Consider the following 57,671-nt stretch of genomic DNA (forward strand, 5'->3'; position numbering starts at 1 on the left):
GAGAGTATTGATAGATGGTGGAGTGTTTGCAAATAATCCAGCGGCTTGTGCATATGCAAGTGGTAAGAGGTTATTTCCAAATGATGAGATTATACTGCTATCAATAGGCACTGGTGGAACAGATAGAAGTATAAAGTATGCTAACTCAAGGAAATTTGGCAAAATAGGGTGGATCAAGCCACTACTGAATGTGATGTTTGCCTCTGGATTGGATTGCGTTGATTATCAACTAGAACAAGTCATAGACGATAAATATATAAGAATACAATCGCAATTGAAAGTAGCATCGACTGAGATGGACAATATTACACTCAAAAATATCAAATCTCTTCAGCAAGAGGCAAATGCAATGATAGAGGACAACCAGAAATTATAGCACTTCTCGCAATAGTCCGAATAGGATAAGATATGTGCTTATGGCTATGGTAGAGCAGTAGCATATTATGATCTGTTCGGATTATTGTAAAAAGAGCTATAATAGATAAACTTTGCGATTTCATATCTTAATTTATACCAAGCAAAATTCAACTGAGCCAAAAAAGTTGGTTAGCAAATTCTGCTGGTTAAATCATTAACTAACTTTACTTATATCTTAAACACATTCAATTTTCACACTCACCCAACTCATCAGCAGTTAGGCCACTTGCTCGCACAATAATATCAATAGCAACACCTTCCTTAACTAGATCTTTTGCAATCTTGATTTTCTCTGCTTTTTTAACCTTTTCTTTACCAGTTTGCATTCCTTCAGATAAAGATCTGGCTACCGTATCCAGTAATTCTTGATCCTCAATTTTTTCGCATTTACCTATAAACCCAAAAACTGGCTCATTTTCATATTCTGTTAGTCCAAGAGCTTTAATGTTAACTGATAATGTCTTTGCTATCTTATATAATATTTCAATTGGAATGTCTGTATATCCTCGTTCATAGTCGTGTATTTCTTTAGGTGTTGAACCGATTTTATTTGCCAAGTCCTCCTGAGTGTATTCCCGTATTAATCTCTGCTCTTTTATCCTTTTCCCCACTTTGTAGAGTATAGAATCAGTACAAATTTCTTTCTCTATATCATCATATTCATAAGTAGATAAGCGAGTCACTTGGGAAATAATATCAACTGAAACTCCTTCTTTCACTAGATTCTTTGCTACTTCTATTTTCGCTTCTTCTTGGCTAATTTTCTCGCTAATATATACAAACCTTACTAATGGATACAGCTTCTTGCGTAATTCCTGATCCTTAATTTCTCTATGTATTTTTGTTAGATAGACTATTTCTTTATCCTCATCTTCATACCAACTGTTTTCTCTTAGTACTGTTGGTCCTGGAAGTAGATCTATAACATTGACTGACAATGCTCCTGCTATTATATACGATTCTTTGATTGTAATAGCCTTGCACCCTAGTTCAAAGTTATGTATTTCCTTATGTGTTAAACCAATTTTTCTTGCTAATTTTGCCTGAGTATACCCTTGTACTATCCTACAACCTTCTATTTTTTTCCCTAGCTCGTAGCTTACTGAGCCAATATGCTCTGAATTATCATAGATAAATCCTCTAAAAGCTGTTTTTCCTACAGAAGCAAACATATATTCTATCACAAAAAAATCCACTATTGGCTAAGTTTTTATGAAATCACAAAAATTTCTCAATCATATAATTTGATAAGCCTGTCGTTTGCAAGATAATATCAACAGAAATTCCCTCTTTCACTAAATTCCTTGCAACTTCAATCTTCTTTTCCTCTCTGACCTTTTCTCTACAAACATGTATACCTTCAAATAAAGACTTGATTAGCATATCGCGTAATTCCCGACTCTCAATCTTTTTGTATTCTTCTATCAACTTTGATAGCTTTTCTTCCGCTTCACTATCCTCATCTGATTCGGGAAGTAGATCTATGATACTGATTGATAATACCTTTGCTATTTCATCTAACATTTCAAGTGAGACAGCAGCTCTCCCTTGTTCATACTCGTATATTCCTTGATTTGTTATGCCAACTTTATTCGCTAAATCTTTTTGTGTATATCCTCGTATCAATCTCCACTCTTTTATCCTTTGCCCCACTTTGTATGGAATGGGAATTTTGTTCTCCTCATACTCACCAATAGATAAGTTAGTTGTTCGAGAGATAACATGAGCAGAAACTCCTACTTTCATCAAACCCCTTGCTACTTCTATTTTTACCGCTTTTCTGCTTCTTTCCTCGCTCAAACGAATAAATTTGGTTAATAAATAAAATACCTTGCTTAATTCTTTATCTTTATAACCCTTTACTAAATTTAATATTTCTTCATCTTCAAAATATCTTTTTTCATTTGGTAGCGTCTCTCCACAAACTAGACCTTTAACATTTACTGATAATGCTTCTGCTATAGCATATAATTTCTTAATTGGAATTTTACGACTCCCTTTTTCATATTGCAGTATTGCCCAGTACTTTACACCAACCTTCTCCGCTAAATCCTTCTGAGTATACCCTCGCTCTAACCTCCAACTTTTCACTTTTTGCCCTACCTCACAGTCTAGACTTTTTTCCATACAAAGAACCATACATATAATATTTTCTACTATAGCTCAAAGGCTCCAGATATAATGGTAGACTCTGGAACCTTAAAATAAATGAATTAAAGCCCCCTAAAAGTTTCTTTACTATTTTCACGTACTTTATCTACCCATGAAGACAATTTTTCACTTGGGCTATCAACCTCCTTCATAAGCTGCTTGCTATTCCATATGCCACATCTCATAAAACTTCCCTTTTCTACTGCTTCTTTAAGTTTTACTCCAGCAAAAAGACAATTTTTTCCTATTTCTTCGCCTCTTTCTTGTAATTTAGACCACATTTCCTTATTTTCTACTCTGACTTGTACTTGATCATATTTTTTTACATCGTGGTACAATATAATATCTAGCTTACCAATGCTTGTAGGAAATTCTAATATAATAGAGCTTCCATCTGACATATCGATATAGTTTCTTATACCTCCCTTCTCACTTTTAACCTCAACTGCATCATTGCCAATTTTTAAAATATTACTTCCTAGCTCTCTTTTTGCTTTCCAGTATTTTGGCTACCTCTACCTTGCTATCCCCAGAAAATTCTATATACGATGTTGTATTATCTATTTCAACATCTATTAATTCTCCTTCTTGCACAGCACTTTCGCCAGCTTTCTCTAGTTCTTCTAGTCTCTCATCTATATGTGGCTGAACTTCTGGTTGTAGCTCATTATAGATTTCACCTATCAATTTATTCTCCAATAAAGTATCATGAAACTCTGCACCGTTTAGCATTAATTTACGTATTAGCTTTTTACGATCAGCCTTATCAAATTTATGAAAATGTGTGCCCAGTATCACATATTCCGCGAAGCTCCACTCTCCATCATTACATGCATTTAGCCTTGCTCCAGCAGCTAGTGCTTCGTCTACAACCTTGTGCAGTTCATTTGGACTTTTTGCTCTTACCACAGCACTCTTAAACCAGCTCAACTTTTCTGCACTTGGCTTTATTTTTTTCAAAGCTGAAGCAAATGGATTTTTATCTTCTTGATCACTTACAGGTTTTGTGCCATAAACACAGTCAAATCCTTTCCCATAGTTGATTTTGTTTTCGCGAACTTCTCTACCAGGGAAAGGTGCTATTTCTTCAGGCTTTTTAGCCTTATTAATTTTGCTTACAAAGGTGGATTGCTCCTTAGTACGACCAATTCCTACAATAGCATTTAACACCTCACCTTTTGATAATCTATCAAGATCAATGTTTAACTCGTAAGTACCTCCTTCTTGATCATCAAAAGGTACAATTATTTTATTACTCATATTAGCCTCCGCTATTAAATATACTTTACTAAGTCTACAACCGACTTTATTACTTTATTATTAATTCAATATATACTTTCTCATTAATTATAAGCAATGGTTAATGTACTTGCAAATACTTTCTTCATTCAAGTAGTTAAACAACTCATGAAAATCTTCAAATATCTGCTTTATAACAGTCCTTGCTCTTTAAAACTAAAATATCCAACACTTGTAATGATAATGTGATCCAGTAACCTAATCCCTATAGTCTGACAAGCTTCAGCCAAGTCTTTAGTTACAGCTTGATCCTCATCAGATGGCTTTAACCTTCCTTCTGGGTGGTTATGCGATATTATTATTGACGTCGCTTTTCTTATTAATGCCTTTCTTGTTACTTCTCTTATGTAAAAAGGTACCTTATCCACTGTACCAGTAAACACTTCTTCCCCCTTTAAACGGCACTTTTGATCAAAATATATTATTTTCATCTTTTCCTCCTCTGAATAACCAATACTCACCCTTAAATATTTTACGATGGTTTCCAAGTTATCCATTATAGGTCCTTTCTTTAACTCTTCTCTTGGTACCCTCTTTGAAGCTTCCTTTAGGCATAAAATTACTGCTACTGTAGAGTCAGTTATCCCTTCTATAGTTTTCAAGTCATCTATTTCCTGGCCTAAAATTCCTCCTATTCCAAAACTATCTATTAGCTTTCTAGCAATAATTCGAGCTTCTTCCCTGTCATGCACTGCACTTAGAAACGTTTCTATTACTTCACGATCAAGTAGAGCTTTACCGTTGCTTTCTAATGCTCTGAATTCTATTTCTTCTCTACGATCTTTCTTATTATTCATAAAAATTACCCTTCACTAATAACAAAATGTTTTTATATATTTACTGCTGTTTTTTTGTCAGCATTGGCATAAGGCCACAGCTTTTGAGTGAAGTCAAATCAATTTTTCAATCTTTTTTACTTATTTTTTCATCAAAAAGTAAAGATATTAATAGATAATGATTTTTTATTTTAAATTTGTTGAATTTCGTCCAAAGAGATGTCTACTGTTTTTAAAATAATATTGATAGAAATTCCTTCCTTAACTAAATTCTTTGTAATTTTCATCTTTTCTACTCTCTTCACTTTCTCTTTGCAAACTTGTATGCTTTCAAACAGAGATTTTATTAGTACATTACGTAGTTCTTGGCTTTTAATCTTTTTGTATTCTTCTATTAACCTTGATAGTTCCACTTCACTATTCTCATTTTCTGTTGTTTCTGGAAGTAGGTCTGTAATACTAATTAATAGTACCTTTGCTATTTCATCTAACATTTCAAGTGAAACACCAGCTCGTCCTTGTTCATATTCATATATTCTTTGATTTATTATACCCACTTTACTTGCTAAATCTTCTTGAGTGTATCCTCTTCTCAACCTCCATTCTTTTATTCTTTGACCTACTTTATACGGAATGGAAATTTTTTTCTCATCATTATCATATTCATCAATAGATAAACTGGTCGTTTGAGAGATAACATGAGCAGAAACTCCTTCCTTAACCAAACCCTTTGCTACTTCTATTTTTACCGCCTTTCCACTTTCTTCCTCACTAATACGGATGAATTTAGTTAATAAATAAAACGTTTCACGTAATTCTTGATCCTTAATCTCTCTATGTCTTCTTACTAGATTTAATACCTCTTCTCCCTCATACCTTCCCTCATTTGATACTTCTTGTACGCAAGCTAGATCTCTAGCAGTTGTTGATAATGCTTCTGCTAATTCATATAACTTCTTAATTGAAATTCTGCGTGTTCCTTTTTCATATTGCAGTATTACCTGATATGTTGTATCGATTTTTTTTGCTAAATCTTTTTGAGTATATCCCTTTGCTAACCTACGATTTCTTACTTCCTGTCCTATTACTTTGTAATCTAAAAAATTAGAGCATTTATTCTCTTTTTTCACATTTTATACTCATAATCAGAAGAGCCGTTACGTATACTTAATTGGGAACCTTTTTGACAAACTGAACTCATCTCCTTTCAAACAATTTTTCTATATCACTTAGTTTCATTTCTATATACGTTGGTCTTCCGTGATTGCATTGCCCAGCATACGGTGTTTCCTCCATTTGTCTCATCAACTCATTCATCTCCTCCAACTTCATTTCCCTTCCAGCTCTAATTGACCCATGGCACGCAATGGTAGCTAGTATCTTGTTCACTTTTTCTTCTATAGGTAGCGTATCTCCTATCTCCATTAATCTATCAACTATATTCATCACCATCTCTTTCACATTTATTGTTCCTAAAATTGCAGGTATTTCTTTCACCCTTACTTTATCTTCTGATTCTATTTCAATACCAAAACCCATTTCGAAAAGCTTATCTTTATACATTTCAACCATCTCCATTCCTGCTTGGTTTTTAATCTCAACTATTTCAGGAAGAAGAAGCTTTTGCCTTTTTATGCTTGATTTTTGTTTTAAGCACTCATAGATCAACCTCTCATGAGCTGCGTGCTGGTCTACTATAATTAATTTGCCTTTAGCCTCAGCAACAATGTAAGTATTGTAGACCTGACAGCGTGCATATCCCAGAGGATAATCCTCTATTAAATCAATTTGCTTCCTTTCTAAAACCATCGTTCCCTTTTGGGGTGGAGATTCTCCATATTTAAACGTTTCTGGTAAGCTTTGCCTTCTTTCATCTGGTGCATTGAATTCTTTCATTAGACGATTTTCTAAAAGACTTGGTCTCTTTTCATAAAACTCTTTTTGATCTTTTTTCTCTTGACTATCAACCTGCTCTTGGCTTTTACTATCATTAAAAATTAGCTCCTCTTCAATACCTTGATCACCCGCTGCAAATCTCGTTGATAGTGTTTTTATTATCCCTCTTCTCACTATTTCATATATTAGCCTTTTATTCTGAAATCTTACTTCCGATTTATTTGGATGCACATTTACATCTACTTGGTCATATGGTACTTCTAAATGCAACACTGCAAAAGGATACCTATTGTTTGGAATAAAATCGTGATACGCATATCTAATTGCACCAACAAGTAGATTGTCTTTTATTGGCCTTCCATTAACAAACGTATAAATCTGAGTTGAGTTGCCACGATTGACATTAGGTTTACAGATGTGTCCCTTAAGTTTGATGCCTTCTTCTTCCTCTTTAACTTCCAGTGAATTGCTTTGAAATTCTTCTTCTATTTCACATAATCTGTTGAACAGCGAAGTTTGCTTAACATATTTTAAGAGCTTTTTATTACCAGAAGTGAGAGTAAACCCAATACTATAATTAATCATCGCTAAGTTATTCACAATATCAACAATACTTTGTGTTTCTGCCCTTTCGGTTTTTAGAAACTTTAGTCTATTTGGTGTAGCAAAAAATAAGTCACGAACTTCAATATATGTACCTTGCAACAAAGAACAAGGGGTAATCTCTCTTATTTTTTCTCCTCCCTCATACCTTATAGACCATGATTCCTTTGCTCCACTTGCCTTAGACGATAATTTCATTCTGCTTACTGCTGCAATTGAAGGTAAAGCTTCTCCCCTAAACCCAAGGTGCTTGATTTCTATTAACTCACTATCGCTTAATTTTGAAGTGGCATGCCTCATAAATGCTAGTTCTAAGTCGTCCTTTTCTATTCCATTTCCATCATCTGTCACAGTTATAAGGTTACGTCCACCACTTTCTATTTTGATCTCTATCTCTGAACTTCCAGCATCTATTGCATTTTCTACTAATTCCTTTACTACACTCGCTGGCCTTTCTATTACCTCTCCCGCTGCTATAAGATTTATAGTTTTTGTGTCTAAAAGAATTATTGCCATATTTTCAACTCTCAGTCTGATCAGTTTAATATCAATTAAAATCAGATTGTCTATTAAATTCTATTCTAAGCCCTTTCATGAAGATCATTAGAATTATGTATAATTATTAATGCTTTTTAAGTGGATTTCCTATTGTTCTTTCTAAGTTCCTTGGTGCACGTAACGATTATTCTTTAAAAAGAATATTGGCTACTGAGAAGAATGAAGACATCTTCATCAGAAAAAAAAGGGGCAAAAACAGAGAAAATTGACGTAGCTACTTAAGGCAGGTGTCTCTATTGCAGCTGAGACAACTGATCTACTCATGATCAAATGAAAAAGTTATAAGCATACAGATTGGATTACAGTATCTTTTTTAAGAAGAAGATTTATCTTGCTTAAAAACTTGTAGATACTATATTTTACATAAATTCTTCATGCGAGGCCTTTATGTTTACTAATAGAATATCTAATAATCTGGATCAGCTGCAATTTTTTGTAGAGTTTTTAAATGAAAATTATGAAATTCAGAAACATCTTAGTCTTACACCACTACATTTAGCAGCAGGAAATGGTCAGTTGGATTTAGTCAACACTTTGTTAGGAGAAGGTTTAGATATTAATTCAGAGATTAAGTACGATGGCTTTACGCCACTGTATTTTTCAATTGCAAAAAATCGCTTAGAGATGGTTAACTTTCTTATTGCTCATGGAGCAGATGTAAACCATAAGACCATTCTAGGCTTTACACCTTTAAGTTTTGCATCCCAGCAAGGATATTTAGATATAGTCAACACCTTGATTGCAAATGGGGCAGATCTTAGTACTAAAACAGATAAACTTAATACACCTTTACACCTAGCAGCAGAGAATGGTCATCTAGATATAGTAAATGTTTTTATTGAAAAGGGATTAGATGTTAATGCTGTAAATAATGATCGAGCAAGACCTTTGCATTCTGCAGTACAAAATGGTAACCTCGAAGTAGTTAAAGCTCTTATTTCACAAGGGTCTAATATTAACGCTGGATCTTCAGGCATAGGTAATCATAAAGTTGATGCAAACATTACACCCTTACATCTGGGAACACAAACTGGTAGGTTAGATATAGTTAAAGTTCTGCTTGAAGCGGGAGCAAACGTTAATGCAAAAACAGATGATAAGATTACACCTCTACATTTAGCGTCTCAAAATGGCTTTTTAGAGTTAGTAGACATTTTACTAAAAGCAAAATCTAATGTTAATGCTAAGGATTATGAGAATCTTACACCTCTACATTTAGCAGCAGAACGTAATCACTTTGGAGTAGTTAAGTCTCTTCTTCTCGTAAGGGGAATTGATGTTAATGCTAAGGACCACGATAATTCCACAGCTTTACATATAGGATCTCAGAATGGTCACTTAGAAGTAGTGAAGCTACTAATAGAGAAAAAAGCCAATGTTAATGCTAAAAAAAACGAAGGTTTTACACCTTTGCATCTAGCAATTCAGCAAAGTCATTTCGAGGTGAGTGATTTTTTAATTAAAAATGGAGCAAACATTAACACCGTGGATGATCAGAATTGGACTCCTTTACATAATGCAGCATATAATGGTTTTTCTTTAAAAATAGTAGAGAGCTTAATTGCAAAAGGAGCAAATATAAATGCAAAGATGGATGATGGTAGAAGAGCTCTACATTTGGCAGCAGAACATAATCGCTTGGAAATAATGAATTTCTTGATTGAAGATGGAGCAGATATTAATGCTCTAGATAACAGAAGTTGGACTCCTCTACATTGTGCAGCATATGATGGTAATTTAGAAGTTGCTAAATCTTTGCTTGATAAAGGAGCAGACATTAATGCTAAAACAGTTAAAAGTACTACACCTCTACACTTTGCAGTAGACCATGATCATTTAGAGGTGGTTGAATTGCTCTTAGAAAAGGAAGCAGATATTAATGCTTTAGATCACACAAATTGGACTCCTTTACATTTTGCAGCAGAAAAAGGTTATGATCAGATAGCAACCGTTCTATTGAAACATGGTGCTGATGTAAATGTAAAAGAAAATCAAAATAAAGGCACAGCCCTACATCTTGCAGCTCAATATGGTCATCCTAAGGTAGTTAAAACTCTTATTATAAATGGAGCGGATGTTAATGCAAAAATGGATAAAAATGCTACGCCTTTACACTTAGGGGCACAAATTGGTAATTTAGATATAGTTAGGTCTCTACTTATGAGCGGAGCATACTTTAATGCTAGAGCTGAAGGAGGTAGATATGTTTTACCATTACACTTTGCGGAAAGAAGAGGAAACCCAGAAGTAATAAAATTACTAAAATTGGTTGAGAAGTTATTTAAGGCTATAGAAGATAATAATTATTTAGGAATTGAGAGTTCCATTAGAGATGGAGCAATCATTGATTCGAAGAACGTGGATGGAAGAACGCCATTACATTATGCTGTTAATAATGGGCACATAAAAGTTGTAAATATCTTGCTAGCAAATGGAGCTGATGCTACTAAAGTTACTAACAAGGGTAATACACCATTACACACTGCTGCTTCCAAAGGTCATAAAGAAATTATTGAAGCTTTGTTACAACGTGTAAGCCACAATAAATTGAGTGATTTTATTAATGCTAAAACAATAGTTAAAGGCACTACATCGTTGCATGTTGCTACTGAAAATAGCTTTTTCGAAGCTGTAAAATCTTTGTTGAAACATGGTGCAATTTATAACATCAAGAATAAAGAAGGTAAAACACCACTTGATCTTTCTCGAGACCAGAATATTACTAACCTATTGAAATTAGTAGAAGAGCTATTTGAAAATGCAAAAAATGGTAATGTTGAAATTATCAGTAAGCTGAGAGCAATAAAACCCGATGAGCGCGTAGCTGTAACAAATGCTCGTGATGATCAAGGCAAGTCATTAGTCCAGGTTGCAGTAATCAATAAACACTCAAACCTTGCAAGTAGATTATTAGAAATATTAAAAAGTCCAGATCAGAGTTTACAAGATGTCAGCGTAGAAAATCGAGTAAAGAGTTTAAAGTTATAGCTCTCTTAAATGAAACTCTAATGAGGGTGCCAAGATCTAGAAAATATACAAAAATTTTGTTACAAAATAGTGAAATTTAGGAGGATTTTAAAAATATGCTAAATAATAATATTAACAAAGAATTAGAAAAAGCAGTCTATGAACGAAACTTAGAAAAAGTTAAAGCTCTTTTGTCTGCAGGTGCTAATGCTAACCTTAGAGTAGAAAGGAATAGAGATACGTTACTTCATACTACTAGTAGTGTAGAAATTACTAAAGAGCTTTTGTTAGGTGGTGCCGAAGTCAATTCAAGAAACATGTATAGTGAAACTCCACTACATTCTGCTATAACACTGGGGAAGGAATTAGAATTAGTTAGAGAACTTCTGAAACATGGTGCTGATGTAAATGCAACAAACCGTAAAGGCAATACTGCACTGAACCATGCTGTAAAAAAAAGTGGTAAAAATCTGGAAGTAGTTAAAGAACTATTAGAATATGGAGCTGATATTAATATAAGAAATCGTGAACGACGGCTTTATGATAATTGTTCCACATCTTTAGATAACGCTGTAAGTGATCTAGCATGCGCTAAATTGTTGATTAAATTTACTTTAGTAAGGAACTTCAATAAGGATTACGGAAAAATTATTGACTTATCTCCTTATAAGGGATGCAGTAATTACAGTAAATTATCAAGTTATCTAGATGACTGTGTTTGTGAAATTCTTCAAATGAAAACAGATGAAATAAAAGATAGCCTTCCACTATATGAATTTGTTACAAATAACTTCAACATACATGTACTATATAATAATCAATTATCTGTAAGACTAGCAAAAATTGATTATTCCATACGCTATCCTATATATAATGATATCATATTAGATAAGGTAAAACCTTTTTTAGAAAGAGCAGATTTGTTAAATAAGTTAAGTAAGATACAATTTTATACTAAATTAGATGTGGCAGATCAAGATGCCAAAGAAAAGAAAATTATTCTGGATCATGATTCTACATATAATATAACTGAATATCTATCTAATGATAACTTGTTAAACTTTATAGTAGCGTTTGATGATTCCAATAAACGTACTTTTCAATCTTTAAGTTCCTTAAATAATCTCGTAGAGCCTGGTACAAGACTTTATGAAACTTCTATAAGTAATGATACCAAACGTGCAAGATTAGAATAAATACATTTTTTGTCAGTACTAGAGTTTTTTATGAACAACAATTAGTCGTATGGTTCCAGAGAGGTGATACATAAGAGATTGCTATAATGCCAAAACACTAAACTTAGTGCTTTTTTATGTAAGTTGATCATCATTTCTCTTTGTTGTTTTCAAACGGGTTATTATTAGTAGGTGTTACTAAAAATTTAAACAACCAACACATTTCCCACACCCAAAATCAAATGTTGTGAAGGCTTTTCGTCCTGAAATTGCAGGATTAGTAGATATTCTCTCAAAAATATTTTATTAACAAAAGATGCTATTTTAATTTTTGCCATATTAAGTAAACTTTGCTATTCTAATACTGGTGTAAATATATCTCAGAGAGGGTTTATGCATGTACCTAAACAACAAAACCAGTTTTTATCACGTTCTTACACATCAAAAGAGGAGTTTATTAGAGAATATAAAAAGCTCTACCGCAGAAAAGCAAAAGCTGAAGAACTTTATCTCCTGGTTTTAACTGAACTCGAAGAGGCAATATCAGATGGTAATGTCGACAGCTTAAAAAAATTAAGCAATTTTATTGATTACATAAGTGATGCAGAAGATCAAGTAACTTTGAGAGACTATTATGATAATGCTAACAATCCTGTTAAGAGTACTAACTTAGTTATCTTAGCTTGTAAACACAATAAGGTAAAGATTTTAGAATACCTACTTGGCAATAATAGTAAAATTCTCAGTAATTTATCTGTTGGCATCAGAGAAACTACTATATTACCAGATGATGAGGATGAAACATGCCATAATGCGTTTTATTATGCTATACGTTCAGGTAATGTTGAACTTCTTGATACACTCATTAATAAATGGCTAGGTAATTATTTTGCTGTTCATTTCAGGGAATTAGATGAAATTCTTTCACGAGCTTATGAGGAATTAAAACTAAAGAACGTATTCTTGTCAGAAGAGATAGAAATTTTTGTTGAAAATAAGTTGATAAACCTCCGTTTTTTCTCTAGTGCTTCTGGACAAGATCAGAATGTGAAGAGTTATCTTAATAACATAAGGGAGCGGATTGAGTTAGTACTTCAAAATATTAGCCTGTTAAAGGCAGAGTATTCAAACACAGAAAAAGTAGATGAAAAGTTTTTATTCATAGCAAAATTTATTGCACAAAATATTCATATATTAAAGCGGCAGTTGAAATCAACCTACGATAGACTACCTTGGGAAGAAATGGAATTTTGTTTGATCAGTTTTGTTTCTTCTCACATAAAACGACAGGAAATGAATCTATTCTATAATGCCACATTGAATAAAAGTAAAATACTAGACCACTTGGAAAATTTTGCAAAGAAACTTAAAGAAGAAAAAGATATTATAGAAGGTGTGGACATTGGTAAATTTGCTGATCTCCCGAAGTTAAAACGTGAGAGGGTTGTTGCAGAGATCGTTAGCAATTATCCTCAATTTGGAGAGTTGTATAGCGATTATCAACAAATTAGGGATATTCATTCTTTAGAGAAAATAAGTGATTATATAAAGTTGGCATTATCAGCTAATCCTAAAGAAAGGGAAGGACAGTTAATTATTACAAGGGTTTTACAGGTTATTGGTGAATATTTAAAAAACACTCTAGAATCTCCCAAGTTATCTAGCACTACAAGCGAGCTTCTTCTACTATCATTACCAAAGAACACAAGAGAAGTCATTATAGATTTACGTAATTCACTATCACATGCTTACTCGCTCTCTAAAAGAACAGAGATTGAGGAAAATACAGATGTTAACTTTTTTATTGGTGTTCAAAATGATACTAAAAGAATCGATAATGTAATTACTGATATTCTTTACAATAACAAGATTAAAATAGTCATAATGTTGCTAAAGAAAATTACCAGTAGTGAAAACTTAGACGAGATAAAAGAAGTTGCTGGAATATTTAGTAACGTTGAATTAGATGAAATGATTACAGAGAGTTTTAAAGTGATGGAACATGATAAGCTTGAAAAACTCATAAAAGAATTAAGCAATAATATAACTGAAAAGACGAATTATGAAAAGGAGCTGTTTAATAAAATTGATAACATAATCAATTTTGCAAAAACTAAATCAAAAAATATCAGAACTGATTATGTTACGGCGTTTATATCATTAAAGAGCTTAGATGTTGGTTTGAATGACAATAAGATTGACCATAATGTTATTAGAGGAATAAAATTCTTTGCTAATAAAACACTAGAGAATATTCCTTCCCAAATAGAGTCTCACAATCTTAAAGAAATAGCCGAACTATCAATGAAAATTTCTCATAGTGTTAGGTCAAGAATACAGGATGACAACCTTGATAAAGTAAATAGATTAACTTGTGAGATTTTTTACATTGCTGAACTTGGAACAGGTGACCTTAAATGGATTGAGGAATTAAGAAACAAGTTGAATGAGAAAGGTTCGTTTATTCCTATACATAAACAAAGGAAGGCTTACAACATAACAGAAGAAAAATACAATAACCAGCTTGAACTGAAGTTATCTGAACTGAAAAGTATTTTGAGGAATAACGCATTAAGTGGCAAGTTAACTGAAAAGCTTCCTTCCTACAAGAGGAATAAAAAGTTGCAAGCAGTAGTAGAAATGCTTGTTCTGGATATAATGTCAATTTTAGGTAGATCAGAGAAGCATCTAGAAAACAATCTACTTTTTTTAGATGATAACACTCCTTTATTAACTGGAAAATGTTTGCGTAATCATTTAGCACATGATAATACCTTAGTTGATGTATTGTTATCTGATCCCTCAATAGCAGTTATCTTGAATGCTAAAAAACTTATTTCAGAAAATGTAATAAAAAGTAAGAAGAAAATTGGCAAGTCGGTAAGAGATGATCCTTCCAAGCTGAAAGATAAATACGATCAAAACCTTATCACTATTACTAATCAGGAAAAAATGTTTGCTGCGTTGGAAGAAGGAAATCTTGAAGACTTAAAGAGTTATCTCAAAAAAGGAGCAGACATCAATGCTAGAAGTATTAACTCATGGACTACATTACATTTTGCTGCTAAGGGACCTAGTCTTGAAATTATAAAATTTGTTCTTAATCAAAATTTAGACGTTAATGTTAAAGATATTAATGGTCAAAGCCCACTACATATTGCTGCTGCATATGGAAGGAAAAATATTGTGGAATTTTTTATAGGAAAAACAGGTGTATATGTTGATGATCTAGATAATAGTGGCAAAACATCACTACATATTGCAGCTAAAAATGGTCACAAAGATGCTGTTGAAATTCTACTAAAAAATAATGCTAATACTAATACCAAAGATATAGCTGGTTTTTCACCTTTACACTATGCAATAAAAAACAATCATATTGATGTTGCTAAGATTATGCTGGAAAAAGAAGCGAATGTTGACATCAACGAAACTATGGGTGGCTTTACTTCACTACATATAGCTGCAGAAAGTGGTTATCTAGGGCTAGTTAATTTTTTACTGAAAAATGAGGCAAATGTTAATGCAAGAAACGATAAGGAGGGAATACCATTACATACAGCAGCACTAAATGGCCACCTAGAAGTAGTGAATGCTTTAATTCTCAAAGGAGCCGATGTTAACTCCAGAGTTATAGATGGTTGTACACCATTACACTATGCAATAGAAAACGGTCATGAAAAGATAGCTAATATTTTATTGAAGCATGGAGCTAATGTTAATGTTGTTGACAAAACCTATAATAACACACCTTTGCACTACGCAGCAAAAGATGGACATGAGAAAATTGTTAAGGCTTTACTGACAAATAAGGCAAATGCTAGTATTGCCACTGTGGAAGGTATAACCCCACTACATTTTGCAGTGCAGAGTGGCCACTTGAAGATAGTTGTTGCTCTTCTCGAGCATGGGGTTAACGTTCGCGCTAAAGATAAAAATAATGCTACGCCATTACACTATGCAGCAGAGAGTGGTCATAAGGCAGTTGCTGAGCTTTTAATAAAAAATGGAGTAGAAATCAATGATAAAGCCAATAATAATCTAACACCATTACATGTAGCTGCTCTGAAAGGTCACAAAGATATTATTGAACTCCTAATAAGAAATAAAGCTGAAGTTAGAGCTCAAGACATTAAGGGTAGTACACCATTACATGCAGCTGCGATGAATGGTAGCAAAGATATTATTGATCTTCTAATAAAAAATAAAGCTGAAGTTGATGCTAGAACTAATGATGGCATGACGCCATTGCATGTAGCTGCTCTAAGTGGACATAAAGACGCTATTGCTTTTCTAATCAAAAGTAAAGCTGAAGTCAATACTAGTGCTAATTATGGTCTTACACCTTTACATGCAGCTATTGTAGGGGGTCACAAAGATATTGTGAACCTTTTAATAAAAAATGAAGCCAAAGTTAATATGGAAGGTATTGCAGGTAGTACACCATTACATGTAGCTGTGGAGGAAGGTTATAAAGAAATCGTTGGAATTTTGGTAGCAAATAGAGCCAATGTTAATGTTAAGAGTAACAACCTAACACCATTGCTTTCTGCTATTAAGCATAATCATAAGGAAATCGTTGAAGTTCTTGTAGAAAATGGAGCTAGTGTTAATGTAGAAGGTGGTGAACCTTTATTACTCGCAGTTCTTGCTGGCTACAGAGATATTGTAGAGATTTTGCTAAGAAATAAAGCTTATGTTAACACAAAAGGTCCTGAAAATACTACACTATTGCATTTGGCTGCTAAAAGAGGTCATAAGGAGATAGTAAATGCTCTGATAACAAAAGGAGCTAATGTTGATGCTATGACTATTAATGGTACAACACCGTTATATCTTGCAGCACAAGAAGGTCATGGGGAAATTGCTGAAACTTTGATAGCAAATAGGGCTAATGTTAACATTGTAAATGTTGAAGGTGCTCCGCTACATATAGCTGCAGGACACGGCCATGATAATGTTGTTGAAGTCCTATTAAGTAATGGAGCAAAAATTAATGTTAAAGACAATAAGAGTAGAACATCTTTAGAATTAGCAGTGTCACATGGTCATTTGCAAGTGGTTAAAATGTTACTGCAGTATAAAAAAGTAGATATGAATGCTAAAGGCAATGATGATTGGACTATACTGCACATTGCTTCACAGGAAAGTAACTTGGAAATGGTAAAATGTCTAGTAGATGAAGGGTCTAATATTAATGCTAAAAATGCCTCTGGATCAAAGCCTATACACATTGCAGCTAGAGAAGGTTATAAAGATACCGTAGAGTTTTTCCTTAGCAAGGGGTTGAGTATTAATGAACTTGGTACAGCTAACCAGACATTACTACACTATGCTGCAATGAAAGGTCGGTTAGAAGTTGTAAAGTATTTGATAGCACAAGGTGCTGACGTTAATGCTAAAGATACTAATGGCTTAACCCCTATGCATATTGCTGCTAATTTTGGTTATAAAGACGTTATTGAAGTTTTATTAAAAAATGGTGCAGTTTATAACGCTGTTGACAAGCTTTGTAGAAGACCATTAGAAATGACTAACGATAAAGACGTTATCAATCTATTAGCATCAACTGAGAAATTATTTGAGGCTGTAAAACGTAATAGCTCTTCAGAGATTGAGAATTACATTAAAGCAGGAGCGTTTGTTAATGCCAAAAATGCTGATAGTGTAACACCATTATATTATGCTGCATGGAAGGGCTATGATGGAGTTGTCAATATTCTATTACAAAATAAAGCTAATCCTAATGTGGTTGGTAACAAGGGGTTTACTCCTCTGCATTATGCTGCTAAGTTCTCTCACTTAAAAGTTGTAAAGGCCCTATTGTCTAATGGTGCAGTATACAATGCTGTCTCTGACAGTGGGAAAACACCATCAGATTTTACTGTGGATAAAAGTATAACTAGCTTATTTAAACTAGTCAGTGAATCATTTAAAAAGGTTAAAGATGGTAATGCTCAAGTTATTAATGACCTAAATAAGATAAAGGATATTGATACAGTAAAAGCAGTGATGAGTGCTCGTAATAGAGAGAACAAAACGTTAGTAGTTGCTGCAGTACATAGTAACTTTTCAAAAGTCGAGCAGTTGAAGCAGATATCGCAAAGTGACGTATCCGCTCAGATTGATACAGCTTTAGTGCTCTTGAATCAAGGCAATTACCAAAAAGCCTTAAGTATTTTCAGAAGCGCATTTGAAAGAAGAAAAGAAATACTAGGAACAGACAATCCTGGTACTTTAGATATTCAGACATATATAGCCAAAGTGCTATATAAGCAAGGAATTTACCAAGAAGCTTTAAATATGCTTGAAGAGATTTTTCAGAAACAAAAAGAAATGCTGGGTTTAAACGATAAGGATACTTTAAGTACAAGAAGTACAATCGCTTTAGTGCTGCATAGACAGGGGAAAGATGAAGAAGCTTTTAATATTTATCAAGAAGTCTATCAGAGACAAAAGGAAATACTAGGGTCAAATCATTCAGATACCTTAAATACTCAGTTTCACATGGCATTAGTATTAGATAAACAGGGAAAATATGAAGAAGCGTTAAATATCAATAGGGCAGTTTTTGAAAAGAGGAAAGAAACACTAGGTACACATGATCTAGCCACTGTGAGTGCCAAAAATAATATAGCAATGGTACTAGCTAACCAAGGTAAATACGAAGAGTCCTTAAAAATCTATAAAGAGGTTTTTGAAAAGAAGAAAATAATTTTAGGTATTAATCATGCTGATACCTTGAGAACGTTACATAACATTGCTGGGGTACTCTTCAATCAAAATAAATATCATGAAGCCTTGAAAGCTTTTCAAGAGGTTTTAAATATACAGAAAAAAGCTTTACAACAAAATCACCCAGAAGCCTTGAATACTCAATACAACATAGCAAATGTACTTTTTGCTCAAGGGAAATGGATCAGCGCACTTAAAGTCTACAGAGAAAGTTTTGATCAAAGAAAAGCTGTTTTTGGACCAAGTCATCCGAGTGTTTTAGACATTTTAAAAAAGATAGAGATGATTAATTTTAGATTTAAGCTTGAGGGTAGCGAAGCATCAGAGGTTCTCCAGCATCTGCAGAAAGATATCAACATTGCTGCTAGTAAAGGTGATATACGAACTGTTCAGCGTCTGTTAAAAGATGGAGCTGATGCCAACGATAAAGATATTGATGGAAGAACACCGTTGCATTACGCTGTTAGCAATGGACACATAGATATTGTAAACATCTTACTAACAAATGGAGCTAATGTTAGTCAAGTTACTAATAAAGGTAATACACCATTACACACTGCTACTTCCAAATGTTACAAAGAAATTGTTGAGGTTCTGTTACAACATATCAGTCGTGATAAATTAAATGACTTTGTTAATGCTAAAACTACTTCTAGTGGTACTACATCACTTCATGTTGCAGCTAAAGGTGGCTCCTTGGAAGTTGTAAAATCTTTATTAAAACATGGTGCAATTTATAACATCAAGAATAAAGAAGGTAAAGCACCACTTGATCTTTCTCGAGACCAAAATATTACTAACCTATTGAAATTAGTAGAAGAGCTGTTTGAGAATGCAAAAAATGGTAATGTTGAAATTATCAGTAAGCTGAAAGCAATAAAACCCGATGAGCGCGTAGCTGTAACAAATGCTCGTGATGATCAAGGCAAGTCGTTAGTCCAGGTTGCAGTAATCAATAAACACTCAAACCTTGCAGGTAGATTATTAGAAATATTAAAAAGTCCAGATCAGAGTTTACAAGATGTCAGCGTAGAAAATCGAGTAAAGAGTTTGAAGTTATAGCTCTCTTAAATGAAACTCTAATGAGGGTGCCAAGATCTAGATCATTTAGAAAATTATAGTGGGCTTTACATCTTATTAATTATAAATTAACTTACTATCTAATCAATCCCTAAGTCATGTATGAGTAACATTTTGATAATATTAGCAGCAGGAAAGAGCAGTAGAATGAATTCTGAATATTCAAAAGCGTTGCACCAAGTGGGAAATCTTACTCTTTTAGAACATATAATTTCTAATGCAAAATTGCTGAGTCTAAAAAGCTTATCAATTGTTGTTAACAACTCCCTTCTAAAAGATTTAGAAAACTTTGATACCCTAAAAAGTATAATCGATCAATACAATATAAAACTAATAATGCAAGAAGATATTACAGGTACTGGCACTGCAGTTAAAATTGCTCTAGAAAATCTGGAGGAGTTATCTGATCAAGACATAGTTTTAATACAGTATGGAGACACTCCTTTTATATCTAGCGATACAGTTATGAAAATGACTGATTGTTTAAAGTATAATAATTTAGTTCTTCTTGGATTCAATAGTCAAGATGAACAATATGGAAGATTAGTAATTGATAATTACGGAAATGTTCAAAAAATCCTAAAAAATGGAGATAAAATGCTTCTTGCAAACTCTGGAATAATGGTTTCATATGCTAAAGATCTCTTTACCTTAGTAAAAGAAATAAAATTTAATAATTCGACCAATGAATATTGTCTTAATGATATAGTGCCCATTGCAGCAACCAATAACTTGAGTGTAGGTTATGTAGTTTCTGATGAAAGAGAAGCAATGGGAGTAAATAATAAGGAGGATTTGATTAAAGCCGAACACTATTTTCAAGAAAGAAGGCAGCCAACTTTTCTTTCATAACTACATTTTTTTATTCATTAATTTAAGTTGACATTTGTTTTATACTGGTTTTATAATACCCTTTAATTCTTACTTGTAAGATAATTGGTATGACAAATTTTCCTAGTTGTAGTAGAGGGTATACATGGGGATATTAATAACAGGTGCTGCAGGTTTGATAGGGTCAACCTTGGTGAAAAAGTTAGAAAACCAAGGCCATGAAGTAATAAGCTGCGATATTAGGTTTCGCGATAATCCACTCAGTTTTTTTTCAGAAGATATAGTACCACTACTTGCTCAGTGTACAGGAATCATTCATCTGGCTGCAATTTCTAGAGTTATACATGGTGAACTTTATCCTACACTGTGTCAAAAAATTAATGTTGATGGTACAATGCGGTTTTTAGGGTTATGTAAGTCACTTCCAAATAAACCATGGTTTATATATGCAAGTAGTAGGGAAGTCTATGGAGAGCAGAAGGAACTGCCAGTTACAGAATCTGCTAGTATCGATCCAATAAATAATTATGCAAAAGGTAAAGCATTTATTGAGGAACAAATAACAAGTTCAAAAGATTTTAATGTAGCAATATTACGCTTTTCAAATGTATACGGTGGTTTACTAGATCATAACAGTAGAGTAATTCCTGCACTCTGTATTAATGCATTAAGAGGTGATCCAATTAAAATAGAAGGTAAAGAATGTGTTTTTGATTTTACCTATTTGGATGATGTTATAGAGGGTATATGCTTAACTGTTAAATATTTACAAAGCGAAAAATCTTCTCTTCCTGCTATTCATCTTACTACTAATAGCCCATGTACTTTAGAAAACTTAGCAAAAACAATATTAAAAGTCACGAAAAGTGATTCTAGAATTGATTTTTATCCTCCAAGAAATTTTGATGTAACTAAGTTTCATGGTGATTTTACTAGAGCTAAAGAGCTACTTGGTTGGTCTCCAAAACATTCATTAGAAGTAGGATTAAGTAAATTTATAAAAAGTCTACAAAACGATACACAAGAATATCCTAACAATATAGATATGGTAATATATGAAAATATTAAAAGTTATTCATGGTTACCCTCCTTATTATAGTGCTGGTTCAGAGGTTTATAGCCAAACTCTTGCTCATGAACTAGCAAATAACAATGAGGTACAAGTATTTACTAGGTATGAAAATAGCTTTTTACCTGATTTTTATTACACTACAGTCCTAGATAGTAGTGACTCTCGAATCTTACTGCATTTAATTAATATACCCACAGCTAAATATCGTTACAAATTTATCAATGAAGAAGTAGATATACAATTTAAAAGAGTAATAGATAACTTTCAGCCAGATCTTATACATTTTGGTCATCTTAATCATCTATCAATTACTTTACCAGAAATTGCTTTTAAAGAAAATATACCTACAATTTTTACGCTACATGACTTTTGGTTAATGTGTCCAAGAGGAAGGTTTATTCAACGCAATTCTGAAGATTTGTTACGGCTTTGTGATGGACAAAAGGATCAAAAATGTGCAACTCAATGTTACAAAGGATATTTTACAGGAGATGAAGAATTCCTGAATTTAGACATAAATTATTGGGAACAATGGGTTGCAACTAGAATGAAGCACACAAGGAAAATAATAGACTATATAGATTACTTTATTTCCCCATCGAAATTCTTGATGGATAAATTTACTCAGGATTTTTATGTTCCGATAAACAAAATTTCTTATCTTGATTATGGTTTTGATCTCAATCGTCTTAAGAATAGAAATAGAGCACAAGAAAAAGAGTTTATTTTCGGTTATATTGGTACTCATACTCCCGAAAAAGGTGTTAATCTATTATTGAAAGCTTTTTCTCACTTATCATCTAAAGCAAAACTTAGAATTTGGGGAGCAGCAAGAGAAGAAACTAAAGCTTTAAAAGCGATTGCCGATCAGTTTTCACCTGTTGTTAAAGAAAGAATAGAGTGGATGGGAAGTTATGATAATAAGAATATAGTTACTGACGTATTTAATAAAGTTGATGCAATAGTCGTTCCTTCAATTTGGGGTGAAAATTCACCATTAGTAATACATGAAGCACAGCAACTTAGAATACCAGTTATAACAGCCGATTATGGTGGTATGGCAGAATATGTAAGAGATGGACTATTATTTAAGCACAGAGATGCAAGTAGTTTGTCAGAAAAAATGCAAGTCCTATCTACAAATCAGGAATTATACAATAAACTTACCCAAAAAGGCTATCCTTATACTGAAAATGGGAATATACCTTCTATGAGTGAGCATATTGAGAAACTTAACAAGATTTACCGTAATGCTATTGAAAAGAAAGGCAAATCAGTAGCTGTGAAACCCGGTCCTTGGAGAATTACTTTTGATACTAATCCAGATTACTGCAATTTTGCTTGTATAATGTGCGAATGTTTTTCACCATACAGCAAAGTTAAAGAAGAAAAGAAAGCTAAAGGAATAAAACCTAAGATACTGTCGATAGAAACTATCAGAAAAGTAATTAAGGAAGCAGCTGGAACACCTTTAAGGGAAATCATTCCTTCTACTATGGGTGAGCCTTTAATGTATAAAAGCTTTGATGAAATAATCAATTTGTGCCATGAGTTCGGTCTTAAGCTTAACCTCACAACCAATGGTTCTTTTCCCATTAAAGGAGCTAGAAAATGGGCTGAACTATTGGTACCAATTTTATCTGATGTTAAGATTTCCTGGAATGGGGCAACTAAAGAAACTCATGAAAGAATCATGAAAGGTTCAAAATGGGAAGTAGTGACAGAAAATTTAAAAACTTTCCTTGAAGTTAGAGATAAATACTTTAGCGATACAGGTGAGAGGTGTACCGTTACTTTACAATTAACATTTTTGGAAAGCAATTTACATGAACTCTATGACATAGTTAAGATGGCCATAAAAAACGGCATAGATAGAGTTAAAGGACATCATCTTTGGGCACATTTTGAGGAAATTAAGGATCTATCTATGAGAAGAGATGAGTTAGCAATTAGTAGATGGAACACGGAGGTGAGAAGGTTATACGAACTTAGAGATAATATTCTATTGCCAAATGGTAAAAAGATAAAATTAGAAAATTTCACAATCCTTTCTCAAGAAGGTATTAAGGATTTGGCTCCAGGTGGTCAATGCCCATTTTTAGGTAAAGAAGCATGGATAAACAATAAAGGAAAGTTTAGTCCTTGCTGTGCTCCAGATGAACTCCGTAAGACATTAGGAAATTTTGGTAATGTTAATGAGATTAAACTCGAGGAAATATGGCAGAGTAGTGAGTACCTAAGCTTACAAAAGAATTATTTAAATTATAAATTATGCAAAACATGCAACATGAGAAAACCTTTGATCAATTAATCAAAGATAATCTTAAATCTATTAAAATTTCACCGTGTGAGAGGTTTCACGAGTTGCTAGGAAATCCTTTGTATGAAAATAGGTTTATAAAGGTTGGTAAATTTCATGAGCCTGGTCTTGCACCGGTTTATGATCAGACAGGTGCTTATCATATCAATGTAAGAGGAGAAGCAGTTTATCATAATAGATTTCTGAAAACTTTTGGATTCTACTTTAATAGAGCAGCCGTAGAAGATGATACAGGGTGTTACCATATTGATCCATCTGGATGTAGAGTATACAAACAGTCTTATCAATGGATTGGAAATTATCAGGAAGATGCTTGTGTAGTTAGAAGACATGATAAATGTTTTCATATTAATTTAAATGGCAACAGAATTTATCAGGAGGAATATGATTATGTTGGAGATTTTAAGGATGGTATCGCTGTAGTCTACAAGGATAGTAAAGCTACACATATTAATCATCATGGAAAGTTAGTACATAATAAATGGTATAAAAAACTTAATGTTTTTCATAAAGGGTATTCTATTGCAGAAGATCAACATGGTTGGTTTCATATAGATATTAATGGTGATCCTATTTACCAGCAGAGATTTAAAATGGTAGAAGCATTTTATAATGGGATGGCAAAAGTTGAAACTTTTGAAGGTGTGTTAGAACAAATCGATATTACCGGAAATGTAAAGTTTAGTATTTTTGATTTAGGTAAAGAATCTCAAGTGCATAGGATTTCTGCAGAACTTTCAGCCTTTTGGAAAACTTACCTAACAAGCGTTGCTATTGAACTTGATTTGTTAAATATTTTACCTGCAACTATGCCAGTTTTATCTAAAAAGTTAAACATTATCGTACCAAATCTAGAAAGGCTGTTAAGGGCGTTGTGGGAAATAGGGTTTATTGATTACGATAAGGACAAGGACTTATGGCAACTATCATCAAAAGGTAAGTGTTTTAAGGAAATACCATTTTTGCCAAAAGCAGCAACGATGTGGGCAAGAGTTGCCGCTGAAAAGAATTGGTTAAAGATTGCCGATATACTAAAACAGAAGTCCATCTCTTCATTTGAATCTTTTAAGGAAAGAGAAGCATCAGAAGATAAGAAAATAGCGTTTTACCAAGCATTGCTAGGATATTCTAGGTTTGATACTAAAGAGTTTAATTCTAGGATTAATATAGATGGTGCTAAGAATATATTTCTATTTGGTGTACACTCTTTATTTCTTGCTTATTCTGATATACACAATAAAGGTTCTATAGGCCTATATAACGAACATAAAGTACCAAGACAGTTAGTAGAAAATTTAAAAGTCAAACTTATAACTCAGGAAGAACTATCAGTTACAAATTATGAATTAGGTGTCTTTTGCCGCTTTCTGCAGCATTATGATGATGATAAAGTATTATCTTATTTAAAATTGGTCAAAGGAATATCTCGTATTTTATTGATAGAAACTATTTTAGATTACCGCTCTCCAACTGGAGGCTCTGTAGATATTAATGTAATGGTTGAAACAGGAGGTAAACTAAGAACATTAAGCGATTGGGAAAAAATATTAAAACAAGTAAAAGGATTCAAAATTTTTGCTGTTGTGCCTTTAACAGATTACTTATCAGTCATTGATGTCAGGTATTAATCATATGGAAATACTACAAAAAAATGGTTTTTTTATTATCAAAAATCTGGTTCCTTTAAAGCTAATAACTCAGTCTTTAAGTGATATAACAAATAAGATATCAGAGCTATCCCAAGAACTAAGTGTTTCAACTTCTGACTACTTAAACTGTACCGGCAGATGGGGCACGTCATCTCAAGTAACTAGAATTATCTCTCAAGCATTAGATGAAATTATTAAAAATTACCTTGAAAAGTCACTTCAGTGTCAGATACTGCAGAAAAAATCAAATGTTATATGTAAAACTGCTGATTTAATAGATGCAGTTCCCTTCCACCAAGACATCTCCTATAGTTTCAATGATCCTTACCACTTTTCTGTTTGGTTAGCTTTGAATAATGTAAGTGAAACTTCAGGTGCACTGCAAATTATAGAAAACAGTCATAAATGGGAAATACAGCCTTTAGTTGATTTTTGGTACCCATATTTTTTTGATCAGTACTCAAATAATCGGGAAAATTACAAAATCAAGTCATTACCTATTTCAGCAGGAGATGCAATAGTTTTTGATTCACGGTTATGGCATGGTAGTGATAAGAATACAGATGCTAAAGATAGATTTGCTTATGTAACAAGGTGGATTATAAAAGATCAAGATCTTCCCTATGTGCCAAAACCTCAGCCTTCAGTTTTTGGTATACTCAATTGTGGTGAGTTAACAGAATCTGTACTGAGAGAATGCTTGTCATTGTTTGGCTACCAGGAAAGTGTAAAAGCAAAAAACATGGAAGAACTTATCAAGAGCTGGTTAGCCTTTATTACAGACACAACTACAAATATTTCTGAGATCGACACTACTGAGGCTAAGCGAGATTTATATAAGCTACTTATTCTGAATCGAGCATCAGCACTACATGATGCTGGAGACATCTCAGGAAAAATATACAAAAATTTATGGTTTTCACTACTTGTATTTCTCAATAAAAAAGTCAACGTAGTGGAGCTAGCATTATAAATGAACAGAAGTAGAGTTGATAGCTTCAAATGTGTATTGATGTTCATCTTGAATATAGTATCTAAATTCAAACTTAATGTACTTATAATGTCTTTAGTTGCCCTGGTGGTAGCTGTTGATTTGTCTTTTAGAAAGTATTTAGTAAAAAATATTCTAGATACAGCTGTAAAATATCAGGAAGGTAATGTAATTGAGAATCTTTTATTACCTGTAAGCGCTTATCTTGGTATGGCATTACTTATCACTACTGCTTTTAGATTCTATGGCTATTTTGTTGACATTCGAATGTTTACCTTAATGCGTCAAAAGATAGCTGATATATCTTTTTGTAGACTACTCCAACAAGACCATTCCTATTATCAGAACAATTTATCTGGAAGCTTAGTACATAAGGTCAGTAGCTTAATGGATAGTGTGATAGAGTTAATAAGATTGCTTATAGATTGTTTTTTCGGTTACAGCATAGCATTAGTCTTAGCTATTTATACCTTATCATTAGTAAACATAAAATTTGCAATCGCTACATTCACTTGGGTAAGCATTTTTATTTTAGTATCGATTTTCAGCTTTCGTGTACTTACTGAACTAGCTGATAATTACTCTAAACAAAATTCACAAGTAATAGCTAGTATAGCAGATAGTATTTTAAATGTTATATCAGTAAGGCTATTTTCTCAGCAAGCACATGAGAGACACAAATTTTTTCAAATATGCAAGAAAAGAACTATTGCAGAGAGAAAATTACAATGGGCATACTTTTGTCTTTGGTTTATATATGGCTATTCATTTGATATACTCCAAGCAGTAAACTTGTACTTTTTAATTTATGACTATCAATTGAACAAGATCGCAATAGGAGATATAGCTCTTGTACTTGGAATTAATATATCGATTATAGAGTTTCTTAACCATCTAACTAGGAATCTTACCCAATTTTCTACTCATTTCGGCAAAGTTTCAGATGCATTGCCAATCTTAACTACCGTACCAGAAATTCAAGATAAGAAAAATGCTAAAGAATTAAATTTATTAAGTGGAAAAATAACGTTTAATAATGTTTCTTTTTCTTATGAAGGTCAGGAGTCATTATTTCAAGATTTCTCAGTTACCATTAATCCTTGCGAAAAAGTAGGTCTAGTTGGTTGTTCTGGAGGTGGTAAATCTACTTTTATAAACTTAATCCTAAGGCTATTTGATGTTAAAAAAGGTAATATACAGATTGATAATCAAATAGTATCAGAAGTTACACAGAGTTCTTTGAGGCAACAAATATCTGTAATACCTCAAGACCCATTGTTATTTCATGATACTATTTTAGCAAACATCATATATGGTAGACTTCAATCTACTATCGAAGAAATAATGAGAGCTGCAAAGCTGGCTGGTATTCACGATTTCATTATGACTCTACCAGATCAATATGGAACTACAGTCGGAGAAAAAGGCATCAAGCTATCTGGAGGAGAAAGACAAAGAATAATAATAGCCAGGGCATTTTTAAAAAACGCTCCAATATTATTTCTCGATGAACCAACTAGTCAGTTAGATTCTATAACAGAAAAAACAATTCAAATGAGTTTATTCAAATTGATGAAAAATAAAACTACGATTACTATAGCACACCGTATTTCTACACTTTTACACATGGACCGAATTCTAGTATTTAACAAAGGAAAAATTGTCCAAGATGGTAAACACGCTGAATTAGTTTCTAAGCAAGGTCTTTACAAGGAACTTTGGAATGCTCAAATTGGTTGTTTGAATGGCAAAAAATAAGATGGAAAAAATTATTGATCTGAGAAGTGACACTACAACTCTGCAGAGCTCCAACGTTATACATGCAATAAGTAATGCAACTATTGGAGATTTTGCTTATGGTGAAGACAAAAGCTGTAATGACTTATCAGAATATTGCAAACAATTATTCAAAGTAGAAGAAGCATTATTTGCAACCAGCGGTATGCTTGCAAATAGATTAGCCATTGCCAGTCAAACAAGTCCTGGTGATGAACTAATAACTCATTATAATTATCACGTTAATTTTTTCGATAGCGCAGGCAATGCAAAAGTAAATAATATCGTATTTAATTGTATTAGAAATAATAGCGGAATCTTAGATGTTGCTGAAGTAGAATATGCTATTAATTCTAAGCCAAGGTACAAAATTTTTGCTCAGGTGAGTCTTGTTTCTATAGAAAATAGTATAAACGGGTTTAATGGTAAAATTTATCCTTTTGAAAAACAAGTCGAGTTATATCACTTTTTAAAAGCTCACAATGTAAATCTTCATTTAGACGGTGCAAGAATATTTAATGCTCATGTCGAAACAAATATTGCTTTAGCAGATTATGCTAAATATGTGGATACAATGAGCTTTTCTTTTACCAAAGGACTTGGAGCTCCTTTTGGTTCAATGCTTATGGGTAAAAGAGAGATAATTGAAAGGGCTAAAAAGCTACAGGTTTGGCTAGGTAGTGGTTATCATCAGATAGGGTATTGTGCTAATGCAGCAAAGTATGTACTACAGAACAATATTTCTAGGCTTAAAGAAGACAATAAACTCGCCAAACTGTTTGCAGACAAGATTAAGGAAATTCCACACATAAAACTGGTACTACCTTATCCAGAAACTAATATAGTAAGCTTTAGTATAAAAGCACTAAATGTAACTAATGAGGTTTTCTTGAGTAAGTGCCAAGCTTATGGTTTATTGCTTTTTCCTTGGCTCGAGTCTCATATAAGAGCAGTTACCCATCTTGGCACAAAGGAAACAGACATCATGAAAGCTGCTGAAATTATAAAGGAGGTTGTGTTAAATTTAATATGAGAGTAAAAATAGATTTCTTTAGCGATTCAAACACTGACCCTTCAGCTAAAATGAGGGAAGCGATGGCTAAAGCAAAAGTTGGAAACGAAGCTGCATGTGAAGATCCAACTGTGAACGAATTAGTGGCAACCGCATGTAAAATATTAGGTAAACCTGCAGGAATCTTTTTGATTTCAGGAACGATGTCCAATGTAATTGCTTATAAAGTACACATTCAAAGACCTGGTGATTACTTGCTGCTTGATGAAACTTCACATCCACTCATAGTACAATCTGGCTTGATCGCAGCCCAGGCACATGCTACTCCTTTGCCCATCAAAGGTACAAGAGGAATATTTACTGGAGAACAAATTGTTGAGTTTATTACTCGTCCTAGTTTAAGAAATATTCCGAGAGTTGGGCTTGTTTCTATCGAACAAACGACAAATTTTGGTGGTGGAGCTGTGTGGCCTTTAGAATATATTCAAGAGATCTCAAGTCTCTGCAAAGAGAATGACGTATTCACTCATTTAGATGGAGCAAGACTGTTCAACGCTTGTGCTCATACTAAAATATCTCCAAAGGAGTATGCAAGTTATTTTGATTCGGTATTCATTGATTTTAGTAAAGGATTAGGTGCTCCAATGGGCGCAATATTGCTTGGAAGTGAAGATTTTATTGAAAAAGCTTGGTACTATAAGTTTCAAATTGGCGGAGGTATGCACCAAGCTGGCATTATTTCAGCTGCATGTTTATATGCTCTACGTAATAATGTAAATTCTTTAGAAGAAGATCATAAAAAAATGCAGCACCTTATAGAAGGCCTAGACTCCATAGATCAAGTTATAATTGATATCGACCTGTATAAAACTAATATAGCGTATTTTTCATTACGTACTAATTGTATATCTACTCAAGAATTAATAAACGTACTAATGACAAATTATGGAATTAGAATGGCTAACATCAAAGGTAAAATCAGAGCTATAACACATAGAGATATAAGCTATGAAGATATTAATACTACTGTATCTGCTATAAGAAAGATACTAAGTAATTTTCTGCACTAATTGTTTGCAAACTTCTTGTCAAACAATATTATACCAATATAGTATTATGCTAGCATCTGCATAGAGCTATTTGGGAATAGGCGTGAACTTTGTCTTCTTTCAATATTTACTATTCTTCTGTGGATATATGCTGCTTTATTTATCAAGACAAAGTATACCAATTGCTCTACCACTGTTAATAGATACTGACCATGTAAAATTAAGCTATTTTTTTGCCTGCTTTTCTTTTTTTTATGGAGTATCAAAATTTGTTAATGGAATAATCATGGACTCCAAAAATAATCCATTATTTATGTTTGGGCTATGCAATATTGCAACTGGATTATTAACCATTGGTATAACTTTATCATATAATAATCTAACTTTATTACTGTTAACATTAATATTATTAGCTTGGACACAAGGGTTAGGTTGGCCAGCTATTACCAAGTTTATGGTTACAAACTCTAGCATCTCTTCAATTGCATCATCATGGGGAGTTATGAGCGCATCTCAGCAACTTGGTTCTTGTATTACTTTAATTGTATTACCAAGTATAATTAAAATATATAATGCAAAAAGTGCATTTTTGTACTCTGGTTTCTTATGCTTACTTTTTGGAATTTATATAATATTAAAGGCATATTACAAAGAAAGTGCCAACTTTACTACCTATTATAAGGTGCAGAAATCTCAAATAGGTATCAAGGTAACAAGTTCCATATGGTTTCTATGTTGTGCTACTTTTTGTGCTTATATTATAAAAATGGGAATCTTCTTTTGGTTTCCTATAATTTTAAAGAATAAATTACAAATTTCTCTTGTACAATCCTCACTAATAACAGGCGTATATGATTTAGGTGGAATCCTTGGAACTTTAATAACAGGAAGAATTAGTGATATGTACTTCTTTCAAAATAGAAGCTTGCTGGCATCACTTTATATGTTGGGTATAGCACTCACTTTTATTGCAATGAACTTTGGTCAAAACATAATTCTTATGAACCTTTGTGCAATCTTATCAGGATTCTTTATATTTGGAGTGCAAGTACTGACAGGTGTTATAGCTGTAGAAATTGCTCCACAAAATAATGTATGTGCAATTGTAAGCTTAACAGGATTATTTGGGTATATTGCAAGTTCAATATTTTCATGCGTGCTCTTAGGAGTACTTGTTAAGCACTGTGGTAACAGTATTATGTTTTCATTTTTTTCCATTTGCTCTGTTGTTGCACTCGTTTGCTTTTCCATACTATCAAGCAAAGATCTAAAAAAACTAAGTAAAGCGGTGTAAAAAAAATTTCTCAACAGTTAAACTTTGTAGATAGATTTTTTACCCAAGGAATAAACATGGTAACCATATCTTAGTAATAGCTCGCTATCTAATAAATTACGGAAATCAAAAACATTAGGTGCAGCCATAATACTCTTTAAACTTGCAAAATCTTGATTTTTAAATTCTTTCCACTCCGTTAACAATAACAAGGCTTCCGCGTCCCTTGCAGCCCCTATAGCATTGTCCGCGTATTCTATATCCTTTAGAACTTGCCTAGCATTATCCATCCCCATTGGGTCATATGCAGTAATTTTAGCCTTGTTATTCACTAACAATTGTGCAATATCTATAGCTGGGCTATTTCTTACATCATCAGTACCAGACTTAAAAGTTAGCCCCCATATTGCTATTTTTTTATTTTGGACTCCATTTAATACATATTCTACCTTTTTAGCAATGTTTGTTATATGATTATAGTTAGATTCCTTAACTGAATTTAAAATTTGTAGCTTGACATTGTGATCTTCAGCAAGCCTTATTAAAGCTGACAAATCTTTAGGAAAACATGATCCTCCAAATCCTGGACCAGCTTTGAGAAATTCCTTACCTATTCTATGGTCCATTCCCATACTGTTAGCTAAAAGGTCAATGTCTGCTCCTAATAGCTCACATAAACCTGCCATCTCATTGATAAAAGCAACCTTTGTTGCTAGAAAAGCATTAGAAGCATATTTAATCATTTCAGCAGTAACTGTATCAGTGACTATTAACGGAATATTCTTATCTATAAATGATCTATATATAACTTCTAGTTTTGCTCTAGCTAGCTTAGTTTTTACTCCTATTATTATCCTATCTGGGTATAAAAAATCTGATACTGCAGAGCCTTGCTTGAGAAACTCTGGATTAACCCCCAAATCAAAGTTATAGCCCTTATTAGATAAATAATTATATATATTTTCTGCAGTACCAGGAGGAACAGTTGACTTTATCACTATTAAGCAATCTTGATTAACTCTCTCAGAAACTTCACTTACTGCATTATATACATTCTGTAAATTTGCATTTCCTAGGGAGTCTGATGGAGTATCTACAGTTATAAATACTACTTCTGTATTGGGATTTATTTGAAAATACGAATCGAAAAATCTTATCCTTTGTGACTTTATATTATTCTCTAAATAATCTGCTAATCCAGGTTCATATAGAGGAATTTTCCCTGATTTCAAAAGTTCAATCTTCTCAGTATTTATGTCAATGCAATCAACTTTATGGCCCTGCTCAGATAACATTGTACCAGATACTAATCCTACATACCCTACTCCTATAATAGTTATGTGCATTTTATTATCACCTTAAAAATATAGCTTAGCATCTAAAATAAATACCATTAACAATTATAAACTTTTGTTGTTACATTATTTTTCTTAATTGCCTTACCCTCCGAATAAGCTATAAATAAGGTTGATGGTATTAATATCAAAGTACCATATAAAGCACTTTTATCAGGTAATTCATTAAATATAACGTATGTTACTATTGCAGAAATTATTAGCTCTATGTATCTATACGGTGCAAGTGCAGTAGCATCAGTAAGAGCAAAAGCTTTTAACATGAAGAACAGAATTAGGTTTGAACTTATTCCTAAAATCAGCAGTAATACTAACTCCAACAAGGAAGGCATATGCCAATAAAATAACAAAGGTGGAGTAGAAAAAATAGTTGTCGTTAGAGCTGAATAAAATAACATACTTATTACTGACTCTTTTATTACAAGTTTCTTATTAAGTATATCCAATATAGCAAAGATCAATGCAGATACAATAAAAATAAGAATTTTAGGATTAAAATCCTCACTATAAGCTTTAGTAGTAATAGCAATACCAATAAAACCAATGACAGCTACTACCCATCTTTGCCAAATTATATTTTCTTCCAGAAAAGGAATTGCAAGAAGTATAACAAATAATGGTATAGAAAAACTTATAATCGTTGCAGTTACTATGGGGAAAACAGTCAACCCGTAAGTCCATAAGGTCATTCCACAAAACAACAACCCACCCCTGGTTATTTGAGTAGATATTTGACTTGTTTTAAAAGTTTCTATTCCATAGTAAAACATAAAAGGTACAAGGGTAATAGTGGTAAACAGAAAGCGGAAAAAAATTATTTCAAAACTCTGAAGATGTAAACTTAGATATTTTGATATAGTATCATTAGCTACACTACTAAGTAAGCTAAGTATAAACCAGATAACCCCAAACAAATAAGCTCTCAATCTGTAATCCATAAAGCTTCTGATTTAATAGATACGATGTACTCATATAATTTTACTACAAAACTAATAATATAAAAGTTTTCTGATGTACGTCCCCAGAATGTGATCGTAAGGGTCCATTATAAATAATTCGGGAAATTTCGTCTCTGTAGACATATTAAGAGCTATGTAACGAACGTTTGTATTTGTGAGTAATAGTAAGGCTCAAGGTAAGGAAAATGCTAGTGAGGTAAAGTAGAATAACGTTGATTTGATAATTTAAGCTCATTCCCTCTTGCTACATCTCTCTTTAAATATCTCCTCTTTTGCAGCAGGTCTATAGAATTATACAGAGTATTTTATCTTCCAATACAGGCAATCTTGACGTTCTTCCATGGCATTTCTTCTGTTCTTGAACTTTTTCCCACTCTGGGCGCACTTTTTCTACAACCTTTTCGAATTCTTCTATTTTCAAACCTGTTACATCTCGAAAATTTCTCGGATGTTCTTTTAGATTATGGTAGTTTAAGCTCATCTTCCCTCTCTATTCTCTTGCTATACCTCCCTATTTTATAACCATTCCTACTCTTTTGCAGCAGGTTTAAAGAAATACTAAAGGCAAAAGATACGCTTGCGTAGTTCGAAAGCTTTCTATAGGATAAGTCTCACCTGATTTACAAATAGAATTGTTATGTTAGATGTTTGCTATTTATTCTTAAGCTCATTTTAACAGCATTTTGCTTTTTTTAGTATGTAGGGGTTTTCTAGGAATTATCCTATTGAATTCTATGATATTATTTTTTGTAACATTGTTATACATATCATGAAACTGAAGCTATTTATTTATCTTCGCAATCTCTGCAGTGGATTAATGACAAAAAAACTTAATGTATTTGGCGTAAATCATGCTTAATTTTTTGCACTATGTGCACCTCATGTCTTTATCAAATTTCTAGCTACACAAGCTGAAATACGCTATTTAAAACATCAAAAAACGCCAACTTAAAAAATGGATAGTGAATAATTAGCTACCCTAGGGTTTCTTTGCCTTTTTTTCTGTTTAGTAAATTTCTTAACGTTTATAATTTAGATTAGTTGCGGCTTAAAAGCGGCTGAGTCACGGTTATTAAGCGTTTAGAATAAAAAAACGCCATACTTGAAAGTATAATGTAAGTAACTAGCCAACCATCGGGCTTTTTTTGCCTTTTTTTTCGCTTGGTAAATTTTTTAATACTTAGATTAGTTGCAATTTAAGAGACCAGAAATGGTCAGTGCTTGGCACTGGAATAACGTCCTCCTTTGTTATCCCAGTGCCCAGACACTGGGATCCAGGAAACTTAATTGCAAGTAATGCATTGGATTTGGTGAGTATGGGTTTTATGTTATAGAATGAAACACTTTTGGTGAATTTGTAAAGAAAACTGAATCCCAGTGTTTGGGCACTGGGATGACACCATTCTTTTTCCTGGATTCCAGACTGGAATGACACCATTTGTTGTGTTTAACAAAGTTCGTACTTAGCTTCATATTAGCCGTAAATATTTAAGAAATTTACCAAATGAAAAAAAAGGCAAAAGAAACCCTGGGGTTATTATCCGCTTTAAAATATTGGCGTTTTTTATGTTTTAAACGCTTGACAAGCAAGATTAAGCTGCTTTTAATTGCAACTAACTTACGCTGCAAATGTTTAAGAAGTTTACTAAGCAGAAAAAAAGACAAAGAATCCCCGAGTTAGCTAGTCTTTTACTATCTCTGTCGAGTATTGGCATTTTTTGATGTCTTGTAACGCTTTATAAGCGCGTTCAGCTTATTTAGATAAAAATCTAGATGTAGATGAAGTTTTGTAAAGACATACAGTATCTATATACTGCAAAAAATTGAACATAAGACGCCGATACATTAAGTAATCCTTACCTTTTAATCTGCAGATTGGCGAAAGCAAATACAATAGCTTCAGTTTCATGATAAGAGGGCTGGCGGAGTTTGTCAAGCAAGTTTTTTCGTTTCTATTCCCAATAAAAGTTTGTTATATTGTTATGCAAGAAGTCTAATGAATCGCGGTATGACGTCTTAGCTATAGATGCTGGTTTGTGTGATTTCAAGAGAAGTTTAGTAGATAAGTTGTGTTTTAAACCAGATTCGGTATTTTAAACTGAACATTTTCAGTAATACCACCTGGCATAACTGAAATTTTTACACTCAGGTTTACTTTTAGGTAGTCTATTAATTCATCAACTAATATGTCAGGAGCGGAAGCACCTGCAGTGATCCCTATCTTTTCTACGCCCTGAAACCAGCTTTTATTCACACAGCTGTAATTATCAATCAAGTAGGCTCTTTTTCCTCTAGCAGTGCACAGATCTAATAAGCGGTTTGAATTTGAGCTATTTTTACTTCCTACAACTAATACCATGTCTACAATTTCAGCTAGCTTTTTAACAGCATTTTGTCTATTTTGCGTTGCATAGCATATGTCCTTTAAATCTGGACCTGTTATGCCTGGAAACCTTAATTTCAAGGCAGCAATAATGTCACGGGTATCGTCGATGCTTAACGTAGTTTGTGTAACATAAGACAAATTATCTGGATCTTTAACCTTTAAATCATATACATCCTGCAAAGTTTGCACTAAAGTGATAGGATTGTTTACTCTTCCCCTAATTCCCTTAACTTCTGGATGGTTTTCATGCCCAATGAGAATTAATTCTTTACCACTGTTTTCATACCTTTTTGCTTCTTTATGCACTTTGCTAACTAAAGGACATGTTGCATCAATCACTTGAATACCCTTTCTTTTTGCCTCATCTTCTATATTTTTTGATACTCCGTGCGCGCTGAAGATCAGTATTCCTTCATTATCTTCAATTTCCTCGATACTGCTTACAAAAACCACTCCTTGTTTCTTAAAGTCCTCTACTATATATTTATTGTGAACAATTTCGTGTAGCACATAAACTTGGCGCTCGTTTTTGTATTTTTCTAAAGTAATAGCTAATATGTCCACAGCTCTTTTTACCCCGGCACAAAAACCTCGTGGTTCAGCTAAGATGATTTCCATTTTTGTCAAATCAAGTAAATATGCAAGCATTACTTAAAAATAAGCTCCGCTCACTGTGTTTTATAGTACCATTATTTATATTTTATATAATAATTATTTTTCGCATATTCTCTTTAACATTTGATCAACCTACTACTTCAGAAAATTTTAGAAAAGATAATATAGTACATAAACAACCTGATATTTTAGATAGAAATGGAGTGGTAATAGCAACAAATGTGCCCACAACATCACTATATATAGATGCAACCAAAGTAAAGAATCCGGAAAGTATAGCAGCACAACTGTGTTCTACTTTGCATGACCTCGAATACAAGAACTTATATAGAGTACTTACTTCAGAAAAGAAATTTGCTTGGATAAAGCGGCACTTGACTCCAAAAGAATTACTAGCGATCAAAAACGCTGGTGTACCAGGAGTAAATTTTTATGACGACATAAAGCGTATATATCCTCACAGTAATTTATTTTCACACGTGCTTGGTTACACTGACATAGATGGCAATGGTATTGCAGGAGTTGAGGCGTATATAAGTAAAAACAATGAGCAAGAAAAGCCCATAATACTATCCTTAGATACACGAGTGCAAAGCATAGTGCATGAAGAGCTAACTAAAGCTGTAAGCAGATATCAGGCACTTGGCGGAGTAGGAATTGTTTTAAATGTGAGAAATAGTGAAGTCATCTCGATGGTCAGCCTACCTGATTTTAATCCCAACTTACAGAATAAGGCAGAAGACATACAAAAGTTTAATCGTGCCAGTCTTGGGGTATATGAGATGGGGTCGGTATTAAAATACTTTACAATAGCCGCAGCGCTTGATGCGAACGCTACAAAAACTAGCGATTTATATGACGTATCAACACCAATCACCATTGGAAAGTATAAAATTCATGATTTTCATAAATCTAAAATTCCAAAAATTACTGTGCAAGATATATTTGTAAAATCATCCAACATTGGTGCAGCAAAAATTGCAGTCAAACTAGGTATTGAAAAACAGGTAGAATACTTTAAAGCTATGAAGCTATTTTCTCCTTTGAAAATAGAAATACCAGAAAAATCCACACCGATAATCCCGGATAAATGGAGTGAAAACACTTTAATAACAGCATCTTATGGTTATGGCATAGCTGTAACTCCTATACATCTTGCACAAACTGCAGCAGCATTAATCAATAATGGGATATTTCATAACGCAACCTTGATGTTGAATAAAAGAAGTATAGGAGAGCAAATTATCTCAAGAAGAACTTCCAGGGAAATGAGAAAATTATTACGTGCAGCAGTAACAGATGGCACTGGCAGAAAAGCAAAAATAAAGGCATATTCAATAGGAGGAAAAACTGGATCGGCGGAAAAAGTTGTAGATGGTAAATATAGCAAAGATGCAAACATAGCATCATTTATAGGAGTGCTAACTATGCTTGACCCAAGGTACATAGTGCTAATTGCTATTGATGAGCCTCAAGGGATGCACCATACCGGGGGAATAATTGCTGCGCCTATAGTAAAGAACATTATAAATAGAATAGCGCCTATACTAAATGTTACACCTGAGATGTAAAATTATGATTGCTTTACTACAACTTCAAATTTATCATCACCAAAATCCTTATTAATATACCAAGAACCATCATCTTTAGTTACAAATTCAAGACCTTTAAGGTCTTTTTTTATTGTCTTTCCATTTTGACCATCAATAGCGATATTAATATCGAATGTAATAATGTCTAGATTTATCATAGCTTCTTTCCCGCTGCACGAATTTAGACTGAACTTGCCTAACATGACATCATTAAAACTCACTTCCCCTGTATAGACATCACACTGACCGTCCACACAACACGTAGTTTCAATATAGAAAAGATCTGACATACAAAATACCTTAAAAAAAAGAACTAAACATATATGGCCACTACACCACACCGCTAACAAGTAGTAAAGCGTCGATAAACCTAAGTTACTTTAGCTACGTAGCCATAATACAGCTAGAAATGTAAAATTCAACAGTTAATTGTGTGATTAATAGAGAAGTCTTATTTAGTACACCTTATAGGAATGGCTGTTTAGTTTTTTTGTTAATCTTTTTTACCATGCTGTCAATCATATGCTTTATCCCTTGATATACAGAGTATGTACTTTCGTCGCTACGCATATAAGCAGAACAGGAAAATACATTATGTTCTTCGTCTTCTATTGATAACTCTGTATCGCATTTTATGTGCTCGCCGCCAAGCCTTTCTATCAACTGTTCTCTGTCATCTCCTATAGTTACCTTAACCTTACTTTCTTCTTTACCTATCTTGCTACTTAAAATTGAAACAATGATGGCTGGAGATATGCATATCGCTCCTATTGGCTTTTTTGTAACAAAAAATTCTGAAACTAATCTTTCAAATTCAGGCATTACTGTCACCATGTCTTTACTTTCAGCTAAGTCAGATAAATTTTTCGCAACCCCGTATCCACCAGGTACAACTAGCATGTCAAAATTTTCAGCTTTGGCTTCTTTTAAGTCATATATTTCGCCTCTTGCGATTCTTGCTGCTTCCACAAGTACATTCCTTTTTTCTTTTGTTGCCTCTTTTGTTCTATGATTCATAACTTGTGTGATATTGATATCAGGTGCAAAGCATTTAACATCCACTTCCTGCTGATCAAGCACAAGCAAACTTAAAACCGCTTCTCTTACCTCTACACCGTCAAGGTGACCACACCCTGATAAGACCACAGCAGCTTTTAATTTTTTTTCACCCATAAAGTACCTTGATTTCATATAATCTAGATATTTTAATACAAATTCTATATTTGGAAAGGGGTATGTTATATCAATTATAATATAATTAATGATTAGTATGTATAATTAGGCATATTTATAATCAACGAAGCTGAATATGGAATCTAGCAATAGTATGTTTTTTGACACTGACTATCCAGAACTAAGAAAAGCTATTTCAGATATAATAGAAAGTATTGCACAATCCTCACAAGAGGGGAAAAAAGAGTTATTTACAACCCTATCAGAACAAGTTAAAGGGATGAACCTCAAAGATTTAGGTTTAGCAATTAATGACCAAGGCTTGCAAAAGGAGGTAAATAAAGAATTATTTATAAAACTCATTGAAGAAGCACTTAAAGATTTAACTTCTGAAAATGTTGACTCAAAAATAATAGAAGAGGCGTTAAAATCTGTTAACCAACAAGCAATAAGTAATGTTATAAATAATAATAAAGGTCCACTGGACAATCTAGTCAATTATTTTAAATCAGCATCTGCAAATAAAAAAATTGGAATAGCTTCTGCCGTAATGGTATTAGGAGCAGCATTTTCTCCACTTATTGTGCTTGCTACATTAATAGCGCTTGTGGCTATTGGAGCACGTTATGTAGGAATAGGTATAGTAAAGGCAGGGGAAAAAATAAAAGAAGGTGCGATTGATGCAGGAAAAGCAGTGAAAAGTTTATCTAAAAATTTAGGGGATAAATTGCCTGAGGTTGGGCCAAAAAAAGATAACTTTAGTAAATTATACAACAGTTTGGCTCAAGAGATTATAGGCTATAATATGTCCGAAGAAGGTGAAAAAATAAAAAACGCCCAGAGTAAAGCAAAGGTCATAGGCATGCTTCAAAATGAAGGGCAGCGATCTGCTATACAAGAGTTAGTAAAGAATGGAACTATTCAAAATTTTTCAGAAGATGACATGAAAAAGCTTAGAGAAAAAGGTACTAGTACTTATGAAAGTGATAAGGAAGCACTTGAGGAACTTATGGAGAAATTTCAATCTAAAATTATGGCCATTGGTGAGGGTAAAATAGAGGAGGTAGAAAAAATGGTTAATGATAAAGTTAACCAAATGAAGTCACCAGTTCCTCAATTAGATAGTCCAAGTTCTGAACAAGCGAGTACAGGAGAAACCAAAACCCTCTGATGGCTTGGAGAGGGAGGGAATGGGAAAGGTAGAGATCTATTCTTTTTTATCCACTTTTTTGAGCAACCCACTTCCACATCTAACACACATCTCAGTGATTATAATATCCAATTTTTGATCATGTTGTTCTACAGGTAGATTTTTACAATATTGTTTCTCATAGGCTACACCTATAAATATTTTTCCAAGCGGCCGTAATTTTTTCATCATTGTGTCATACCAACCACCGCCAAAACCTAATCTATTAAAATGATCATCAAAAGCAATAACAGGAGTAATGATTACGTCAGGAATTACGTCTTCATTTGTTTTGTTCCATTCCTCAAATTTTAGTAACTTATTTTTATTAGGAATTGCTACTTTATAATCTAAATCGAGTAAACTATGCATCAAAGGCACAACATCTATTTCCCCGTCCATTGGAATGTAAGCCGCAATTGTTTTGCCTTTAACGTAGCTTAAGTTCTGATTAAAGAGATTAATAAGGGAATTTGCTGCATAACTGGAATAACTTTCATCAATATCTTTTCTTATAGCTTTATATTGCTCTCTTATTTCCTTTTTGTGCTGTTTAATATCTTTGAACATGATCTATCCATTTCGCAGTAAGTTTTTCTTGTAAACTATTTTGCTTCAAACGCTCACTTAAAAAGTCAAAGTCAATAAACTCCATATCCTGGTCTTGATTACTGCAACTATAAACAAAACTTCTTTCTCCTGTTTTCGCATTTATATGTTGCTGCACACACTGAGCGCAGATTTCTTTCATCATACACTGCATAGGAGAATTAACTGATGATATTGCTATGTGGCCTGATTTTAGATATGGCTTTAAAATTGTTTTTCTAGCTTCATTCACAGCTTTCATCATTTTGTCAGAACCAATAGTGATAATTTTATCTATAACGTTCAAATTAATACCTAATCTTCCTTGTTGATAAGAGACTATTGCATCAACTATATTACCATGAAAGGATTTATCTTGATCTCTGCTTGTTTCTATCAATCCTTCTTCACATGCCCAAACTACTGCATTTGATGCACGCTCTATCAGTGCTCGTTTAAATACATCACTTAACTTCTTATAGCCAGCAAAGTACAAAACCTTGTTATTATTTTCAAGACATGCCTTCCCTATCGAAAATAACACTGCATTTCCAACTCCACCACCAATTAGCATTATATTCTTCATGTGCTATTTTAACTGCATTTGTTCAAATTTTTTGAAATTTTATAGAACAAAGTAATTTATATAGTTCTATACACAAAGACAAGGACACTCTCTGACTTCAACTATACCGATAACTGATAGCTGCATTTTTACGCATATCATCTAATAACAAGTTGCTTTGTATCATAATCTTTTGTTGGTACATTTTCTGTTTGATTGCTTCTATACCCGCTACATTACTCTTGATATCACACAACATCATCAACTTTGCAGTGCCATTTTCTCTCAATTCTACTATTTCATTCACACTTGTTTTACTAAATAAAATCTGTAAATCAGGATTTAAATCTCGCATTTTTATTTCAAATTCTTTTGCGTTTGGCAGCTTAAAATTATCTGCCAATTTATCAAAATTTAAACAACTGACCTTTTGCTCCTTGAGATTATCTAATAAACTTTCTGAACCTTCAACCACAATCTGTTTTAATTTTAAAGTGCTTTCCAGCAGTGCATGATTAAGTTGTACTTTATCTATTACTTTTATAACGGAGTAACCTTCACTGAAACTGAATGGACCTGCTATGTCGCTGGTTTCTAATCCTTCTAAAACGCTCTTGAGTTTTCCTTTTAGCTGACTTAAATTAACTGTTGCTTTACGCATCTTTATTGGAGATTCTGGGTTATTACTGTTGCGTAATTTTTTTACTAAATCTTCAGCTATACCATAAACGTCCTTGTCTTTTTGATCAGGAATTATAAACTCTTGGAACGTGATAAGATAATCCGGCTTTTCTGTTTGCCTTTTTACATCATCTACTTCTTTATCGCTTATATTAATAAATGGCACAATTCTTACTTCAATAATTTTGCTCCACAGTAACTGACATTTTATTTGTTTTCTTAAAATACCAAGATCTATATTATGCTTCTCTATGTATTGATCAACTTCATTAGCCTTAAGTTTAAAACTTTGGGTTAAAAATAACATAATAGCATTATCTAACTCCTCGTTGCTCAATTTTATATTCAGCCTCTGTGCTTCATTGATAATGATAATTTCGTCTATTAGCTCCCTAAGCACTTGAGGCTTTGCTTCTTTTTGATTAACACTTTGAGTGCCAAACAATGAATTTATAAAGTTGATGCGTTTTTCGATATCTAAATTTGAAATTGGTTCACCATTTACATCTGCAACAATTTCAATCTCGGTTGCAAGCAACCTAAGTGGCAACACTATCAACAGTAAAATTAGTATTTTATACATACAAGTAAAGTTGTTTAGTTAATAACCAATTCTATAATAAATACTGAGTCAATGCTAGCCAACTTTTTAATAGTGATCTCAGTGACAATGGAAATAAAAACCATTGCAACAAAATCAGGTACGCTGGTAAATAGGCTAAAAACATGCTAATATAGCGAATTTAAACCGTGCTAAAAACAGTATACGGAAGGAGAGGGATTCGAACCCTCGATACGACTTTTGGGTCGTATAACGGTTTAGCAAACCGCCGCCTTCAGCCGCTCGGCCACCCTTCCAAATTTAGAACCTAAAGATTATATAATACCAAGACCTCTACCACCTGTCTAATGCTTTTAATTGCAATATTTGTATCTGTTCAGATGCATGGCTAATGCTGAAACAAAAATTCCAGTGCTCCCTTTCTTGTCATCCCAGTGCCCAGACACTGGGATCCAGGATTTTGATTAGCACTAAGTTGGTGAGCATATAAGTGTTATGTTAAAATATAACGTTTTTACGGAAAGTCTGGATCCCAGTGTCACGCACTGGAATGACATCGTTTACTATGTGCCATATTGCAATGTTCGTACAGTTGTGCGCGGTATAGATTCCGCTAACAAGTAGCGGAATGACGAATTTGTTGTTTTTCAAATTGTGGGCAAACCTAAGCCACTTTAGCTATAAATCAATAAAAACTAATTTCTGCTTTTTTCAATGATTTTCTTTGCTTCTTCCACACCAACCCATTCTCCAACTGCTACCGTTTTTCCCTTTTCTAGATCTTTATAATGAGAAAAGAAATGAGTAATTTTATCTAGTAGGCTTTTAGATAAGTCAGAATAGTCCTTTATATTGTCATAATAGCTATCAACACTGGAAACAGGCACAGCTAATATTTTCTCATCTTCTCCTTTTTCATCTTTAGTGAGTAATGCGCCTATTGGACGCACCGATATTAAAACACTAGATGCTAAGGGAAATTGAGTTAGCACCAAAACATCCACAGGATCACCATCACCTGCACAGGTATTTGGTATAAACCCATAATTGCAAGGATAAGTCATTGAGGTAGACAAAAATCTGTCAACTTGTAACAACCCAAGCTCTTTATTAAATTCATACTTTACAGGCTCAGCATTTGCACTTATTTCAATTACCACATTCACCGCATTTGGTCCCGCTGTTATTTTACTTAAATCCATAAATCACCTCTTAACTTAAGAATAAGCATTATACAATATGTGCTTTTAAGTTGCCACATTTATGTAGTTCTAAGCTTGTTTTGCATGGAGCGGTCCTAAATTTTCATTCGTCATCTTATTGACTGTTGAAAGTGGTGATTCCTGTGATAATTGAAATAAAGCATATACTATTACGATAGTAAGCACTGCAGCAATTACTAGATTAGCAAAATTATCCTGTGGTAGGACACCTTTTATTGGATTAAATAATTTTTGCTCCATAAAGAAATAATCAGCAACATATAACCCAACAGATAATACAAACATACCTAAAATAAGTTTACAGACTGTGTTTTTATGGTCTTTTTCTTTTTTCTTGCTGGTGATAGGATTTGGCCTACATTCATTCTCTTCTTGCAGCACTGAGTAGTATATATTATCAGGGCTCGTTATTAATTGTTCAAATTCATCACTATTTTGGTTTTTTAACAGTTGCTCTAGGGTGTTTTTTGTATTTATAGGATATATTAATCCATCCATTTTCAATGCTTTCTCTTGCCGATCCACATTCTCATGGTCGATTGTATATTTATCTCTACTTGATAATCCGATCATGTGTAGTTTGCCAGCTAAGAACATTATATAGCTCTCTATTAACTGATTCTCACATATCTCTAATACTTCTCTTTTTACTGTTTTGTTAGATGACGAAAGTTCTTTATAGTGACCACCCAAAGAAAAGAACAATGCTATATCTTTATCTGCTTTTATGTCATGAATGGAATAATAGCTGCTGATAACGCACTTATTTAATGCAAATTCTCTGTCATATTTGTTTAATGTATTTCCTTCACTTAGTAACTTTCTAAGACCAATGAGTACTTTATTTTCAAAATCTTCTTCTGTTTTAAATATTGGTTCTCTCTTTGGATTTGCTAAGATGTTAAGTAAATCTAATTTTCTTCCATCTACTACTTCATTTATATATTCATTTAACTCAGATCCTTTAATAACTTCATATATTTTATCTATGACATCTTTAGTATTCAGGTTATTGTTTTCACTTAGAATTCGATAAGCTAGAGCATAAATTAAAAACAGCCCTTGTAGACTAAATTTTAAGTTAAAATAGTAATCTAATTGTTCATCTTGCTTCTGTATGAATGCAGACAGACCTATGTGATTCCTGTGATCCATAAAACGATCTAAGTCAGCATGTTGAAAGCTACCTAAAAAAATAAATAACGTCTCTAATAAATTACCCTTACCAACAATTTTTATTAGTTCTTCAATTTCTTTTATCATTGCTGAAACCTATAATGTTCTACTTTATAGTATAAGGGATACATGGCAAAATAGCAATAAATGTTATTAGACTTCTTGCATAACCCAAACTAAGTAGAAAAAGGTATAGCTATACCGCCGCGGCACTAACAAGAGATCCCGCTAACACGCAGCGGGATACTATCTACACCTTCATACCGCGATTCATTCGCGGTATCTCTCAACATAGATCCCGCTAACACGTAGCGGGATGACAAGGCTTATCGTCATGCCACCGCGAACCGTCATACCGCCGCAGCGCTAACAAGAGATTCCGCTAACACGCAGCGGGATGACGAGACTTATCTTTATGCCGCCGCGAACCGTCATACCGCGATTCATTCGCGGTATCTCTTAGCCGCTAACAAGCAGCGGGATGACGGTTGTCGTTTAGCTACAAACATTAAGAAATTTACCAAATGAAAAAAAAGGCAAAAGAGGCCCCGTGGTTGGCTAATTACTTACATTATACTTTCAAGTATGGCGTTTTTTTATTCTAAACACTTAATAACCGCGATTTAGCTGCTTTTAAGCCGCAACTAATCTAAATTATAAACGTTAAGAAATTTACTAAACAGAAAAAAAGGCAAAAGAAACCCTAGGGTAGCTAGTTATTCACTATCCATTTTTTAAGTTGGCGTTTTTTAATGTTTTAAATGCTTTATAAGCGTATTTCACCTTGTGTAGGTAAAAACCCAGAAATTTGATAAAGACATAGAGTGCACATAGTGCAAAAAATTAAACATGAGACGCCAGATACGTGAGTTTTTTTGTCATTTAATCTGTACAGAGAAGATAAATAAATAGCTTCAGTTTCATGATAAGGGGGCTGGCGGAGTTTGTCAAGCAAGTTTTTTTGTTTCTATTCCCAATGTTATATGGTTATGCAAGAAGTCTATTGTATGTTTACACTCTGCATTAAAGCTTTTAGTTAAGAGCATATCCATCCACCGCCAATTACTTGCTCATCTTTATACGCTACACAGGCTTGACCTGGACTGATGCCAAAGTAATCGTCGTTTAAAATGACACAGGCTTTATTTTTTTCGTCAATTGAATGTATTGTTGCTAAACTTCCCGCATGTGATGATCTCAGCTTCACAGTTACTTCCATACCTTCCTTTGGTTGTTCTAACCAATTTAACTCCTTGATCAATATTTTTTTTTGCATTAATACGTTGATCGGACCTACTATAACCTCATTATTTTCTGTATTAATTTTTATCACATAAAGAGGTTCATTGTGTGCGATACCCAAGCCCTTTCTTTGCCCCACTGTAAAATTTACTATGCCACTGTGCTCACCTAGCACTTTTCCATTCACATCCACAATTCTGCCTTTCTGTACGGATTGTGGAGCTAATTTAGCTATTGTTTTACTATAGCTTTCGGAAACAAAGCATATATCTTGACTGTCTGGCTTTTCAGAAATTTGTAAGCTGAAATATTCTGCTAATTTTCTTATATCACTTTTATAGAACCCACCTAGTGGAAATCGCAAAAGCTTTAACTGCTCCTTTGTTGTAGCAAACAGAAAATAGCTTTGATCTTTACTCTTATCAATGCTTCTACACAACTTTACCTCACCATTTTTTTCTAACCTTCTCACGTAATGTCCTGTTACGAGCACATCCGCACCAAGATTTTTTGTAACTTGCAATAGATCACGAAATTTTACCGTTTGGTTACATCTCACGCATGGTATGGGAGTTTCCCCACGCATATAGGTACTCGCAAAATCCTCTATTACTTCCTTTTTGAATATTTCCTCGTAGTTTAAAATATAGTGAGGAAAGCCAACACTTTCAGCTACACGCTTAGCGTCATAAATATCCTGTCCAGCGCAGCATGCACCCTTTCTTGCGTTAGCATTGCCATCAGTGCCATATAGCTGAAGAGTTACACCTATCACCTGGTACCCAAGGTTATGTAGCAGTGCTGCAGCAACCGAGCTATCAACTCCCCCGGACATTGCAACAATAGCCTTGGTCTGGTGCGGAGCTTTATCTTTTAGCAGAGGTTCAATTTCAAATTCTTTTAGCATAATCGCCTTAATTTATAAACGCAAATCTTGTGTCATTCCAACATACAACTGTGCAAACGTTTTGATTTGGGGGCAATTTACATAGTAGATGATGTCATGAAAGCAGCTGACACTGGAATCTAGCTTCTATTACACAAATTCATTAAAACAGCATATTTATTTGTAATCAAGTTTCCTGGATCCCAGTGTTAGCTACTCGGATGACACCCTTTTCTGCTAGAAGTTGCCTTCAAATTACTTGGTGCATGACACTGGGATCTCATTTATATTACATAATTCCATCAAAACAATTCGATAAACTACCTTCAAAAATAATTTAATCTTGCTTGAATAAAACATGGCCAAAATAATCCATGTTTTCAAGCACTTTTCCACTACCTAAGGCAACACAACAAAGTGGGTCATCTGCAACACGAACCGGTAATTTTGTTGTTTCACTGATAACTTTACCTAGATTACGTAATAATCCACCACCACCGGATAAAACTATTCCTCTATCGACTATATCAGAAGAAAGTTCAGGTGGAGTGCTCTCCAGCGCAGTCTTAATAGCAGAAATTATCTGATGTACAGGCTCTATTAAACTCTCTGCAACTTGGTATTCTGATAAAAGCATTTCTTTTGGCATGCCACTCACTAAATCCCTGCCCTTAATTATCATTCCCTCTTTGTTATTTTCACCTGGCAGACTGGCTGAACCTATGCTTTTCTTAATTTTCTCAGCGGTTGTTTCACCGATTAATAACTTATGATTTTCACGAATATATGATTTTATTGCTTCATCCATAATATCGCCACCTACTCTGGCAGAACGTGAATAAACAATTCCACCTAAAGAAATAATTGCAACTTCAGTTGTACCGCCTCCTATATCAACAATCATAGAACCCTCAGGTTCAGTAACCGGGAGCCCAGCTCCGATTGCTGCAGCCATTGGTTCTTCAATTAAAAATACTTCATTTGCACCAGCACTTTCTGCTGCATCTTGTATAGCACGCCTTTCAACTGGCGTGGATCCAGATGGAACGCATATGATAATATTAGGTTTATTAACAGTGAATTTTGTGTTTGCACTGCGTATGAAATATTTTAGCATTTCTTCCGCACTTTTAAAATCAGCAATAACTCCATCCTTTAAGGGCCTTATCGCCTCTATTTCTCCAGGCGTTTTCCCAAGCATCATTTTAGCTTTTTTACCAAAAGCATAAGGAACGTAACTTCCTTTTTCTTTTATTCTTGCTACAACTGAAGGCTCATCAAGCACTATTCCCTGATTTTTCTGATAAACTAAAGTGTTTGCAGTGCCAAGATCTATAGCAATATCGCTAGCGAATAAACCTTTGAAAGTGAAAAGGCTATAAAACTTTCCGGTTAATTTTCGAACAAAATTCATACATAACTCAAGAAAACCATTTATTAAGACAAATTATACTTTTCAGATAAGTAGTAAGTAACACACTCAACTTCTAAACCCTTACCTGTTACTTTTTTTAGCAGTTCCAGGCCACACTTTGCACTGTATATATTTTGAGATAACCAACTGATAAGTAAACTAAAATCTCCTTTTATTATAGCACTTAATGATTCGTAATGATTCTTTTTAACGCAAGAGAAAATCTGCACAGCAGCAATTAAAGCAATAATTTTTATAGGAAAGTAGCCCATAACACCGCTTGCCCAATATTCATCTTGAAAATAAGTGTTTAGCTCATTTTCAGCTTTTACTGGAATTTTATAGTGCTTCATACCTTCCAGCCACGCATCATGCAGGTCTTTGACTTCCAATGTACCATTTATTATATCTTGTTCTAACCTAGTTCTCAACATAATATGAGCTAACAGACTAAATTCATCTGCATTTTTTAAAAAAGAAGAAAGGTTTATTTCATTGAAAATCAAGTACAAATTTTCAACACTGCTAACTTTCTCGTTAGTTTTGCCTTTTATAGCAAATTTCTCTTTTATGTGTGGTTGAATAAACTCAATAAATTCTCTGGATGTTCCAATCATCCTTTCCATGAATAACCCTTGAGTTTCATACATAACATGTCTCGTAATTGGACTACTTATAGAATTTTGCGCTAAACATTTTTGATAAATTGCATAACCACTATGCCGTAAAAGTGAAAATAAACCATAACAAAAATCAGATTCATCATAATCTATAGGGTAGTAATAAGAAGTACGAATCTCATTTAGTGCAATACCCATTTGCTGTAAACATAATGAGCCAAGTTCAATCTGTTTCTGAGTAGCAACTTTTTGTATATTAGTAACCTTATCCTTATCCTTTTTCTGCTTTTCAATTATTTTATCTACATTTTCGCTAAAAAATTTGCCTACCTTGGGGAATACTTCCCTTATATTCTTTTCTGTGATATCAGAGTCATAGTCAGCAAGCAGTGAGTCGTATTTTGAGCATTTTAATTGCTGCGATTTTATAGAAGCTACTTCGCGAATGAGTGTGATTAAATCAGTAAAACGTTCTTTTAGTTTTTCTAAGTTACTGGTTTCAGAATGAGATAGCTTCCATAAATTTTGGCATTCAACCTTAGCTTTGGATAAAGACTTTACTAAATCAATAGGAACAGCACTGTTGCTTTTATGTATTCTCTCTATTAACTTTAGCTGCTGAGTATTTGCACTTTTTTTGTTACCAAGAGCATCTGCTAATGATTCCTTTATTGCGTCATGAGAGATAATTTCATGTCTGATTTCTTCTAGAAGACTCATTTGTTCAACTTTGTCCTCTATATTCAATTGGCTTTGGTTTAGTACTTTTAGCGTATTTTCGATATTCTTTACCCTATATAATACTTCCTCTAAAAACTTATAAGATTGCATATTTGTTCATTATTTTAGAAAACATCTGTTTAATACCGTAATAGATTAATAATAAAGTTAAAAGTATATTTGCTTAAAGTACAATAAAAAATTGTACTTTTTATTCTTTTATTGGATTTTTCTACTCAGAGTCCAGCATATTATAGGAAAATTAATTGTAAGGTTGTAGAAAAAGTATTTAGTATTTTATTTCTCTTGACTATATTACAATATGGAGAGATATTAGCTACTGAAATTAAAGTTACGCACTATTTAAAATTTATGGAGGTTTAGTAATGTGGAGTAGACTGGTTATAATGTGCTGTTTTTGTTTATTACTTACTGGTGTAAGTTCTTGCCCAAAAAAAGGAGCAAATACAACAAATAAAATAAATTCTGTTGTTAAGCAGATAGGTGATAAAAGAGTTTTCTTTGGTTATGATGAATCTAGTATTGCTGAAGTAAGTGCAGATGCATTACTTGACGTAATGGAGGTGTTACAAGATAACCCTAACGCGAAGGTTACTTTAACTGGTCACACTGACAACCGTGGTTCTCATGAATATAATCTTGCGCTAGGCGCTAGAAGGGCAGATGCAGCTAAAAAATTTATGGTTAGTTGTACACCCTACATAGAAAACAGAATAAAAACTGCTTCTAAAGGTGAAACTGAGCCTTTGGTTAATGTAAAAGATGATTCTAGAAATTCTAAATATGAAAAAGAGCATGCTAAAAATCGTAGAGTGGAATTTTCATTTTCTGGAATAAAGAAATAGTTTCTTGCATTAAAACCTGGATCCCAGTGTCAAACACTGGGATGACATAAAGAAAGGGCACTGGGGTAGACAAAAAAGGACAAACTTGTCATATTTCGTTGCTTGTTAGCGGGATCTATATATACCACAAATAAGTCGCGGTATGACGTAAGAGATCTGACCTGTCTGGCCATCAAGAGACATAATGGAATTAGAGTTATTATTTCAAAATGTGGTTAATAGTTTTGCTTTCTATAACAATCAAGTTGCAGTTGCAGTATCAGGTGGTGTAGATAGTATAGTCTTACTGCACTTAATGACTAACTGGGCAAAAAAAAACAAGCTTTCACTTCCTACAGCATTAACAGTAAATCATGGGTTACGTCCAGAGTCTCAAAAAGAAGCTGATTTTGTTGTAAGTTATGCAAAGGAACTTGGAGCAAAGGAATCGTTCATATTAAATTGGGAGAAGCAAAATATTAAAGGCAATATTCAGTTACAGGCACGAAAAGCACGGTATAAGTTACTAGCAGAGTGGTGTAAAAATAATAATGTTAAATATTTACTTGTTGCTCATCACAAAGATGATCAAGCAGAAACGTTCTTGTTAAGATTAGAGCGAGGTAGTGGCGTAGATGGATTATCATCAATGGACTACAAGTCTTTCCTAAATGGTATTTATATATTTAGGCCATTGTTAAATTTTAGTCGTAGTGAAATAGAAAAGTACGCTAAGCTTCATCGGTTAAAATGGATCGAAGATAGAAGCAACTATGACTTAAAATACAGGCGAACTTTATACCGTAACTTACTTAAAGCAAGTGATAATCAAGAGATTTTAACAGAGCGAATATGCCTCACAGCCCTTCATATGAAAAGAGCTGCAAAAGCGTTGATGCACTACACACGCCTTGCGTTTAATGACTGCGTTAATGTGCATGATCTTGGTTATATTGAAATTAAACTAAGTGAGTTTTATCAATTGCCAGAGGAAATAGCCTTGAGGCTTCTTCTTTACTCCATAATGGCAATTGCCAGTAAACATTATAAACCAAGGTACAACAGCCTTATCGTAATATTTAATAAAATATTGCAAAAGGATAGTAATGTTAACTGTACACTTTCTGGGTGTAAAATAAGAAAACATGGAGAAAATATCTTGATAATTAGAGAATCGTCAAAGATACAAGAAATTACCTTAAACCTACCTTTAAATGAACCTACTCAATGGGATAACAGATTTAGCTGCACAATACTCGGAAATCAAGAGTGTTCAGTTATCATCGCTCCATTAAAAAAAACACAAAAAGTTCCTGAATTTCTGAAGGATTACAACTGCTGCCCTGAAGTTTTCTATTCTTTGCCTGTAGTGCTAAAAGATGGAAAGGTGCTTGCTTATCCTGATGTAAATTATAACGGAAAAAATACCAATGACGATAAGGTTCAATGCATTATTAATAGCACGATAAAACAAAATTTGGTAAGCTTGATTAGTATTTAGTTAGAAATAGAAATGAAAAAATTTTTAGAAGGCTTATTGATCTGGTTAGTAATTATTGTTCTTATTTCAGTTGCTTATATTCAGTTCAGCGGAAATGTAGGTAAAAGTAAAACAATTATACCTTTTTCGGAATTTTTAACTAGACTAGAAGACAATGATGTAGAAAATATTGTCATAAAAAACCAGAGCATTGAAGGCAAGTTCAGGGACGGTTCAAGTTTCAATTCAAGCGGTGTCATATATAGCGACCTAATAAAAAATTTACATGATAGAAAAGTGAGATTCTCCTTTTCAACTGGAGATTCTGCCATGAACGTAATTGGTGGATTACTTATCTCATGGGTCCCAACATTTATCTTTATTGGCTTCTTGCTATTCTTTCTTAAACAAACACAAGCGGGGGGCAACAGAACTATAAGCTTTGGCAAGTCAAGGGCTAGACTCATGACTAGTGGAAAAAAAGTAACATTTGATGATGTTGCCGGAATTGATGAAGCAAAAGAAGAGCTAGTAGAGATCGTTGATTTTCTTAAACAAAGGCAAAAATTTCAAATATTAGGTGGAAAAATACCAAAAGGGTGCCTTTTGATTGGCTCTCCTGGAACTGGTAAAACTTTACTTGCTCGTGCAATTGCAGGAGAAGCTAATGTGCCATTCTTTAGTATTTCTGGATCTGATTTTGTTGAAATGTTTGTGGGTGTTGGTGCAAGTCGTGTTCGCGATATGTTTGATCAAGGCAAGAAAAATGCTCCTTGTATAATTTTTATAGATGAAATAGATGCGGTGGGTAGACATCGTGGCATTGGTCTTGGTGGCGGCAATGATGAAAGAGAACAAACATTAAATCAGTTATTAGTTGAGATGGATGGCTTTGAGTCTAATGAAGGTGTAATAATAATTGCTGCGACTAACCGTCCGGATGTCTTAGATCCAGCACTGCTTAGACCTGGTCGTTTTGACCGACAGATTACTATTTCTTTACCCGATATAAATGGGCGTGAAAAGATATTAAATACTCATATAAAGAAAATATCAATAGCACCAGATGTAAACGTGAAAACAGTTGCAAGAGGAACACCAGGTTTTTCAGGGGCTGATCTAGCAAATTTGGTGAATGAATCTGCACTTATCGCTGCAAGAAGAAACAAGAAGATTGTTACCATGGATGATTTCGAATATGCACGTGATAAAGTGATGATGGGCGTAGAAAGGCGATCTCTCATTATGACAGAAGAGGAAAAGAGACTGACTGCATACCATGAAGCTGGTCATGCGATGATTGCTGTTAATATGCCTGCTTCTGATCCTATACACAAGGCAACAATTATTCCACGCGGTAGGGCACTCGGTTTAGTTATGAGACTACCAGAAACAGATAGAGTGTCCCTCACAAGAGAAAAGATGCTAGCAGATATAACTGTTGCAATGGGTGGAAGAGTGGCAGAAGAGCTAATTTTTGGCTACGATAAAGTCACAAGCGGTGCATCTTCGGATATAAAACAAGCATCTGATTTATCACGCGCTATGGTAACAAAATGGGGAATGAGTGACAAAATAGGCCCGATCTATCACAATCGCGAACAAACCATACATGGTTCTGAGATAATTTCTGAAGATACGTTAAAACTTATAGATGAAGAAGTGAAGAAAGTTGTATCTTCTTGCTATGAAAAAGCAAAAGACATTTTGACCAAGCATAAGAAAGGCTTAGATCTCATTGCCGAAAATCTACTGGAGTTTGAAACTTTAACAGGAGATGAAATAAAGGACATATTAAATGGAAAAAAAATTGTTAGAGAGGAAAATGAGAAGAATGAGAAAATAAAAAAATCCTCTCTCTATGAGAGTTGACCTCATCTTAAAAATGCTAATCAGCTAACGCTGCAATAAAACATTCAGAATTGTAACTGTCAATATAAATTGTATTAAAATATTCATAATATTGCATTTTCATCACAATAATGCTATCATTCAGTTAGTATTAATGTTTAATGAGGTGTGAGTAATGATTGATATAGCTTCTATTGGTGTAAGTACAGTTATTGATCAGAATTATAGAAGAAAAGCACAATTATGTTTATCAGGATTATTTGTAACTGTGTCAATAGCAACTGTTACCTGGTTTATTTTCCCTGCGTCACAAAATGTATTAGCTCCGTTTTTACTTCCGGCTATGTTCTTGCTCTTCACTTTATCGATGGGTTATTACATGTTCATATTTAGTTGTGAAGAAAAATCTTTGGTAAAGAATGTTCTTGGTATGGTTGAACCGGCTGAATCGGTAAAGAGAGTGCATTGCCAAGAAAATATTAAGTCCTTATTAGCAGAAGTGAGAAGTATAGCTCTTTTTACAATAATCCGAACAGATCATAATATGCTACTGCTCTACCATAGCCATAAGCACATATCTTATCCTATTCGGACTATTGCGAGAAGTGCTATACTACGAAAGATAGGTTTCGTAACGTGCTTGTTAATCTTTGTTTTGAAGATCGTAGTAAAGCACACAAACTTGCATTATATGTGAAAGAAATTGACGATATTGTGTCTTCAATAAAAAATAAAGACCTCTTAGACCATTTTGATCAATTTTTTACTATTACTGAAGTAAGCAATAAAAAAAATAGAAGTGAATTAATGAACCTCGCAAGGGCATATAAGATGATAAGTGAAGAAGATCCAGACAAAATACAGGATTTTTTAGCTACTCAAACAAAAAGTTATTCATATGAAATAATGTTACCTGAAATTGATAATTTTCTATCACAAGCTAGGTGATTTTATCAATAATTTCATTGTGTACGTGATTATCATTTTTTGTTTCAATTCCAGTGATAACACTGCACCTAACGGGCTCTTTTATGGCTATTTCCTGAAATCCTTTTCTGACCTTATTGTAAAAATTAACATCCATTTCTTCATATTTATTCTTGTCTTTTGCTCTATTTAACCCAACTTTAACATCAATATCTAGAATGAATGTAATATCTGGATATTTAATTTCCACTAGCTTATGTAAGTCCCTTATTAGCCCTAAGTCAACTCCAAACCCATATCCTTGATATGCAATAGTTGAATCAATAAACCGATCACAAATCACTATTTTTCCTTCTGCAAGAGCTGGTAATATTAATTTTTTCATATGTTCGTGCCTCATCGAGATAAGTAGCAAGAGTTCAGAAATAGGATCAATATTATTTGTTAACAACACTCCTCTTATCTTTTCTGCAAAATCAGTACCACCTGGTTCTCGAGTCAATACCACATTATTTTCGCCGTGAATTTGCTTAAAATGATTTGCAAGTAGCTTAGATTGTGTTGTTTTACCAGAGCCGTCTATTCCTTCGAAAGTTATGAACATAAGTTTTATAATTATAATACTAAAAAAGAATATGCAAACAGTATACATAGAAACCGTTTGACATTTAAATAATAAGACCGTAAATTACATATGGTATAATAATAGTCTATGGTTGCTCTGAATACTCCTAAAGTCGATTTTAGTTTTACTGCAAAAGATTTTAATCTTTTGGGAGTAGACAATAAATATTATGCATTAAGTGACTGTTGTGGAAAAAATGGTCTTATTATAATGTTTATATGCAATCACTGTCCTTACGTTCAGTCAATTATTAGCAATCTGGTAAGCGATGTTGATCAATTGAAAAAAGATTATCAGGTAAACACCATTGCAATAATGCCAAATGATGTAAATGAATATCCAGAAGATTCCTTTGAAAATATGATTAATTTTGCCAAGGAAAATAAGTTTACATTTCCATATTTAATTGATAGTACACAGAAAATAGCTAAAGAATACGGGGCTGTTTGCACTCCTGACTTTTTCGGCTTTAATTCCAATTTAAACCTTTGCTATCGTGGACGTTTTAACGACACAAAAAAAGAAAAGGTTCAAAGCTATGAAGTAGGAAGTAGTGACTTATTTCAAGCTATGAAATTTATTGCAGAAACTGGTAATTCTCCAATTGACCAAAAATCAAGTATTGGCTGCTCAATTAAATGGTCTAATTCTACAGGTTAAATATCATGCACAGTGGCTCTCAGCATTTGTTTGATATTATAATTTTGCTTTCTGCTGCTGTGTTTATAGTCATAGCATTTTGGAAAATGAATATTAGTCCAGTGCTTGGTTACTTCGTTGCAGGTGCAGTTATTGGTTCTCACGGATTTAATCTGATACACTCAGCTGAAGCAATGGATAATCTTGCAGAATTTGGTGTAGTTTTTCTATTATTCATTATAGGCCTTGAATTGACATTTGAACGCCTGATCGCTATGCGTATTCATGTATTTGGGTTCGGTTCTCTTCAAGTTATAGTTACCATGGTAGCAATATGGTGCATCGCTCTTGCTTTCGGAGTGAATACGAATATAGCAACAGTTATTGGTGGTGGGCTTGCGCTATCCTCAACAGCAATAGTGTTGCAGGTTCTGCAAGAAAAAGGTTCTCAAGCAAGTCAGGTTGGTAGATTGTCGATAGCAGTGCTATTAATGCAAGATTTTGCAGTGGTACCATTAATAGTATTGGTACCTTTACTTACTGGCAATTCTGAGCACAGCCTGATAAGCTCATTGGCAGGTTCATTGGTGCAAGCAGCTATTGCATTAGTGCTGATATTTATAACTGGTAGATTATTGCTTAGACCTTTATTTTCGGTTATTGCTAAAATGGAAAGTAATGAGATCTTTATATCAACAACGCTTTTAATAGTATTAGGAGCAGCATTT

General features: G+C 33.5%; 43 protein-coding genes, 1 tRNA gene and 1 pseudogene (2 of these 45 cut by a window edge). 23 read left to right on the forward strand and 22 right to left on the reverse strand.

Features of this window, described 5'->3' with window-relative positions; translation table 11 throughout:
* Positions 1-376, forward strand: partial view of a patatin-like phospholipase family protein gene (locus ACQH2Q_RS00255; RefSeq protein ID WP_425383485.1) — the final stretch only. It extends 512 nt beyond the left edge of the window; 376 of the gene's 888 nt are visible here — the last part of the coding sequence; its start codon lies off the left edge, out of view; it ends in the stop codon at positions 374-376.
* A 226-nt stretch (positions 377-602) separates the two neighbouring features.
* Here ACQH2Q_RS00255 and wmk (ACQH2Q_RS00260) read toward each other — a convergent pair whose 3' ends face one another.
* The 6 genes and pseudogenes from wmk (ACQH2Q_RS00260) to mutL form a co-directional block, all read right to left on the reverse strand.
* Entirely contained in the window at positions 603-1,589 is a 987-nt protein-coding gene (gene wmk / locus ACQH2Q_RS00260; RefSeq protein ID WP_264339508.1) for a WO male-killing family protein Wmk, read from the reverse strand.
* Positions 1,590-1,635: 46 nt separating this feature from the next.
* A complete protein-coding gene (gene wmk / locus ACQH2Q_RS00265; protein ID WP_264339509.1) occupies positions 1,636-2,544 on the reverse strand; it encodes a WO male-killing family protein Wmk in 909 nt (302 codons plus the stop codon).
* 86 nt (positions 2,545-2,630) lie between these two features.
* A pseudogene (locus tag ACQH2Q_RS00270) lies at positions 2,631-3,828 on the reverse strand (hypothetical protein).
* A 170-nt stretch (positions 3,829-3,998) separates the two neighbouring features.
* Positions 3,999-4,664: a JAB domain-containing protein gene (locus ACQH2Q_RS00275; RefSeq protein WP_265017289.1), complete on the reverse strand. Its 666-nt coding sequence runs from the start codon at positions 4,662-4,664 to the stop codon at positions 3,999-4,001.
* A gap of 170 nt (positions 4,665-4,834) precedes the next feature.
* Positions 4,835-5,773, reverse strand: coding sequence for a WO male-killing family protein Wmk (gene wmk, locus ACQH2Q_RS00280; RefSeq protein ID WP_213863494.1), 939 nt, complete (start codon positions 5,771-5,773; stop codon positions 4,835-4,837).
* Between the two features lie 67 nt (positions 5,774-5,840).
* Positions 5,841-7,658 carry a DNA mismatch repair endonuclease MutL gene (mutL, locus tag ACQH2Q_RS00285; RefSeq protein ID WP_425383486.1) on the reverse strand — a complete coding sequence of 606 codons (1,818 nt, stop codon included), beginning with the start codon at positions 7,656-7,658 and terminating at the stop codon, positions 5,841-5,843.
* 429 nt (positions 7,659-8,087) lie between these two features.
* Between mutL and ACQH2Q_RS00290 the strand changes: the two genes are divergently transcribed.
* From ACQH2Q_RS00290 to ACQH2Q_RS00345, 12 genes are all read left to right on the forward strand, one after another.
* Positions 8,088-10,688, forward strand: a complete 2,601-nt coding sequence (locus ACQH2Q_RS00290) for an ankyrin repeat domain-containing protein (protein WP_425383487.1) — start codon at positions 8,088-8,090, stop codon at positions 10,686-10,688.
* Positions 10,689-10,783: 95 nt separating this feature from the next.
* Complete coding sequence (locus tag ACQH2Q_RS00295) at positions 10,784-11,863, forward strand: ankyrin repeat domain-containing protein (RefSeq protein ID WP_174516910.1); 1,080 nt, start codon at positions 10,784-10,786, stop codon at positions 11,861-11,863.
* A gap of 372 nt (positions 11,864-12,235) precedes the next feature.
* Positions 12,236-19,639, forward strand: a complete 7,404-nt coding sequence (locus tag ACQH2Q_RS00300) for an ankyrin repeat domain-containing protein (protein ID WP_425383488.1) — start codon at positions 12,236-12,238, stop codon at positions 19,637-19,639.
* Positions 19,640-19,759: 120 nt separating this feature from the next.
* A complete protein-coding gene (locus ACQH2Q_RS00305) occupies positions 19,760-20,509 on the forward strand; it encodes an NTP transferase domain-containing protein (RefSeq protein WP_425383489.1) in 750 nt (249 codons plus the stop codon).
* Between the two features lie 124 nt (positions 20,510-20,633).
* Positions 20,634-21,587, forward strand: a complete 954-nt coding sequence (locus tag ACQH2Q_RS00310) for an NAD-dependent epimerase/dehydratase family protein (RefSeq protein ID WP_425383490.1) — start codon at positions 20,634-20,636, stop codon at positions 21,585-21,587.
* A complete protein-coding gene (locus tag ACQH2Q_RS00315; RefSeq protein ID WP_213863487.1) occupies positions 21,544-23,871 on the forward strand; it encodes a glycosyltransferase in 2,328 nt (775 codons plus the stop codon). Before ACQH2Q_RS00310 ends, ACQH2Q_RS00315 begins: the two co-directional genes overlap by 44 nt.
* Positions 23,832-25,508, forward strand: a complete 1,677-nt coding sequence (locus ACQH2Q_RS00320; RefSeq protein ID WP_155968452.1) for a WG repeat-containing protein — start codon at positions 23,832-23,834, stop codon at positions 25,506-25,508. The genes ACQH2Q_RS00315 and ACQH2Q_RS00320 overlap by 40 nt, the downstream gene beginning before the upstream one ends.
* Before the next feature lie 4 nt (positions 25,509-25,512).
* Positions 25,513-26,502 (forward strand): phytanoyl-CoA dioxygenase family protein, encoded by a 990-nt coding sequence (locus tag ACQH2Q_RS00325; RefSeq protein ID WP_155969548.1) that lies wholly within the window; start codon positions 25,513-25,515, stop codon positions 26,500-26,502.
* The gene (locus ACQH2Q_RS00330) at positions 26,503-28,278 is read left to right on the forward strand and encodes an ABC transporter ATP-binding protein (RefSeq protein ID WP_253303154.1); all 1,776 of its coding nucleotides are present in this window, start codon (positions 26,503-26,505) and stop codon (positions 28,276-28,278) included.
* 1 nt (position 28,279) lies between these two features.
* Entirely contained in the window at positions 28,280-29,329 is a 1,050-nt protein-coding gene (locus ACQH2Q_RS00335) for a threonine aldolase family protein (RefSeq protein ID WP_425383630.1), read from the forward strand.
* Positions 29,326-30,378, forward strand: coding sequence for a threonine aldolase family protein (locus tag ACQH2Q_RS00340; protein WP_006280070.1), 1,053 nt, complete (start codon positions 29,326-29,328; stop codon positions 30,376-30,378). Before ACQH2Q_RS00335 ends, ACQH2Q_RS00340 begins: the two co-directional genes overlap by 4 nt.
* 127 nt (positions 30,379-30,505) lie before the next feature.
* Positions 30,506-31,651 carry an MFS transporter gene (locus tag ACQH2Q_RS00345; RefSeq protein WP_006280071.1) on the forward strand — a complete coding sequence of 382 codons (1,146 nt, stop codon included), beginning with the start codon at positions 30,506-30,508 and terminating at the stop codon, positions 31,649-31,651.
* A gap of 17 nt (positions 31,652-31,668) precedes the next feature.
* Here the strand turns inward: ACQH2Q_RS00345 and ACQH2Q_RS00350 are convergent, their stop codons facing one another.
* The 3 genes from ACQH2Q_RS00350 to ACQH2Q_RS00360 form a co-directional block, all read right to left on the reverse strand.
* Entirely contained in the window at positions 31,669-32,976 is a 1,308-nt protein-coding gene (locus ACQH2Q_RS00350; protein WP_182183391.1) for a UDP-glucose dehydrogenase family protein, read from the reverse strand.
* A gap of 47 nt (positions 32,977-33,023) precedes the next feature.
* On the reverse strand, positions 33,024-33,923 hold the full coding sequence (locus ACQH2Q_RS00355) for a DMT family transporter (protein WP_141457073.1): 900 nt from the start codon (positions 33,921-33,923) through the stop codon (positions 33,024-33,026).
* Positions 33,924-34,227: 304 nt separating this feature from the next.
* Positions 34,228-34,425, reverse strand: coding sequence for a hypothetical protein (locus ACQH2Q_RS00360; RefSeq protein WP_155968442.1), 198 nt, complete (start codon positions 34,423-34,425; stop codon positions 34,228-34,230).
* Between the two features lie 1,023 nt (positions 34,426-35,448).
* Between ACQH2Q_RS00360 and ACQH2Q_RS00365 the strand changes: the two genes are divergently transcribed.
* Positions 35,449-35,625 (forward strand): hypothetical protein, encoded by a 177-nt coding sequence (locus ACQH2Q_RS00365; RefSeq protein ID WP_182309824.1) that lies wholly within the window; start codon positions 35,449-35,451, stop codon positions 35,623-35,625.
* Positions 35,626-36,018: 393 nt separating this feature from the next.
* Here the strand turns inward: ACQH2Q_RS00365 and ispH are convergent, their stop codons facing one another.
* A complete protein-coding gene (gene ispH, locus ACQH2Q_RS00370) occupies positions 36,019-36,948 on the reverse strand; it encodes a 4-hydroxy-3-methylbut-2-enyl diphosphate reductase (RefSeq protein WP_264339733.1) in 930 nt (309 codons plus the stop codon).
* 20 nt (positions 36,949-36,968) lie between these two features.
* Here ispH and ACQH2Q_RS00375 point away from each other — a divergent pair, with 20 nt between their 5' ends.
* Positions 36,969-38,516, forward strand: a complete 1,548-nt coding sequence (locus tag ACQH2Q_RS00375) for a peptidoglycan D,D-transpeptidase FtsI family protein (RefSeq protein WP_264339698.1) — start codon at positions 36,969-36,971, stop codon at positions 38,514-38,516.
* 2 nt (positions 38,517-38,518) lie between these two features.
* Here the strand turns inward: ACQH2Q_RS00375 and ACQH2Q_RS00380 are convergent, their stop codons facing one another.
* Together ACQH2Q_RS00380 and elbB are read right to left on the reverse strand one after the other, a co-directional pair.
* Positions 38,519-38,827, reverse strand: coding sequence for a hypothetical protein (locus tag ACQH2Q_RS00380; RefSeq protein WP_010081942.1), 309 nt, complete (start codon positions 38,825-38,827; stop codon positions 38,519-38,521).
* A 175-nt stretch (positions 38,828-39,002) separates the two neighbouring features.
* Positions 39,003-39,710, reverse strand: a complete 708-nt coding sequence (elbB, locus tag ACQH2Q_RS00385) for an isoprenoid biosynthesis glyoxalase ElbB (RefSeq protein WP_039963711.1) — start codon at positions 39,708-39,710, stop codon at positions 39,003-39,005.
* Between the two features lie 280 nt (positions 39,711-39,990).
* Between elbB and ACQH2Q_RS00390 the strand changes: the two genes are divergently transcribed.
* Entirely contained in the window at positions 39,991-40,881 is an 891-nt protein-coding gene (locus ACQH2Q_RS00390) for a hypothetical protein (protein WP_425383491.1), read from the forward strand.
* 36 nt (positions 40,882-40,917) lie between these two features.
* Here the strand turns inward: ACQH2Q_RS00390 and ACQH2Q_RS00395 are convergent, their stop codons facing one another.
* The 9 genes from ACQH2Q_RS00395 to ACQH2Q_RS00435 form a co-directional block, all read right to left on the reverse strand.
* Positions 40,918-41,469, reverse strand: coding sequence for a 5-formyltetrahydrofolate cyclo-ligase (locus tag ACQH2Q_RS00395; RefSeq protein WP_341817659.1), 552 nt, complete (start codon positions 41,467-41,469; stop codon positions 40,918-40,920).
* Positions 41,453-42,073, reverse strand: a complete 621-nt coding sequence (locus ACQH2Q_RS00400) for an oxidoreductase (RefSeq protein WP_182309699.1) — start codon at positions 42,071-42,073, stop codon at positions 41,453-41,455. Before ACQH2Q_RS00400 ends, ACQH2Q_RS00395 begins: the two co-directional genes overlap by 17 nt.
* A 97-nt stretch (positions 42,074-42,170) precedes the next feature.
* On the reverse strand, positions 42,171-43,316 hold the full coding sequence (locus tag ACQH2Q_RS00405; RefSeq protein ID WP_182309700.1) for a SurA N-terminal domain-containing protein: 1,146 nt from the start codon (positions 43,314-43,316) through the stop codon (positions 42,171-42,173).
* Between the two features lie 184 nt (positions 43,317-43,500).
* Positions 43,501-43,591 (reverse strand) — tRNA-Ser (locus ACQH2Q_RS00410).
* A 399-nt stretch (positions 43,592-43,990) separates the two neighbouring features.
* Positions 43,991-44,497 (reverse strand): inorganic diphosphatase, encoded by a 507-nt coding sequence (gene ppa, locus ACQH2Q_RS00415; protein WP_151807542.1) that lies wholly within the window; start codon positions 44,495-44,497, stop codon positions 43,991-43,993.
* 69 nt (positions 44,498-44,566) lie between these two features.
* Positions 44,567-45,781 (reverse strand): WD1261 family protein, encoded by a 1,215-nt coding sequence (locus ACQH2Q_RS00420; protein ID WP_264339702.1) that lies wholly within the window; start codon positions 45,779-45,781, stop codon positions 44,567-44,569.
* 949 nt (positions 45,782-46,730) lie between these two features.
* A complete protein-coding gene (gene mnmA / locus ACQH2Q_RS00425; RefSeq protein ID WP_182309863.1) occupies positions 46,731-47,843 on the reverse strand; it encodes a tRNA 2-thiouridine(34) synthase MnmA in 1,113 nt (370 codons plus the stop codon).
* Between the two features lie 316 nt (positions 47,844-48,159).
* Entirely contained in the window at positions 48,160-49,236 is a 1,077-nt protein-coding gene (locus ACQH2Q_RS00430) for a rod shape-determining protein (protein WP_007548791.1), read from the reverse strand.
* Positions 49,237-49,259: 23 nt separating this feature from the next.
* Complete coding sequence (locus ACQH2Q_RS00435) at positions 49,260-50,687, reverse strand: carboxypeptidase (RefSeq protein WP_425383492.1); 1,428 nt, start codon at positions 50,685-50,687, stop codon at positions 49,260-49,262.
* A 275-nt stretch (positions 50,688-50,962) separates the two neighbouring features.
* On the opposite strand from ACQH2Q_RS00435, the gene ACQH2Q_RS00440 reads away from it, so the two are divergent.
* From ACQH2Q_RS00440 to ACQH2Q_RS00460, 5 genes are all read left to right on the forward strand, one after another.
* On the forward strand, positions 50,963-51,442 hold the full coding sequence (locus ACQH2Q_RS00440) for an OmpA family protein (RefSeq protein WP_182309861.1): 480 nt from the start codon (positions 50,963-50,965) through the stop codon (positions 51,440-51,442).
* Between the two features lie 184 nt (positions 51,443-51,626).
* A complete protein-coding gene (gene tilS, locus ACQH2Q_RS00445; protein WP_007548788.1) occupies positions 51,627-52,922 on the forward strand; it encodes a tRNA lysidine(34) synthetase TilS in 1,296 nt (431 codons plus the stop codon).
* Between the two features lie 12 nt (positions 52,923-52,934).
* Positions 52,935-54,773 (forward strand): ATP-dependent zinc metalloprotease FtsH, encoded by a 1,839-nt coding sequence (gene ftsH, locus ACQH2Q_RS00450; RefSeq protein WP_012673393.1) that lies wholly within the window; start codon positions 52,935-52,937, stop codon positions 54,771-54,773.
* Between the two features lie 154 nt (positions 54,774-54,927).
* Positions 54,928-55,449: a hypothetical protein gene (locus ACQH2Q_RS00455; RefSeq protein WP_425383493.1), complete on the forward strand. Its 522-nt coding sequence runs from the start codon at positions 54,928-54,930 to the stop codon at positions 55,447-55,449.
* Entirely contained in the window at positions 55,446-55,700 is a 255-nt protein-coding gene (locus ACQH2Q_RS00460) for a hypothetical protein (RefSeq protein ID WP_338481950.1), read from the forward strand. The genes ACQH2Q_RS00455 and ACQH2Q_RS00460 overlap by 4 nt, the downstream gene beginning before the upstream one ends.
* Here the strand turns inward: ACQH2Q_RS00460 and tmk are convergent.
* Positions 55,693-56,283: a dTMP kinase gene (gene tmk / locus ACQH2Q_RS00465; protein WP_182309943.1), complete on the reverse strand. Its 591-nt coding sequence runs from the start codon at positions 56,281-56,283 to the stop codon at positions 55,693-55,695. The two genes, ACQH2Q_RS00460 and tmk, sit on opposite strands and share 8 nt — an antisense overlap.
* A 108-nt stretch (positions 56,284-56,391) precedes the next feature.
* Here tmk and ACQH2Q_RS00470 point away from each other — a divergent pair, with 108 nt between their 5' ends.
* Both ACQH2Q_RS00470 and ACQH2Q_RS00475 read left to right on the forward strand, forming a co-directional pair.
* Entirely contained in the window at positions 56,392-56,964 is a 573-nt protein-coding gene (locus tag ACQH2Q_RS00470) for a thioredoxin family protein (RefSeq protein ID WP_006279694.1), read from the forward strand.
* Positions 56,965-56,969: 5 nt separating this feature from the next.
* A protein-coding gene (locus tag ACQH2Q_RS00475; RefSeq protein WP_010963130.1) for a monovalent cation:proton antiporter-2 (CPA2) family protein crosses the window boundary here: on the forward strand, positions 56,970-57,671 show its beginning. 1,017 nt of this gene lie beyond the right edge of the window; 702 of the gene's 1,719 nt are visible here — the first part of the coding sequence; the start codon lies at positions 56,970-56,972; its stop codon lies beyond the right edge, outside the window.

It is taken from the genome of Wolbachia endosymbiont (group A) of Melieria omissa, assembly GCF_964031125.1.
Classification (GTDB): domain Bacteria; phylum Pseudomonadota; class Alphaproteobacteria; order Rickettsiales; family Anaplasmataceae; genus Wolbachia; species Wolbachia pipientis.

Coding starts and splice junctions, on each gene's coding strand:
- ACQH2Q_RS00350 (WP_182183391.1), bottom strand. CDS start 32,976: ATGCACATAACTATTATAGGAGTAGGGTATGTAGGATTAGTATCTGGT.
- ACQH2Q_RS00440 (WP_182309861.1), top strand. CDS start 50,963: ATGTGGAGTAGACTGGTTATAATGTGCTGTTTTTGTTTATTACTTACT.
- elbB (WP_039963711.1), bottom strand. CDS start 39,710: ATGGGTGAAAAAAAATTAAAAGCTGCTGTGGTCTTATCAGGGTGTGGT.
- ACQH2Q_RS00435 (WP_425383492.1), bottom strand. CDS start 50,687: ATGCAATCTTATAAGTTTTTAGAGGAAGTATTATATAGGGTAAAGAAT.
- ACQH2Q_RS00470 (WP_006279694.1), top strand. CDS start 56,392: ATGGTTGCTCTGAATACTCCTAAAGTCGATTTTAGTTTTACTGCAAAA.
- ACQH2Q_RS00310 (WP_425383490.1), top strand. CDS start 20,634: ATGGGGATATTAATAACAGGTGCTGCAGGTTTGATAGGGTCAACCTTG.
- ACQH2Q_RS00315 (WP_213863487.1), top strand. CDS start 21,544: ATGAAAATATTAAAAGTTATTCATGGTTACCCTCCTTATTATAGTGCT.
- tmk (WP_182309943.1), bottom strand. CDS start 56,283: ATGTTCATAACTTTCGAAGGAATAGACGGCTCTGGTAAAACAACACAA.
- ftsH (WP_012673393.1), top strand. CDS start 52,935: ATGAAAAAATTTTTAGAAGGCTTATTGATCTGGTTAGTAATTATTGTT.
- ACQH2Q_RS00330 (WP_253303154.1), top strand. CDS start 26,503: ATGAACAGAAGTAGAGTTGATAGCTTCAAATGTGTATTGATGTTCATC.
- ACQH2Q_RS00400 (WP_182309699.1), bottom strand. CDS start 42,073: ATGAAGAATATAATGCTAATTGGTGGTGGAGTTGGAAATGCAGTGTTA.
- ACQH2Q_RS00290 (WP_425383487.1), top strand. CDS start 8,088: ATGTTTACTAATAGAATATCTAATAATCTGGATCAGCTGCAATTTTTT.
- ACQH2Q_RS00335 (WP_425383630.1), top strand. CDS start 28,280: ATGGAAAAAATTATTGATCTGAGAAGTGACACTACAACTCTGCAGAGC.
- ACQH2Q_RS00390 (WP_425383491.1), top strand. CDS start 39,991: ATGAACCTCAAAGATTTAGGTTTAGCAATTAATGACCAAGGCTTGCAA.
- wmk (WP_264339509.1), bottom strand. CDS start 2,544: ATGGAAAAAAGTCTAGACTGTGAGGTAGGGCAAAAAGTGAAAAGTTGG.
- ACQH2Q_RS00405 (WP_182309700.1), bottom strand. CDS start 43,316: ATGTATAAAATACTAATTTTACTGTTGATAGTGTTGCCACTTAGGTTG.
- ispH (WP_264339733.1), bottom strand. CDS start 36,948: ATGGAAATCATCTTAGCTGAACCACGAGGTTTTTGTGCCGGGGTAAAA.
- ACQH2Q_RS00360 (WP_155968442.1), bottom strand. CDS start 34,425: ATGAGCTTAAACTACCATAATCTAAAAGAACATCCGAGAAATTTTCGA.
- ACQH2Q_RS00295 (WP_174516910.1), top strand. CDS start 10,784: ATGCTAAATAATAATATTAACAAAGAATTAGAAAAAGCAGTCTATGAA.
- ACQH2Q_RS00300 (WP_425383488.1), top strand. CDS start 12,236: ATGCATGTACCTAAACAACAAAACCAGTTTTTATCACGTTCTTACACA.
- ACQH2Q_RS00345 (WP_006280071.1), top strand. CDS start 30,506: ATGCTGCTTTATTTATCAAGACAAAGTATACCAATTGCTCTACCACTG.
- ACQH2Q_RS00355 (WP_141457073.1), bottom strand. CDS start 33,923: ATGGATTACAGATTGAGAGCTTATTTGTTTGGGGTTATCTGGTTTATA.
- ACQH2Q_RS00275 (WP_265017289.1), bottom strand. CDS start 4,664: ATGAATAATAAGAAAGATCGTAGAGAAGAAATAGAATTCAGAGCATTA.
- ACQH2Q_RS00430 (WP_007548791.1), bottom strand. CDS start 49,236: ATGAATTTTGTTCGAAAATTAACCGGAAAGTTTTATAGCCTTTTCACT.
- ACQH2Q_RS00380 (WP_010081942.1), bottom strand. CDS start 38,827: ATGTCAGATCTTTTCTATATTGAAACTACGTGTTGTGTGGACGGTCAG.
- ACQH2Q_RS00395 (WP_341817659.1), bottom strand. CDS start 41,469: ATGTTCAAAGATATTAAACAGCACAAAAAGGAAATAAGAGAGCAATAT.
- mnmA (WP_182309863.1), bottom strand. CDS start 47,843: ATGCTAAAAGAATTTGAAATTGAACCTCTGCTAAAAGATAAAGCTCCG.
- mutL (WP_425383486.1), bottom strand. CDS start 7,658: ATGGCAATAATTCTTTTAGACACAAAAACTATAAATCTTATAGCAGCG.
- tilS (WP_007548788.1), top strand. CDS start 51,627: ATGGAATTAGAGTTATTATTTCAAAATGTGGTTAATAGTTTTGCTTTC.
- ACQH2Q_RS00305 (WP_425383489.1), top strand. CDS start 19,760: ATGAGTAACATTTTGATAATATTAGCAGCAGGAAAGAGCAGTAGAATG.
- ACQH2Q_RS00365 (WP_182309824.1), top strand. CDS start 35,449: ATGAAAAAAAAGGCAAAAGAAACCCTGGGGTTATTATCCGCTTTAAAA.
- ACQH2Q_RS00375 (WP_264339698.1), top strand. CDS start 36,969: ATGCAAGCATTACTTAAAAATAAGCTCCGCTCACTGTGTTTTATAGTA.
- ACQH2Q_RS00340 (WP_006280070.1), top strand. CDS start 29,326: ATGAGAGTAAAAATAGATTTCTTTAGCGATTCAAACACTGACCCTTCA.
- ppa (WP_151807542.1), bottom strand. CDS start 44,497: ATGGATTTAAGTAAAATAACAGCGGGACCAAATGCGGTGAATGTGGTA.
- ACQH2Q_RS00455 (WP_425383493.1), top strand. CDS start 54,928: ATGATTGATATAGCTTCTATTGGTGTAAGTACAGTTATTGATCAGAAT.
- ACQH2Q_RS00420 (WP_264339702.1), bottom strand. CDS start 45,781: ATGATAAAAGAAATTGAAGAACTAATAAAAATTGTTGGTAAGGGTAAT.
- ACQH2Q_RS00320 (WP_155968452.1), top strand. CDS start 23,832: ATGCAAAACATGCAACATGAGAAAACCTTTGATCAATTAATCAAAGAT.
- ACQH2Q_RS00325 (WP_155969548.1), top strand. CDS start 25,513: ATGGAAATACTACAAAAAAATGGTTTTTTTATTATCAAAAATCTGGTT.
- wmk (WP_264339508.1), bottom strand. CDS start 1,589: ATGTTTGCTTCTGTAGGAAAAACAGCTTTTAGAGGATTTATCTATGAT.